Source organism: Chryseobacterium sp. WX (assembly GCF_029542485.1).
GTDB lineage: Bacteria > Bacteroidota > Bacteroidia > Flavobacteriales > Weeksellaceae > Chryseobacterium > Chryseobacterium cucumeris.
In genome coordinates, this window is record NZ_CP120710.1 from 3804565 (window position 1) to 3862235 (window position 57671).

Here is a 57671-nt window from a genome sequence, read left to right on the forward strand (position 1 = left end):
TTATTTAAATATAGCTTTTTCTACAGTGATCTTTATAAAACCACCGTTGTTACAGTGGTCTTATAAGATGTAAGTAGCCCGTAGGGGAATCGAACCCCTCTTACCAGAATGAAAATCTGAGGTCCTAACCGATAGACGAACGGGCCAGCTGTATTGTTACGCTAATTTATTAACGTGCTTTGTTAATTTGCTTTTCAAGTTAGCTGCTTTGTTTTTGTGGATAATGTTTTTCTTAGCTAATTTATCCAATAAAGCGATAACTTTTGGCAATTGTTCTGTAGCAGCAGCTTTGTTCTCTTCATTTCTTAAAGCTTTTAAAGCTGTTCTAGCAGTCTTGTGGTAATATCTGTTACGAAGTCTTCTAGTTTCGTTTTGTCTGATTCTCTTTAGTGCTGATTTATGATTTGCCATATCGTTTAAATGTGAGTGCAAAACTATAAACTTTTTTTTAAACTACCAAATTTATTTTTAAAAATTTTAATTTTCTTCTGATAGGTACTTTCTCAGTTTATTTATTGCTTGTTCTATTTTTAAATTTTCTTGTTCTTTCTCTATTTTTTTGATCGTATTTCCCAGCATGATCAGTGCATTATTCCATTCTCCAGTGGTATTGGTGAAAGTAAGTTCGTCAATTGTTACTTCAAAAGCAACCCTTTCTCCAGTCCTGTAAAGTCTGAAACTGATTTTATCATCTCTGCCTGTAATCCCGCCTTCATTGATTTGTAAATCATAACTTTTTGGGTTAGAGTGGATTTTCTTAAAAAGCAATTTCGCTTCTTGTATTTTTAAATCCGGCATGATATAAAATTTGATAGTCTGTAGAAAACTACAAACAATGATTTATCAATAATATTTTTCATCAGTGTTACCATATTGGTAGAACCAACTATGGATAAATTTTTTGCAAATATAATGCTTTTGTGACATATAACATAAATGGAATGCTTTTTTCAAATAAAAGTCCCGGTCTTTTCAGGATAATGACAGTAATTATCAGACTTTCAGTGTTCTGAAATTTTGGTGTTCCTTCATGAATATAAGTATCAAAATTTGAAAAGTTTTTCATCGCTATTAATGATTATAAATATTTCTGAACGATGGCTTGGTGTTGAAAATCAATACCCTGAAATTTATTTTAAATAATAAAGAAGGGCAATTAATTGTCCTTCTTTATTGTTCTCCAAAAAAGTTTGATGTTCAAAATTTTCACATTAAAAGTAGCATTTTTAAGCCATTAAAGGGAATTTATAATTTTATATCATCTTTCCCTATAATTTCAATAATTTGTAGAGTCTCGCGCAGATCAACTCTGTTTAAAGGATCAAATTCATTGTAATCATTAAAAGCAATACCCGTAAGATCTGCAATTTTTTGTAATGGAACCTGATAAGTCTTAAATTGCCCAAAACCATCTTCTCTGATTCCTTCTTTATTCCTAAAATCTTCAATGTTATCTGGTTGTTTTAACATATAACCACTTACGGAAGGTGTTCCATCTGCTTTTATCATCACGGCCACTTTCCAAAATTGTAATGGCAGCAAAACACCTCTGTATGGAATGTCATCTTCACTAAATACAGGACCTGTAAAAACAGAAACTTTAATATCTTCCCGTCCTGCACTATCCAATATATAGTTTTCAAGACTTAACCAGGTCTTTTGGTTCAGGTCTTTATGTTGTGGAGTAGAATTTGAAAAATGAAAAGTATCATCATTTGCAGCAGCTGCATTTGGCCCCCAAACAGGATCCAATCTCCTAACCATATGTCCGCGATCCAGATCATTATCTGCATACACGGCTGGACCTGTTTGATATTTCTCGTCCATTCTTGGATCAATTATCCATTTTGTATTTTCTCTTTTTATAGGATCAAGTCTATTCCCATCGATATTGACTGCTGTCATCATACATAGCTTTCGGCTCTTATGGATGGCTATCGAAAAATTAAAATAATGCAGAAGACTTTTATTGGTCTCTGTAGGGTTTAATAATGGTGCTAAATTTTTACCTTGAGATTTTAGTAAGTCCTCGATGTCAATTTTGAAATTATCTGAGCTTACAAAGTTTGCGTCATATCCGTTTCGACCCTTGTAATTTGGATTTTTTGCTTTTTCTATGAAGAAAGATTGCTCCTTAGTATCTTGGTTAGTGGGAATACTGTCTGTTGTATTTTGTAAAGCCAAGTTGTCTGCAAGACCTATACCTATTGTAATTTCAACTGGTACGTTAAATGTAATTTTGTTGTTCATTTCATTTAATTTTTTATTGTCAGATAGAGGTTGATGGAGATTTTGTTCTGTTAAGATCTGTACATCAGAATTTGAATTATTGAATATTTCTTCAACCAGATTATTGGAGAATTTTGCCCGTATACTGTTTATGTTGTTTTTAACATTTTGCAGAATGGAACTAATTCTGACGCCTTCATTGGCAATCCAGTCTATAAGATTCTCATCCATGTTTTCTTGAAATACGGTTCCGTCCTTACATAAATAATTACCTTGCTCGTCCTTTCGGGGGACTCCGCTATGATGCAGTGCAACAACCTGCCACTGATCATTATAAACAGGTGCGCCGGAAGAGCCCGGTGCCGTGTCTGTAAAATAGGTTATAAAGTCTTCTGTTTTAGCAATTAACTGGTTTTCCCTAATAGCAATCTGTTTATATTGTCCTGAAGGATGTTGTATAATTGACACGTATTCTGAAACGAGTGCTTTATTCGGGTCTTCACTAAGCTTTAAAAATCCAAAATGATAGAGCGGTTTAATTTTGCTTTTAGAATCGGGATTTACATAGACAATTGTAAAGTCTAATCTTTCATTTGTATAAAAGAATTTACTCACATTAAAAGTGAATATCTGGCTTACTGTAGGCTCGCCAAACTGGTCGTATTGAAAATTGAATTCAGCCAGACTATTTTGGGCATCGTGCTCGTTGGCAAATACATGATTGTTTGTGAGCAAGAGATTGGGAGATATTAAAAAACCAGTTCCAAAACCTATGTTATCACCACTTATATTCTTTATGTGAATTCTGCATACAGGATTTGATGCTAAAAAACCCAATTGTAAATAATTTATACTCATTAAATCATTTTTCTTCAAGATTCTTTCCCTTGCAAGATTGAAAGGTTCAAAGCGATTTGAAACAAGATGATCTAATCTTTCGTTAATAATAACTTTCTCACTTAACCATGTTGGTGATTCAATTGCTGCTTTAGCATGAGGAAGACTCAATTTTGAAAATCTTTTTTCAGTCTCTGCTATGAATTTTAGATTGGATAGTTTCATATGTTTTTAATTAGTTTTTACGACTGTATATATGAATGTCAATTCTCTACTCCTATACTTTAATTTGATGCTCAATTTTTTACAACGGTGTTCAGTTTGTACAATACTTAGATTATGCATGAGTACAAATTTCAGTTATAATCAGAATCATTTCAATTACCCTTTTTCGTGATTTTGAGATTGAGTTTTATTTGCTCAAAATGGTTTTTGAAATCAGAAATGTAATATGGGACCATCAAAGTTTGACTTTGTGGATATTGGAAAAAAATGAAACTATTACCCTAAAGAATCTTTGAAAGAGATGAAGAAAGATTATGGAATTCGCCCTGTACAAAGTGGGTACAAGAGTCCTTTTAAAATTCGTGGAGATTCCGTTGAATTTTGGAATAAAAAAATCCCTGAACATTGCATTGATCAGGGATTGAGTGATGTAGTTTGGTAGCCTATAGGGGAATCGAACCCCTGTTGCAAGAATGAAAATCTTGAGTCCTGACCACTAGACGAATAGGCCAAATTTTGAGGTTGCAAAAGTAGGAATTAACTTTTAAACTTCAAAATTATTTTTTTTGATTTATTTGTAGACCTTTTGTATCACGGTATTTTTGATACCTTTAGCTTCAAGTTCCTTTTGAAGTTTTACAGCATCTTCCAATGTGTATACTTTTCCGTAGGTGTAGTAAAATACACCATTGTCCTTATTTCGTTCCACATCTTTTAAATTCTGAAGGATATAAGAATTACCATTCAGTTTATCACCTGCATATACTTCGATAGTATAATATCCCATGCTGATTCTCTGATTCGGCATAAATCCTACAGCAAATGCATTTCTGAAACCTGCATCTTTCGCTGTTTTAAGATTAATATCTTTTACCGAAGCCATATTGGTTACAGCATAGTAATATTTGTACTGCCCGTTTTCTTTAAGCGTAAGAATATAGTTCAGGCCTTTCAGGGCAGGATCATTTTCATTGTATTTCGTAGGAGAACTCATTAATAGAATTCTGAAATCATTTTTCAAAGGAACCTCTGCAGGTTTTTCTGGCTCTGGCTTTCTTGTTGCAATAGAACCGCCGGATTTTCTGTCAATCGCCTTTTTATAATCAATAATAGCATTGTAGATACTTTCTGCAATTTCAGTCTGTCCCTTGTCTGAGGCGATGTAGTGGCTTTCCTCAGGATGATTGATGAACCCTGTTTCTATCAGTACAGATGGCATGGCATTCATACGGAGAACGTGAAGGTTTTTCTGAAATACACCTCTTGATGATCTTTTATCTTTATTCACAAAATTATCTTCTACCAATCCTCCCAAAAGAAGACTTGATTCGAGATATTTACTTTGCTGAAGTTTCAGAGCAATTAATGACTCCGGTGAGTCCGGATTATAGGAACCAAAGATCTGCTTATCTTTTTCATCCAGGAAGATCACGTCATTTTCTCTTTTGGCTACTTCAAGATTTTCGTTATTCTGGTTAGGTCCCTGTACATAGGTTTCGGTACCGTAGGCGGTAGGTCTTTGGGAAGAATTACAGTGAATGGATACAAAAAGATCTGCTTTGCTCCTGTTAGCCAGATTGGTTCTGTCAGACAGAGAAGGGTATTCGTCAATTTTACGGGTATATATTACTTTGAAATCTCTGTTTTTCTCTAACATGGCACCTACTTTTAAGGTAATGGCAAGTGTAATGTCTTTTTCTGCGACTCTTCCAATGTCGGAATAGGTCCTGTTGGCTCCATGATCACTTCCTCCGTGTCCCGCATCCAGAACGATAGTAAACTTCTTTTGAGAGAAAATAAAGTTGCTGGTTAGGATAAGGAGAAATGATAAAATTATTTTAAAATTTTGTTTGTGCATCTTACAGTTATAAAAATTATATTAATTTTGGGCCTTAATTATATAGTATAAAATTGGCCAAAACCGTCTTCAAAAATATATTACAAATTTTAATTATCCTAATTTTTAACAATTTTTTAGCACAGAAAACTCCTGAAAAATTGCCTAAAAATGCGGTTAATGATACTATTTCCAAAAAGGATACCATAGTTGTAAAAAAAGAACCTTTAAATGATGTTCTTCGTACAAAAGCAGATGATCAGAGAAGAGATGTCCCTAAAAAGATGACATTCCTGAACAAAAATGCTCAGGTAAAATATCAGGATATGCAGATTGATGCAGATTATATCTCTATTGATGATAACAAAAATCTGATCTATGCGCGAGGAAAACAGGATTCTTTAGGGAAAATTGTAGAACCTGTAATTACGACGCAGGCCGGGAAAAAATACGAAACCAACGAATTTAGCTATAATACAAAAACAAAACAGGCCATTGCCTTCAATGCAAGAACAGAAGAAAGTGAAGGCGTAATTATAGCTCAGAAGACTAAAAAATATAATGATTCCGTATTTGCAATGAGAAAAGCAGATTATACAACGGATGATTATTTTATCAAGAAAAAAGATACGGCAGCGGATTATTTTATGAGAGCTTATAATATTAAGCTGATTAAAACCAAAACAAAATCCCAGATCGTTACGGGTCCTATTCAGATGTTTATTGAGCAGGTGCCTACACCACTTTACCTTCCGTTTGCTATTTTACCGTTTTCAGATAAAAGAGCTGCAGGTATTCTGATCCCGAGTTTCGGGGAAAGGGAAGATGTAGGTTTCTTCCTGAACGGGATAGGATATTACCAACCCATTGGAGAGCACTTCGACCTTAAAGTTTTAGCAGATATTTATACAAAAGGAAGCTGGAACTTACGCCCTCAGGTGAATTACCAGAAAAAATACCGTTACTCAGGAAACTTTACTGCAGATATTGGTACCATGGTAAGAGGGATTAAAGGGTTGGATGATTATACTAAAAACAGTACCTACAGAATCAACTGGACACACTCGCAGGATTCTAAAGCCAACCCTTTCCTTACATTCAGTGCTTCTGTAGATATTGTAAGTACCAAGTTCTATAATAACCCGTTGAATAACAATTACATTTTCAACCAGAATGTATTGAATACCCAGCAGAACTCTACGGTAACCCTTACCAAAAGATTCCTGAAACTTCCGATGACTATTACAGGAACGGCTTCCTATTCCCAGAACTTTGCCACAGGATTGGCAGATCTTCGTCTTCCACAGATGAACGTAGCCATCAATCAGTTCTATTTATTTAAATCAAAAACAGGAATCAGACAAGGGCTTCTTGAAAATATTACGGTAAATACCGGCTTCAACCTTACCAATTTCGTAAACACTCAAGAGAATGAGTTGTTTAAAAAAGAAATGTGGGATAAAATGCAGACAGGACTTAAAAACAATATCGCATTAGCAACCAATACAACATTGGCAAAATATTTCACTTTCAGTTTAAGTGCCAATATCGACAATGCTTTGACAACAAAAACGTTGAACAGATATTATGATCCGGTAAAAAATGTAACGGTTGATGAAATCAATAAAAACTTTACAGGATACTCTACTTTCTCTACTTCTGCCAGTCTTCAGACCACACTTTTCGGAATGATGAAATTCAAAAAAGGATCTACGGTAGAAGCGGTGAGACATATGATGACTCCAAGTTTGAGCTTTACTTATTCACCAGACTTTTCAAGTCCTAACTTCGGATATTACAGAAACTATTATAATGCAAACGGAGCGTTGACGCCATATTCTATTTTTGAAAAAGGAATTATCGGAAGCCCGTCAAGTGGAATGCAGGGAGCTTTAGGTTTCAATATTGGTAACAATATTGAGATGAAAGTAAAGTCTAAGAGTGATTCTACAGGGGTAAAGAAAATCAAAATTTTTGAATCTTTAAACCTTGCAGGAAGCTACAACTTTGCCGCTAAAGATCATCCCTGGTCTGTATTTTCAATCAACGGACAATCTTCATTTTTCAATAATAAACTGACAGTAAATACCAGCCTTGCACTGGAACCTTATAAAATTGAGTTCTTACCAGGACAGGATACAGGAATTAGAACAGAGCAGTTCGGACACTTCAGTGTACAGGGGTTCAACGTTCAGTTATCTTATCCTTTAAGCAGCGAGATCTTTGGAGAAAAAACAGATTATGCTAAAAAGTATTCCTCGAAGGGAGAAGTCCGAAATGAAAATTACTATTTTGATGATGATCATTATGCTCATTTTGATCAGGCATGGACTTTAAATATCAGTGCCAATTATGCGTACTCTAAAGGCTTGAGCAGGTTTGGTAATAAAATTGCATCACTAGGTTTGGATGGAAGTATCAAACTAACTCCTTACTGGAATATCAACGGAAGTACGCATTATGACATGGTGACTAAAGAATTGGCATATACAAGAATTGGTTTTTCAAGAGATCAGCGAAGTTTTACCATCAATTTCAACTGGGTTCCGTTTGGTCAGTATAAAGTGTATGACTTCTTTATCGGTATCAAAGCCAATATTTTAAGTGATGCATTGAAGTACAAAGACAGAAGCTTTACCCAGCCTAATGCACCTTTCTAATATCAGATTGGCATTTGACAATATAAATTTTATATTTGCAAGCAAAATAAATTCTAATGAAAATCACTGTTGGCAGAATTCAAATACCAACGAATATTGCAGATTGTGATTGCATATAACCATAGAAAAAAATAAATATCCGCTATGAAACAAATAATCAACACAGTTAATGCACCTGCAGCTATCGGACCTTATTCACAAGCTAATATGGCCAACGGAGTTTTGTATATCTCCGGACAGATTCCTGTAGATCCTGTAACTGGTAAATTGGTAGAAGGTATTGAAAAGGAAACGCACCAGGTAATGAAAAACCTTGAAGCGATTCTTACTGAAGCCGGCATGACTTTCAAAAATGTTGTAAAAGCTACCATCTTCCTTAAGAGTATGGATGATTTTGCTGTAATGAATGATATCTATGCATCTTACTTAGATTCAGAAAGCTATCCAGCTCGTGAAACAGTACAGGTTTCATGTTTGCCTAAAAATGTGGATATCGAAATTTCTATGATTGCACATCAGGATTAATGAACTTTATAAGAAATACAATTGCGGTTCTGATAGGTCTTGGTATTACAGGACTTATTATTACTCTTGGTATAAGGGCTTTTCCGCAATGGGTAACTTTTGAGGCTTTTGCTCCGTTTGAGCATTGGCAAAGGTTTCTTTTCAGCATGAAAGATGATAAGGCGTTTTTCGGCTTCCTTTTGTTTATTTCCGGATTAGGGACTACAATCGGGGGAGTGGCAACCGCTATCATTGTTAAATATGCTAAAGTAGCCTATGCTATTCTGATTGGCTTTATTATGCTTTTTATTGCCATGTTGGATGTTATTATTTTTCCCTATCATCCTACGTTTTATAAGATCTCCATTTTTCTTACGTTCTTTCCGTTTTCCTGGATTGGAGGGAAGATTGTAGAAGTGATCTATGAAAGAAATAAAAAGAAAAGTATCGCTGACAAAATGAATAAGTCTAAATAAATAATAAAAAAAACGCTGCAGATTCTGCAGCGTTTTTTGTTGAAAAGAGTTAGTAGATTTCCATATTAAACATATTTCAAAAAATAAAGGGGATAATCCAGCTCAAAGGTTTCATGGAAAATGGTAAATCCATTTTGTTGATAGAAGGTTCTGTTTTCTAATGTTGTTGTTTCAACATATATGAGTTCGTTCTCATATTTACTCATAGATTCTTTTAAAAGTTTTGTTCCAATTCCTTTTCCCTGTTCACCAGGAACTACAGCCATTAACCATAAATGAACAAATTTTTCTTCCGGATGAAATTTTGCTAAGAGTTTTTCTCGTTGTAAAACTTTAAAGATATTTTCAATTCCAATACAATTGAACAGCAATTTTATTTCAAGCCAGATTTTTTTTAAACTGATTTGGAATTTGTCTAAGTATAAAACGCACGCTTTTTGATCGTCGCTGAGAAATATACTTCCATTTAGCATTGATAAATCAAATTGAAATTCCATTAATGCTTTCAATCTCTTATATCTGTTGCCAGAATTCTTTATGACAAAATTGATAGAATTAGGAATAAGAACATTTATGAAAGCCTGGCATAAAATAGTAACGACTTTTTCTCTATCCTCATAGGTAGCTTTTTTCATGCATTTTTGTTTTTTCAAATATATAAAAAATAGAAGTGTGTTAATCAGAGTTTTATATGGTTTGTGTTAGTTTCTGCATTGGTCTTAGTTAACTTATTTTTTTTCATAAAAAAACCATTCTTAAGCAAGAATGGTTAAATTTTTAATGTGAAATCAAAGAAATTCAATTAAGGCATTTTGAATCCTTTGGTATAAATTCTTCCGTAATCATCCACGAATTTCACCTGTACATTCCCCTGATATTTCTCAAGGATCTTTTCTACATCTTTCTGTGAATTGACCGGTTTACCATTGACTTCAATGATGATGTAGTTATCTACGATTCCGATTTTAGCCATTTCACTGCCCTCAGAAACGTTTTTAGCTACTACACCACTGTTCAGTCCGTATTCTGTTTTGAAACGCTCTGTAAGAGGGGCAAATTCAGCTCCGATTTTTTCAGTTACGGTAAGATCTGCTTTTGTTCTGGTAGAAGTACCTCCTTTTTGGTCTCTCAGTGTGACAGTAGTAGTGCCTTCTTTACCATTTCTTGAATACGTTACCTGAACTTTATCACCAGGACGTTTGCTTCCGATAGACATGGAAAGATCGGCAAAATCTGTGATGTCGTAGTTGTCTACTTTAGTGATTACATCTCCTTTTTTCAATCCTGCATCTTCAGCACCGCTGTTTTCACCAAATCCTGTAACATAAATTCCTGAACCTACTTTCAGATTTGTTTTAAACTGCTTGTTGTAAGATGCTACTAACTGATCATTTGAAAGATCTAAAGACTGAACTCCAAGGAATCCTCTCTGTACAATTCCGAATTTCTTGATATCCTCAACAATTTTTCTCGCCAGGTTAGAAGGAACAGCAAATCCGTATCCCTGGTAATATCCTGTGGTAGACTGAATCGCAGAATTGATCCCGATCAGTTCTCCATTGGTATTTACCAAAGCACCTCCTGAGTTACCCGGGTTAATAGCAGCATCCGTCTGGATGAAGCTTTCAATAGGATTAGCAGCTTTTCCCTGGCTTCCCAGGATTCCGATACCTCTTCCTTTAGCAGAAACAATACCTGCTGTTACCGTAGAGTTTAATCCTAATGGATTTCCTACTGCAAGAACCCATTGTCCTACATCAATATTGTCAGAATTCGCAAAATTCAGATAAGGAAGCCCTTTTTCTTCAATCTTTAATAAAGAGATATCTGTATTAGGGTCTGTTCCTACCAATGTTGCGATATATGATTTCTTGTTGCTTAGTACGACTTCCAGCTTATTAGCACCTGCTACCACGTGGTTGTTGGAAATGATATAACCGTCCGGAGAGATGATTACCCCTGAACCCATTCCCGATGGCATATTATCAGGAACCTGCTGCTTTTGTCTCTGCTGGCCTCTTCCACCGAAAGGATCTCCGAAGAAAAAGTCAAACAAATCCTGCTCTGAAGCTCTGCTTGATGTTCTGCTTTGATAATTTTTAATAGTTACTACAGCGGGAACGGTTGTTTTAGCCGCCTTTACAAAATCATCACCTACTGCTCCCGTATTCATTCCTGCGAATGAAGTATTGGGTGCTGCTGTTGTGAAATAAGATTGATCTCCATTGTTGGAGCCGTGTCCGAAATATTGTAAAGCTCCAACGGTAGTAGCTCCGGAAAGGACTCCAACTACTGCAAATGGTAATAGTTTTTTTAAAGTACTCTTCATTGTATATCTTTCTTGTTTATTAATTAATTTTCTTTTTATGTTTTTGAGTAAACAAATTTAATGTTAAATAAGTAAGCAATTAGTATGCTATGTTTCAATTTTAACTAAAATTTAACGGCTATTATATGATTTTGTGCCTTATGTCATAATTGTTAATGTCACAGTTAACAAAACTTAAAAAAAAATTAAAGAAAATATGGCAGACTTATCATACATAGTGATCTGATTTTCATTGCTGGCAGGTTACTGATTATTGTTCGTGATTGGTGTCATAAATATACTTAATTCTAAAATGATTATCTTTGCAAAAATTTTTATTCTCACTTAAAACGTTTATAGCATGCAACTGTATAACACCTTAAGCGCAGAAGAAAGAGCTCAACTTATTGATGAAGCCGGTAAAGACCGTCTTACCTTGTCTTTCTATGCGTATGCCAAAATCGAAGACCCCAAAAAATTTCGCGACGAACTATTTATAGCCTGGAATGCCCTTGATGCTCTTGGCCGTATTTATGTTGCTACAGAAGGAATTAATGCTCAGATGAGTGTTCCTGCAGATCAGTTTGAGGCTTTTCGTGATACGCTGGAAGTTTATGACTTCATGAAAGGAATCCGTTTGAATGTAGCGGTAGACCAGGACAATTACTCATTTTTAAAATTAACCATAAAAGTCAGAAACAAAATTGTTGCTGACGGTTTGAATGACGAAACTTTTGATGTGACCAATAAAGGAATTCACTTAAAAGCTCAGGAATTCAATAATATGCTGGAAGATCCCAATACCATTGTTGTAGATTTCAGAAATCACTACGAAAGTGAAGTAGGGCATTTTGAAGGTGCCATTACTCCGGATGTGGAAAATTTCAGAGAAAGTTTACCCATCATCAATGAACAGCTACAGGATTTTAAAGAAGATAAAAACCTGTTGATGTACTGTACTGGAGGAATCCGTTGTGAAAAAGCCAGTGCGTACTTCAAACACCAGGGTTTCAAAAATGTTTATCAATTGGAAGGAGGTATCATTGAATATACACGCCAGATCAAAGAAGAAGGAATAAAAAGTAAATTCATTGGTAAAAACTTTGTATTTGACCACCGACTAGGGGAGAGAATTACAGATGATATTATTGCACAATGCCACCAGTGTGGAAAACCTTGTGATAATCATACCAATTGTGCCAATGATGCCTGTCATTTGTTGTTTATCCAATGCGACGACTGTAAAGCTGCGATGGAAAACTGCTGTTCTACGGAATGTCTGGAGACCATTCATTTGCCGTGGGATGAACAGGTGAAACTGAGAAAGGGATTACAGGTTGGAAATAAAGTATTCAGAAAAGGAAAATCAGATGCCCTGAAATTTAAAAACTCAGGAGATTTAACTGATAAGCCTTTAGCAAAAGCTGAGACAAAAAATATCCGTCAGAAGATTGCTGTTAAAAAAGAATTGATTGGAAAGGCAGAACATTACTACTCAAAATCAAAGATTGCACAGTTTTTAATTGAACATAAGGATTTATCAGTGGGTGATAAAGTATTGATCTCAGGTCCTACAACGGGAGAGCAGGAAGTCACCATTACTGAAATCTATGCTAACGGAGGGCCTTGTGAAACGGCAAACATTGGAGATCAGATTACTTTTGCGCTGCCATTCAGAGTTCGTTTGTCTGATAAATTGTACAGAATTGTGCAAAATGCATAATTCATAGCTGTCAATACAATTATTTCTGTTTTAACAACTTAATAATTCCAGACTTGAAATGACAAAAAGCGGAAAAATAGAACTGATGTCTCCTGCAGGAGATTTCATATCACTTCAGGCAGCTATAGATAACGGTGCAGATTCTGTCTATTTTGGTGTTGAACAACTCAACATGCGTGCAAGAGCAACAATGAACTTCACCATTAATGATCTGCCGGAAATCGCCAGAAGATGTGCTGAAAAAGGAGTAAGAACGTATCTGACCCTTAACACCATCATCTATGATCATGATCTTTCTATCGTCAGAACACTTTTAGATAAAGCGAAGGAGGCCGGTCTTACAGCAGTGATTGCAATGGACCAGGCTGTAATTTCTTATGCAAGGCAAATTGGTATGGAGGTGCATATTTCCACCCAGATTAATATAACCAATATTGAAACCGTAAAATTCTATGCTCTTTTTGCTGATACCATGGTAATGAGCCGTGAATTAAGTATCAGCCAGATCAAAAAAATCTGTACTCAGATTGAAAAAGATCAGGTAAAAGGACCTTCCGGTCATCTTGTTGAAGTGGAGATTTTCGGGCATGGTGCCTTATGTATGGCAGTATCCGGGAAATGTTATCTGAGCCTGCATTCCCATAATTCTTCAGCAAACAGAGGGGCCTGTAAACAGAACTGCCGGAAAAAATATACTGTGATTGATCAGGAGTCAGGTTTTGAAATTGAACTTGATAACGAATATATGATGTCTCCCAAAGACCTTTGTACGATTGGTTTCCTGAATCAGATTGTGGATGCCGGTGTGAAAGTCTTGAAGATAGAAGGAAGAGGAAGGGCTCCTGAATATGTAGCAACAGTTACAAAATGTTATAGAGAAGCAATTGACAGTATTGCCGAAGGAACGTTTTCTCAGGAAAAAGTGGATGAATGGATGAAACTTCTGGAGACCGTATACAACAGAGGCTTCTGGAGTGGATATTATCTTGGCCAGGAGCTGGGTGACTGGTCTTCAAACTCCGGTTCCAGTGCAACACAAAAGAAAGTCTATATTGGAAAAGGAAGGCATTTCTATCCGAAATCCAATATCGCAGAATTTGTGGTTGAGGCCTATGATATTTCTGTAGGAGACAGTGTCCTTATACAGGGACCCACTACAGGATCACAGGAAATGGTCATTGAAAGTATGATCGTTGATCAGAAGACAGGAGCAGACAAGGCAACAAAGTCTGATGTGATTACTTTCCCTACGAAGTTCCGTGTACGGCCAAGTGACAAATTATATAAAATTGTTAAAGCGTAATGGTCATTGCTACACTTCAGAGAGATAAATGTATTGGTTGTAATTACTGTGTTGAATTCGCTCCGGAATATTTTAGAATGTCTAAAAAAGATGGTAAATCAGTATTGCTTAAGACGATTGATAAAAAAGGCTTCTATACTTTAAAAACAGCCAATCACGAAGCGTTTGAACATTTGGAGAAGGCAGCAAATGCCTGTCCTGTGAAAATTATTTCTGTAAGAATTACTTAATCATTATGCTAAAAGCTGAGCTTAGAAAAAAATACACTCAAAAAAGAAAAGCCTTGTCTGCCGATGAGGCTTTCTTGTTATCGGAGAAGATTTTTGAAAATTTCATTCAATATTTTAAGCCAAAAGAAGAAAATAAGATCCATGTTTTTATCCCGATTCCGGCAAGAAAGGAAATTGATACCCAAATCTTCATTCAATATTTTTTAGCGCACAACATCCGTGTTTATGTGCCTAAGATTGTTGGAGATAAGCTTATTAATATTGAGATCTCTGAAGATACTGTTTTTGAAACCAACAATTGGGGGATCTCAGAACCTGTTTCCAATGAAGATTCCGGCGAAAAATACTTTCATTATGTGATTACGCCTTTGTTGTATTGCGACAAAAAAGGGAATAGAGTAGGCTACGGTAAAGGTTTTTATGACGGGTTGTTTCAAAGTATTTCTCCCGAGGCAAAAAAAATCGGAGTCAATTACTTTAACCCCGATGAATATGTGGATGATGTCTGGGAAAACGATATTCCCCTGGACTATTTGGTTACTGCTACTGAAGTGCTGTCTTTCTTAAGCGGTTTGGAATAAAAATCTAAAAAGTAAAATTTAAATTCTTTTTTAAGTTTGGAAGTTGAAAGCAGAATATACTGTGCATTCTTTTCAAAGCTCCCTAAAGACTTATTTTTATTATCAAAGTATTCCACATTGAACTTGGCGTAGTCTAATGTATCTTTTTTATAAAATTCTTTATAGACATTCAGGTTACTCACTTTAGCTGTTTTTGCTTTCATGCTGTCCAGTTCTTTCAGCAGCCTTTTAAACGTCAGAGAATCCGGTTTGTGGAAATAGCTTTCCATTTGTGAATAAATCACGGTATCTATTTCTGTATTTCTGTTTCCGCTGAGATATAAGGTAGACAGATCAAGAAGCTCCTGAACTTTCTGCTTGGTGATGGAATTAATCGCCTGCATACTATCCATCTGTACGGCAGGATAGCTTTTTTCATTGTTGCTGTTTCGTAGTTTATCGAGGTCGCTCACCTCTGATGTTTTATTATTACATGCAATAAATAAAGTCAGAAGCACGGTGAAAATTAAAAAATTACTTATTCTTTTCATCTGTGGTAGCAATTTTAAATTTGATGGATACAATTTTACCTTTGGTATCCTTTTTCATTTCTATTACATTCAGGTTTTTCAGAGAGGTCGTTGGAGTCGTTACCAGCGTGATATACTTCTGCTTATCCAGTCTTTCAATGCCATAAGTATCATTATCATATACCTGGTAGATCACGGCATTTGTGCTGATTAGGTTTTCCAGCTGGTTTCTCTTCTGCTTAATGAGTGCAACCTGTTCGTCAGGATTCCCTCCTTTGATATCTTTGATAGAGAAATAATAGACAGCCATCTTATAATCATCCGGCTTTAGTTCTATTTTTTCTTCTTCAGGGGCATTTTCAAGATTTCTGTTCACTTCCAGAGGCTCATAGAAAGGAGCACTGATTCGCATTTTTAAATTTTTATCCTTGGTAGAATAATAAAAACATTCGCCTGGTTTTATTTTATACATCAACGGAGATTCATTTTCCTTCACTACCATTATTTCTAAAGTATTGATCACAGAAACTCCTCTGTCCTTATCAATGAAACAATATTTATAAGTTTTTGAAAAAAGTACATCTTTAAAACCTAAAAGACCGGTAATCGTAATCAAAACTGAAGTGACAAGTGCCCAGGCATTCTTTTTGAAGAAATTTTTCTTAGGCGGAACATCTGAAATTTCTATCTCATTTGTTATTGTTTTGTTTTGTGTAATTTGTTGATTTTCAGTATTCGATTTTTGTAAATCAGTATTTTCTGGGGGCCTGATTTCAACTTTTTTAGGTTGAAGTTCAATTTTTGGAAGTTCAGGAGCTTCAGAAACTGTTTTTTCAATTTCTTCGAGATCTTCGTCTTCAAAATTTTCATTTTCCTGAAGTAATTCACCCGCAAAAAGATGCTGTTTCTTGAAATCGTACCATGAGTTGTAACCCGCATAAATGCTCAATAAATTGAGCATGTCTATTCTTGGTAGTTTAGTAACCGGTGAAGTTTTAAAATAAGTGTAAAATGACTTTTCACTGATGTTTCCTTTCGCTTTTTTTCGAAGGTCTTCCTGAAAATATATAATATCTATACCCTTCCACTTGGATATGTCATCCTGCGAAGGGGTATATTCTTTTAAGTATTGACCCTGAACATCCTTTTTTAGCTGTTCAAAGTGTAATAGATCTAAATCTGTCAATTTTTCAAAAAATAATTAAATTGTTGATTATCAGCTATGTTTTTTTGTAAAACTATTTTACAAAGGTATTACAATTATTTTTCATAGACAAATTTTCTAACTGCTCTACCTTTGTCTTGTTCAAATAACAGAACAGAAGAAAATTTTATAAAACAATATTAACAAAATTAAATTTAATTTATTATGAAAAAGTCATTATTCGTAGCTGCTATCGCTGCAATCTCTCTAGTTGCTTGTAAAAAAACTGAAGCTACTGCTACTGAAGGTACAACTGATTCTGCTGCTGCTACTGTAGCTGATTCTGCTGCTGTAGTTTCTGATTCAGCTGCTAAAGTTGTTGATTCTGCTGCAACTACTGCTGTAGAAGCTACTAAAGATGCTGCTGCTGCTACTACTGCTGCTGGTGCTGAAGTTGCTAAAGATGCTGCTAAAGGTGCTGCTGACGCTGCTAAAGGAGCTGCTGATGCTGCTAAAGGAGCTGCTGATGCTGCTAAAGATGCTGCTAAGAAATAATTCTAGCATACGCTTAACAATAAAAGAACCGTTTCACCCAGTGAAACGGTTTTTTTATGCTTAGTCATTGCGAGCTAAAGGCGAAGCAATCTCTTTCATATCAAAATCAGATCAGGAATAGCTTATCCCTTCTTCTGTTTCAAAGATTCATAGCAGGTAATAGCTACTGCATTACTCAGGTTTAAAGAATCAATACTTCCTGCCATCGGAATTAAAGTATTTTTTCCTTTTCCAATCCAGAAATCACTCAATCCGGAATGTTCCGTCCCGAATAATACGGCAGAACGCTGTCTGAAATCTCTCTTATAAATGTCTTCAGCACTTTCATCCATCAGCGTAGTGTAGATGTTGAAACTGTTTTTCTGCAGGAATTCCAATGTTTCCGTATTTTCAGCCTGATAGACTTCCATTCCGAACAGGCATCCTACACTGGATCTGATCACATTAGGGTTGTAGAAATCGGTTTTCCCGTCAGCAACAATCAGGGCATCAATACCAAATGCCTCACAGCTTCTTAAAATAGCGCCAAGATTTCCCGGTTTTTCCACGCCTTCTACAATGATTATTGTAGCATCTTCTTTAGGAACAAATGATGAAAGTGAATTTTCTTTGGTATGGTAAATGCCGATAATTCCTTCGGAACTTCCTCTGTAAGCGATTTTTTCATATACCTTCTCACTTACATAGTGGATTTTTCCATCGGGAAGAGTTCCTTTAAAGATATTTTCAGAGATAAAGAACTCCAGCGGCTCAAAATCATACTGCATGGCTCTTTCATTTTCCTGCTGTCCTTCTACTACAAAAACTTTTGATTTTTTACGAAACCTGTTGTCAGTAAGAAGCTTAGTGACATTTTTTATTTTATCGTTTTGAAAACTTTCTATCAACATGCTGCAAAATTATGCAAAATTTATGATTGAACTTCTCTGGTTTTAATAAAAAGGTTTTTCCATGTCATCTCCATTGGAATTTTATTTTTTCTTTTATAATAGATAATGACTAAGATAAAGACGACAATGGATAACAATTTATAGAGGTTTCCATAGAAATTTCCGGAAACGTTTTCCGAAATATTAAAAATTTCCCAGTACAAATTCATAAAAAAATGAAGGAAAATGGCGGTCCATAAGTTATACTCTGATTCAAAATATGCCCAGGCAAAGAATATTGACCCTAAAAATGTAATGGTAAATATTTCGGTAAGTTCTATTAAGTTTTGGCTTTGATACAAATGTACCTGTGCAAAAAGTAAAGATCCTGATAATGCGGATGATAAAGATCCAAGTCGTGTAAATCTGTATAGTATTCCAATAAGAAAAGCTCTGAAAATAATTTCTTCAAAAAATGCTGATGAAAGAGTATTGATAAACAAGGATTCAAAATTTATTTTTGAGATTGGTTTAAAATGAATCAGGTATCCAATGAGCATAGGAGTAGTTCCGGTAAGTGCTAACACAAATCCTTTGATAATGGGTTTGTTTAATGAAAACAGATCAAGGATATTTCTTTGAGGTAACAGAATTTTTAACGTGACTATCAATGGAATTAATGTTACCGAATAAGCAATTATATGGGCTATTGCTTTACTGTGAAACAGATCTTTTGAGAAAGTCTGTATGGTTTTAAAAAAGAGAAAATCGAAGAAATAATAGGCTGTAAACCCTAGAATAAAGATGGAAAAGAAGCGGATGTTTTTACTCATGTCTGTTAATTTTGAGCAAAAATGTAGCTTTAAATCAATGCTTTCAAGTTAATGTGATCAATGACAAAGAATAGTGACGAATGACAAAAATTATGAATGCTGCTGTTGCAATTGAGGAATAACTGAAGGAATAAAACTTCTTGAAACAGGAATTTCAAAATCGATTTCCGGAAGAACTAATTTATAACCCTGAGCATTTCCTTTGAGTTTCTTTACCCTTCCAAGATTGACAATATAAGAACGGTGGCATTTTTTGACAGAACTTGTTTCGATTTGTTGTAAAACATTGGTTAAACTTATTCTGATCAATGCTTTTTTTAAGCTGTTGTTTTCTAAAAAGTAAAATGTACAATAGTTTTCCATAGACTGAACGCAAAGAAAATCTTTTTTATTCATGACAAGCTCGGTATTCTGGGCTGATATTTTTAACAGATTTTGTCGTTGTGCAGGAGGCGAAACGGGAAGGTGTTGAGAAATGTCGTGGGCTTTCTTTTCATGAATAGTCTTTAAATAGATATACCGTGATAAAATATAGATGATAGAGATAGGAATTCCGACAGCCAAAGTATACAGGAACATATAAAAGTAATTGACTATATCCAGTTTTACATGGCTCAAGAATAATGAATTGTAAAAGTAGGATAGAATAGAACCCGTACATAGAATGAAAGTTATTTTTAAGAGTTCCGAACCAATATTCCAGTTGCTGAAACGGGAAGTTATAAGATTGGCCATTAAAAATGCAGTTCCAAAGATTATGCAATAGGGAAAAAGTAATACAAATTTATAGGGATGCTGAAAGTTTTCCGTACCAAAAGGCTGAAAAATAATTAGAAATAAATAAACAGCAGCTCCTGCTCCCAGTGAAGAAACAAAAATTTCTTTGAAAGATTCGGATTTGGGGTATGGATGTGCTGTAAATGAAAACATAAAATCCAGATTTAGCTTTCTGATGTTTCAATAAAATTGCCGTTATCAATAAGACTTTGTGGCAGCTCTTTTTTATTTTTAATGCCTAATGATTTCAATTTCTGAGTTTGGATTACCAGGTTGTCATTTCCGGTATGAAGCTGTTTGTAAGCATCATTGAATACATTTTTCGCCTGATCCAGATTTCTGCCTACTTTTTCCAGGTTTTCTACAAAACCTACGAATTTGTCATAAAGTCTGGCTCCTCGATCAGCAATTTCAATAGAATTTCGGTTTTGATATTCGCGTTTCCAAAGATCGGCAATCAGCTTAAGAGAAGTGATCAGATTGCTTGGATTAAGCAGAAGGATTCTTCTTTCATAGGCATAGTTCCAAAGATTCTGGTCTGCCTGCATTGCCGCAATATAAGCCGGTTCACTCGGAATAAACATCATCACGAAATCCAGTGATTTTCCATAGTCATCATATGCTTTTTGACTGAGTTGATTAATATGATTCTTGATAGATCCGAGGTGCTGGCTCAGTTTTATGGCGTAAACATCAGCATCAGTTTCGTCAACCAATTCTGTGAAAGCAGTCAGAGATACTTTAGAATCAATGATGACATTTCTTTCATCCGGGTATTTTACAACAGCATCAGGACGCATTTTCTTTCCGGAGAATTCAGAAAATAAAGCTTTATTGTCTTCATCGCGCAATTCATGTTCGAGAAAATATTCTCTTCCTTTTACCAATCCTGATTTTTCAAGAATACTTTCCAGAATCATCTCGCCCCAGTTTCCCTGAGTTTTGCTTTCTCCTTTCAGGGCACGGGTTAGTTTTTTGGCATCTTCGGAAATCTGCTGGTTCAGTTCTGCCAGTTCTTTCACCTTTTCTGCAAGGGAGAAACGTTCTTTATTTTCCTTTTCGTAAGCTTCGTTGACTCTATTTTTTAAATCCGCGATTTTCTCCTGAAAAGGTTCAAGGATATTTTTTAAGTTATTTTGATTTAAGGTAGTAAACTTTTCAGTTTTTTCTTCTAAAATTTTATTGGCAAGATTTTCAAACTGAAGTTTAGAATCTTCCTGAATTTTAACAATTTCTTCTTTCTGGGTGTCAAGAGATTGTTGAAGACCTTCATTTTTGGCAGAAAGTTCAGAGTTTTTAGCATAAAGAGTCTGTTTTTCAAGAATGTGAGTTTCTATCTGAGAAGTCTGTCTCTGATTGATTTGTTTTAACTCCTGAAACTGAAGATTTAAGGATGAATATTCGGCAGAGATTTTAGAAAATTCATTTTTAAGGTCATCCAATAGATCCTGCTGCAGCATATTGGCTTCTTTCTCTTTACTGATGATTTGATTAAGCTCCTGAATTTTCTGGTTTGAATTTTCAAGATCAGATTGGGTTTTAATGGATAAAGTGTTCAGTGCATCATAAGAACTTCTTGAAACCATTGACGATTTCAGTACAAAATATAGTATAACAGCGCCCAGTACACCACCGGCAATCAATCCAATAATTAAATATATCATCTCCATCTTCCAAAATTATGAAAAAAGGTCGGAAGCTGGAAGTGGGATGTTGGAAGTTCCTTTTGGACAGATAAGAACTGACTTTTTTTACAATTAAATTCAATGTTTTTTAAAGGGAAATAAAATGGAAACAATCGCTTTATAAAATTCCATTACCTCTCGCTTTCGGCCCCCAGCTTTCTTTCTGAATTAGAATACCTATATTTATGGGAAATTTCAGAGACTTATGAATATTTTGCTGGTAGAAGATGATCAAAGAATCAGTAATTTCCTGATAAAAGGCCTTTCCGAGGCTGGCTATAATACAACCCTGGCAGATTCCGGGGAAAAGGCACGCGAACTTCTTCATACCTATGATTTTGATATTATTTTAATGGACATCATGCTTCCCGGACTGGATGGAATGCAGCTTACCCAGATCATCAGATTTAAAGGAAACTATACTCCGATTTTGGTTTTAAGTGCCCTGAACAGTCCTGATGATAAAATCAAAATGCTCGATATGGGTGCTGATGATTATTTATCCAAACCCTTCCATTTTGAAGAATTGATTTCAAGGATTAAAGCTTTAACCAGAAGAAATAAAATGAGCTACCAAAAGGAGGATCAATATTTATCATGCGGAAATATTGTGATTGATACAGATCTTCATAAAGTAACTCAGAATGATAAGGAAATAGAATTTTCCCCTACGGAATACAAACTGTTTACTTTTCTGATGGAGAATAAAAATAAAGTGTTGAGCAGAACCCAGATTTTACATAAGGTATGGGGAATTGATTTCGATAATACAACGAATGTAGTGGATGTTTATATTTCCTATGTCCGTAATAAGATTGATGAGACAGAACAGAAAATTATTCATACAGTAAAAGGAACCGGATATTTGATCAAAGACTGAAGATGACGCTAAGAAGTAGATTTACCCTTATTTCAAGCCTCTCATTTGGCATCGTTTCTATCATCACATCTGCGGTGATATTTTTTGCCTATTATGACAGTACCAAGATTTTCTATTTTGAAAAGCTCAGAAATACGGCTCTTATCTCTGCTATTTATTATCTTGAAAAGGATGAACTCCCGAAAGATCGACATGCCCAGATTAAAAAAGAATACAACCATCTGATTCAGAATAACAGGGTAGCGGTTTATAATCAGAATAATGAAGTTACCTTTGGACATAACCTGAACGATAAGAATATAAAGCTTTCCCATTTGCAGGCTGTCCGAAAAAACAAAGGAATACAGTTTATGTCTGATAATCAATTCTACTATGGAATTTTTTATCCTGATAACCAAGGTGACTTTGTGGTTTTTGTGAAGTCTTCCAACGATTCTTTCCAGTCGCAGATTCTGAGGCTTGCTATTATCATGCTTTCCGTATTGTTGATCGGGCTTCTCGCAATCTATTTTCTGAGCAGATACCTTTCTAAAGTAGTTTATAAACCTATCTCCAATGTAGTAGAACGGATCAATAAAGTAGAGTATAATAACATTTCTACGGCAATTATTACTTCTACCAATACCAATGACGAGATTGAAGATTTGATAAGGTCCTATAATAAACTGTTGGGCAGAATCTCTGAAAATGTACTCTTGCAACAGAACTTTATCAATTATGTTTCCCATGAATTCAAAACACCTTTAGCAGCGATTTCTGGAAATCTGGAGGTGTTTGCCCAAAAAGACCGTACACCGGAAGAATACAGGGAAGTGGCTAAAGAGTCATTGGAAAATGTATATGAGATTGAAAATATTCTCAACAATCTTTTACTGATGTCCGGAATGACAAAGCTTGAGTCTTCTCACAAACCGATGAGAGTGGATGAACTGGTCTGGAAGATTTATGAGAAATTAGAACCCAAAGCAAAGGAAGGCCATTCATCCATTAAAATACAGCTTCAGGTAACGAAACCTGCTTTGCTGGAATTTCCCGGAAATGAAACTCTGCTGTATTTGGCATTATATAATATTGTAGAAAACGCGATCAAATATTCCTTTGATAAACCTGTAGTGATTACCTTATCAGAAAAGGACAATCAGTTATATATCGAGGTCAGAGATGAAGGAAGAGGAATTCCGGCTGATGATCTTGTGAAAATATCTGAGACTTTCTACAGAGGAAAAAATGTAGATACTGTAAAAGGCAGCGGAATTGGTTTATCGCTTTCAAAAAGTATTTTTGACCATCATCATATAGTGATGAAAATTGATTCTATGGTCAATGTGGGAACCAATGTTCTCCTGGAATTTCCTGCCCATTCGTAATCGTGTTATTTGTGAAAAGATTTGTGTTTTTCGTGTTTTAAAAAAGTTCTAATCAAACTCTAATGTTGAACTAACCGAATTTTAATTTTCTTTACAATTCCCTCTAATCTTAGACAAATAGCTTTGTGGTCTTAAAATAAGAGACCCTTGAAGAAGCTATTTTTTACCCTATTTTATATTCATTGTTTCAGTTTCTTTTCAGCACAGATTTCAGATACCCTGAAAGTTGGAAGAAAGGAAGCTGAAACTATCTTTTTGGCTAAAAACCTTGACCTTATTGCTCAGAAGCTTGAAATTTCACAAGCAGAAGCAAGAGCTGTTCAGGCTAAATACTGGCCTAACCCTACATTGAGTATCAGTGAAGTCAATCTATGGAGAACTTATGACATAGAAGAACAGCCGGCATTGATCGGAAACTGGGGAAAAAATACTCAGATTTCTGCGGAAATAGAACAGGTGATTCAGACTGCGGGTAAAAGGCGAAAAAATATTGAGCTCCAGAAAATAGAAGTGGAAGGAGAGAAGTATGAGTTACAGGAAGTTTTACGTGAACTTAAAAAAACACTCAGAAATACCATTACCGAAATTCTTTACAATCAGGAACAGCAAAAAATCTATCAAGGGCAAATTACTTCCATTGAGAAATTAACGAAATCCTACAATAATCAATTAAACCTCGGGAATATCAGTAAAGCTGAATATGTCCGCTTAAAAGCACAGGAAATTGAATTCAAGAAGAAGCTGATTTCATTAAAACAGGAAATCGAAGATCAGCAGGTAGAGCTTAAAGCCTTATTGATGCTGCCTTCTCAATCTTACCTGGTGATAACAGATTCATTTGTGATGCCTGAAAAACAACTTTCTGAGTTGGAAGTGAGCCAATGGATAGACAAGGCAAAAGAAAACCGCCCCGATATTATGATCTCGAAAAATAAAGAGAAACATGCTGCAAAAAACCTGGAACTTCAAAATGCCATGAAAACTCCTGACGTTGCTGTTTCTATAGGATACGACCGTGGAGGAAATATCATGAAAGACTTTATAGGATTAGGGGTTTCTATGGATCTTCCCATTTTCGACCGTAATAAAGGGAATATCCAGGAAGCAAGGCTTGAGATTGAGAAAAGCAAACTGGAGACCCGTAAAAATATACTGAAATCTGAGAATGAAATTGTCTCTGTTTTCAGAAATTATATCAGAACACAGCAGGTTTCAGAAGAGATTGATGGCAATTATGAATCTACTCTGGACGGTTTGTTAGTAAGCCACGAGAAAAATTTCAGACTAAGAAATATCAGTATGCTTGAGTATATGGATTTTCTGGATACCTACATCGGAAATAAAATGATCATCCTGGATACTAAAAAAGAATTGAACCAATACTACGAAAACCTGCAGTATGTTGTAGGACAAGATTTATAAGATATGAACAAAAATATTACTAAATACACCGCTGCAGCTTATTTGTCTGCCCTCATCATTTTTACAGGCTGTGCCGGAAAACAGGAAAATAAAGAAGCTGAAAAAAGTTATTGCATCAGTAAAGAACTTAAAAAAGATATTAAACTGGCCAAAGCAGAACTGCTTCCCATAGAAGAAAGTATTACGCTTACCGGGGAAGTGGAAAGCAATTCTGATAAAACGGTTCCTTTTGTAAGTCTTGTAGACGGAGTCGTGATGGATACCTATTTCTCACTTGGTGATTATGTAAAAAAAGGACAAACGTTGGCAAGCGTAAAGAGTACAGCTGTGAATGAAATGCAGGATGATACTCAAACTTTACAGGCTCAGCTGGCCGTTGCGAAAAGAAAGTTGTCTTCTGTAGAAGCCATGTATAAAGATGACATTGCCTCTCAGAAGGATTTGCAGGAAGCACGTTCCGAAGTAGCCATCTTGCAATCCAATATTTCCAAGACACAGAAAAATATGCAGCTGTATTCAGCGGGAGGAAATACCATTCAGATAAAAGCTCCGGCAGACGGATATGTGATTTCAAAGAATATTTCCAAAGGAATGCCTGTTACTGCGGGAGGAGATCAACTGTTTACCATTTCCAATCTGGATAAAGTATGGGTAATGGCCAATGTGTATGCTACCAACATGAGGCATGTTTATGTGGATCAGCCGGTAGTGGTAAAAACGCTTGCCTATCCTGATGACAGTTTCTCCGGAAAGATCAATACGATTTCCCAGGTTTTCAATGAAAACGAAAGGGTACTCAAAGCCAAAATCATCATGGATAATAATGGAATGAAACTGAGACCGGGAATGTCTGCAGATGTTGTATTACCAGTTAATTCACAAAACAAAAGCGCGCTGGCTATTCCAGCAAAGGCTCTAATCTTCGATAATAACCAAAGCTATGTAGTGGTTTACAAGAAAGATTGTGAACTGGAGATCCGACCCGTAGCAGAGATTGCTTCCAACAGCCAGTATATTTATGTAGAAGGTAATTTAAAACCAGGTGAAAACGTCATTGCTTCCAACGGACTATTGATTTATGAGAACCTGAAAAACCAATTAAATAATTCCACGAAGTAATGCGAAAATTTGTACAGAATATAGTTTCCTTCTCATTAAAAAACTCACTGATTGTTCTTTTGGGAACTTTTCTTTTGCTGGCCGGAGGAATCTATTCCTATCTGAATACACCCATTGAAGCATTTCCGGATGTTACCAATACAAGGGTACGAGTTATTACCCAATGGCCGGGGAGAAGTGCTGAGGAAATTGAAAAATTCGTCACCTTACCCATTTCCAAAGAAATGAATGCTATCCCGAATAAAACTTCGGTACGTTCTATTTCTTTATTCGGATTGTCTGTGGTGACAGTTATTTTTGATGATCATGTGAATGATTTTTATGCCCAGCAGTATGCTTCCAATAAACTGGGAAATGTAGAGCTTCCTGCCGGAGCAGAATATAGTATTGAGCCTCCTTCGGGAGCTACCGGTGAAATTTACAGATATATTATCAAGAGTAAACTGCCGATCAAAGAAGTAACCGCTATTCAGGATTGGGTAGTGGAAAGAGAATTGCTTGCCGTCCCTGGTGTGGCAGATGTGGTAAGCTTTGGTGGAGAAGAAAAAACCTATGAAATAAAAATTAATCCTACGGAATTACACAATTACGACCTTTCCCCCCTGGATGTGTATGAAGCGGTTTCGAAGAGTAATATCAATGTAGGAGGAGATGTAGTGGCAAAAGGTGATCAGGCTTATGTAGTGCGGGGGATCGGTCTTTTGGAGAAAAAAGAAGATATAGAGAATATTCAGATCGAGGTCAAAGGTTCTACCCCTATTTTGGTGAAACACGTAGCGGAAGTAAAAGTTTCTGCAAAACCTAGATTAGGGCAGGTAGGATACAACAAAGACAATGATGTTGTAGAAGGAATTGTGATTATGCTCCGAGGGGAAAACCCAAGTGAAGTCATTGCAAGACTGAAAGACAGAATAGAAGAACTGAATGGGGGAGAATTGCCAGGTGATGTTCAGATTGTTCCCATCATTGACCGTACAGAACTTGTAAATACAACGGTTCATACCGTGTCCAAAAACCTCATTGAAGGAGTTATTCTCGTTTCCATTATTGTATTCATTTTCCTTTACAACTGGAGAACAACCTTTATTGTAGCATCAGTTATTCCTCTGGCTTTCCTGTTTGCTATTATTATGTTGAAAATTCAGGGTCTCCCGGCCAACCTGATTTCCATGGGAGCACTGGACTTTGGGCTGCTTTTGGAAGGAACTCTGGTTATTGTCGAACACGTCTTTGTCGCCCTTGAACTTAAAGCGAAAAAGATTGGACTGCGGAGATTTAACAAAATTTCAAAACTGGGGATCATCAAGAAAAGCGCAGGAAGTGTAGCAAGTTATATTTTCTTTGCCCTGTTGATTCTGATTGTTGCGCTGATGCCGATTTTCTCTTTCCAGAAAGTTGAAGGAAAAATGTTCTCACCATTAGCATTTACTCTTGGGTATGCATTATTAGGATCATTGATTTTAAGTTTGACCTACGTTCCGGCAATGTGTAAACTGCTATTGACAAAAAATATTGAAGAGAAAGAAAACTTTATTTCAAGATTCTTCAGAGTTAATATCTACAGAATCTACGAGTTCAGTGACCGCCACAAAAAAGGATTTATTGTTGGTTTCGTTGCTTTGCTTGCCGTGTGTGGATGGAGATTTTCCAATTATGGATCTGAGTTTTTGCCCAAACTGAATGAAGGTGCAATTTATGTAAGAGCGACCCTTCCCAACAGTGTCAATCTGGATGAATCTGTAAGGTTAACTAAAGAGATGAAGGAGATTCTCATGAAGTATGATGAAGTAAAATTTGTCATGACCCAGACAGGTCGTCCTAATGATGGAACCGATCCCACAGGGTTCTTTAATATCGAATTTAATATTCAGCTGAAACCCGAAGACGAATGGAAGAAAAAAATATCCAAAGAAGAACTTCTTGAAGAAATGAGAATCTCCCTTGAGAAATTTCCGGGTATCAATTTTGGATTTAGCCAGCCTATACAAGATAACGTGGAAGAATATGTAGCAGGAGTAAAAGCTCCGTTGGTCATTAAAATTTTTGGAAATGACTTATTTGAGCTGGAAAATTACGCCAATAAAGTAGCTAATTCGATCAGAACAGTTCCGGGAATATCGGACGTCAATGTTTTCAAAAATATCGGACTTCCGGAATTGAGAATACAGCTTCACGATTCCAAAATGGCAAAATATGGTGTCTCCACAGCAGATGCACAGGCCGTCATCGAAATGACCATCGGAGGGCAGGCCGCTACCAAGTTTTATGAACAGGAGAGAATGTTTGACGTAATGCTCAGGTTTGAAAAAGATTACAGAGATACGCCTGAAAAAATGGGAAATATTTTGATCCCGACTCAGGACAATAAAAAAGTTCCGCTGAAAGAAATTGCAACCATTGATTATCATACCGGACCATCATTTATTTACCGTGAAGGAAACAGCAGATATATCGGAGTTGGATTTAATATTGAAGGACGCGATCTGGGAAGTACCATTAAAGAAGCCAAAGCGAAAGTAGATCAAGAAGTGAAGCTTCCGAAAAAGCATAAAATGACGTGGGCCGGAGAATTTGAAAGTAAAGAAAGAGCCGCAAAACAGCTGGCTATGGTAGTACCGATTTCTTTAGTTCTTATTCTGATGCTGTTGTACTTTAATTTCGGAAATATAAAAGATACGCTGATTTCATCCATTACACTCGCATTTGCATTTATCGGAGGATTCTTATCCCTTTGGTTTACGGGAACCATCTTCGGAATTTCAGCGGGAATCGGTTTCATTATCCTTTTTGGAGTGGCAACCATAGACGGTATTGTTCTGATCGGGGTAATGAAAGAAAACCTACAAAACAGGATGTCCCTCAAAGAATCCATAGCTCAGGGAGTGAAAAGCAGAATCCGTCCGGTGGTGATGATTGCCCTGATGGGTTCTATGGGACTTCTTCCGGCAGCTATGTCAAACGGAATGGGATCAGAAATTCAGAAGCCTTTAGCCATTATGATTGTAGGTGGATTGATCGTCTGTATGCTGCTGTCATTTACAATTCTACCTATCATTTTCCATTATGCCTACCGTAAAAAGCATAAGGAAGCAATATAGTTTCTTTTATTTTGTTCATTATGAGGCCGGGATCCGTGAGGAAGATCCCGGCCTTTTTATTAGGAGTTTTTTGTAGATTCTAAAATCTCAATATTTTTTACCACATCACTGCTTTCACATTTTTTTAATTCTTTTAAAAGAGCAGGAGTGAGGATCTTCGGATTCAGAATTTGGGTGGCAACTTTAGCGGCTGCGTAATCAACAATACCGATCACAGATTCTCTTAGGAAATTTGGAGTGTTGGAAGCGATAACTGCTGTTGCCCAGGAAGTATCTCTTGCTTTGGATATGGCAAAGTCAAGGACAGCATTATCTTTTCCATTAGAAAGTTTGTCCACAAGATCCACAGGATAACAGATTTTGTTTAAAGAATCCTGTACGTTCTGATTAATGGAAGCAATAACAGTATTAATGTTCTCAAAATCCTTTTTCAAGGGGTTTATTTTCCGGTAAGGCATTATGGTGGCTGCAGAAATACCCAGATCCAGATTGATGTGTGCATTCATCCCAAGAAATATATGCTGTAATATCAAAAGATTCCTGTTTTTAGCAGCTTCAAAAGCGATGTACCATGAGTTGGTGCATCTTTCATTTTTACTGTAGCTTTCCCACGCCTGAAGAAATCTTTGTGCAAACGCAATATCAAGCAATGTCATTCTGGGATTATATTCAAATTTTTTCTGCTGAATTCCTTTCAAAACCTGTGCGGTCATGATTCTGTAGGTACAGGCAAAATATCCTGCCGGACTCTTGTTTTCTTTACACCAGATAATAATTTCATCCAGTTTTTTCAGAACTTCCTCAATGGTTTTCATGATAGTTTTTTGTATGGTTCATTCTGATTATGGGGTGATGATAACCGGATCAGTGATGATAATCGGATCTGGAAAAGGTTCAAGAATCAGTGGCTTGCACATGGCAGCCGGTTGGCAGGTTCCTCCCATGCATATAAAATTGGTCATAGTGGTAGTGCCGTCAGGACATCTGATCATGCCTTCACCATGGCATCCGCCCGGACATTCTGCCGGATACAGGGTTCCTCCAAATACATCTTTCAGTTCTGTTCTCGAAAGTTTTGTGATGCTTAATTTTTTCATGAGTTTAATTTTTAATTATGGTATTGGTTTGTTGTAACCCGCTCAACATTAATAGAGTGAGTTGAGTTGCTGATTAGCTAAAATAATTAAATTAATTCATTGATAAAAGTAATATGTTTTGAATTTTTCATTTTATTTCATAGGTAATCATTTGAAATAAAACAGATTGTGTTTTAAATGATGTGCTTATTTCTATATCAAGAGATATAAATTATTGTTGGTTTCTATTGTTAATTGTTTATTAATTCCCTTATTCATGATTTATGTCATTCTGGTTTTGAATGCAAAGAATTAAGTTTGTGCACTTAAAATAAAAATATGAAAAAACTAAGTTTCTTTTTTACCAGTATTGTTTTGCTGTTTTTAACATCTTGCTCTACTGAAGAATTTGAAAATTCTAACCAAAATGAAAACTCAAAAAAAAGCTCAGGGAGAAATTTTGCTAAATTTGCTGGTGATGGCGCTTATGATATCTTAGGATATGGTTATAACGCAACAGGAGAATATGCAAATTCGAACTCCTCAGGATATCAGGTAATTGATCTTGAAAAGTTCAAAAACGAACAGGCCGGAAGATTGATTACGGATAATGTCTTTTCTCAGGAATATCTTGAAGAATATGGTGAAAATGCAGAAGCGTATTCAAAAATGGTATCTACGAAAGTAGGAGCAACAGCAGGATTCTCTTTATTTAAAAAGCTCATTTCGGTTACTTTTAGTTCTTCTGTGAGTAACACGACGACCAATAAATTTGATGCTAAATATATTTATGGAAGCTATAACCTTTTAATTAAACAAAGAAGATTCAGATTTAATGCTACCCCTGTTTTACTATCAGATTATTTGACTCCGGAGTTTTCCAGTGATCTGCAGAACAACAGCCCTGCGCAGATTGTAAACGATTATGGAACCCATGTTGCGGTAGACATTTATACCGGTGCTAAGCTAGATGTAATGTTTCAATCCGAAACAACGAATCAAAGCCGTGAAAAGGCTGCCAGAGTAGGGGTTAAAGTGGGTGTAAAAAGTATTTTTGATGCCAATGTTGATAATGACGTAGATACTTCAGAATCCAATAAAAACTTTTCCAGAAAACTATCCTTTAAAACAAGAGGAGGAGATCCGTCTAAGAGTTTGGTAGGAGAGTTAAACCTTGATCAGGCGAATCCTAAAATTAATATTTCCAGCTGGCAGAACAGTTCAACACCAACGAATGCGGTATTGGTAGAATTTGGAAGCAATGGTTTGATCCCTCTTTATGAATTTATTAAAGATCCAGTAAAGAAAGCTCAATTGAAAGCTTACATCGATCAGTATTTAATCGATAATCAGGTGAAATTAGATTATACCAATACGGCAAACCTTGTCAATGGTAATTTTGTTAGAAATCCTGCGACCAACCAGATCTTTTTTATGTTTGAAAACAAACTGAGATATATCCAAAGCCCTATGACACTTTATGGATTATTTAATATTACCAGTGGTGAAATCGCTACTGTGAGCCCAAGCAATTTATCTACAGTGGAACGTGGAGCAGATTTAACACCTGATAATGATCTCAAACAGGATAATTATACCAATAAGATTTATATGAGAGAAGGTAATACTTTAAGATATATTCCAAATATTGGTATTTATAATAAATATAGATTTAATAACAATGCAGTTAAAAAAATAAATGGTACTAGTGGTTATACAATAGGTAGCGATATTTTTTAATTTAAAATTATAACTGTAAAAAGAGACTGTCACACCAGACAGTCTCTTTTTATTTCTCAAATGTTTGCGGATAATTATTTGAATGTAGGATTAAAAAATAAATTGTATATTTATTTCCAGGTAAAGAGAAATAATAAAGAGGAATCCGAAAATCTTCAAGAGTAGGAAATCAAATTAAACTAAATTAATCATGAAAAATTTAAAAAGCTTAAACAGAAAAGAGTTAAAGACTGTTTTAGGAGGTGCAGCATTAGCCTGTGAAGCACCTGTAGATGGGGGATGTCCGGCAGGGTACACATTCTGCAGCAACCCTTATTGCTGTTATCCACCAAGAAAACCATTTATCTGTTTCGATTAAAAAAAATCCCTCAACTGAGGGATTTCTTATTTATTAAGGATTTTCTTTTGCAATTTCATCATGATGTTTAAGATACAAAGGCAGCGCTGCAGAACCATACCAAGGGAAAATTTCATAGCTGAATACACCAGCCTGAACTGCAGGATCTGTTTTTACCCACTGCTCGGCTTCTTCCTTAGATTGGGTGTTGAAAATAAACATACCGCGGTAGTTTTCCTTATTCTTTTCAAGAAAAGGTCCGGCAATAACAATTTTGCCTTCATTGGCAAGTTTACCGATATTAGACATATGCCCTTTCATAAGTTCACCCATTTTAGCTTTGTCTTCAATTTTAGTAGTACCTGTTGTCAGCATAACAATCGTATAAGGTTTCATCCCATATTTGTCAGCTCCTAAAGAAGTGGCCAATTCCTGATTATATTTAGATTTTTCTGCTTTCTTTTCCTGAGCAAAAGAAAATGCTGAAAGAAAGAGACCTGCAAGTAGTAGTATTCTTGATTTCATCTTGTTTTTATTTTGATAAATATAATAAATCCTCACAGATTTCCGAAAACTGAATTTCAAATGTCACTATGAAACAAAAAAACCTCGATGATTTCGAGGCTTATATCTAATTGTTCTGATGAGGTTACTAATTTTTTATTCTTAAAAATTCTTTCGCCAGTTCGATCATCTTTGGATCTCCGGTATATTTACCATGCTCATCGGAAAGTTTTACTGTAGGAATCCATTCTTTATTAGGAGCCTGTACACCAATAAGTTTCATTACAATATTCATGGGTTTCAATCCCACATCATTGGTAAGGTTGGTGCCGATTCCGAATGAGATACCAATTTTTCCTCTGCAATAATTGGTAATTTCCTCTACTTTTTCAAGATTTAATGCATCTGAAAAAATAATATATTTAAACATAGGATTGATCCCATTTCTTTGATAGTGGGCAATGGTTTTATCTGCAAATTCCAGAGCATCTCCACTGTCATGGCGAACGCCATCGAAAAGCTTTGCAAATTTTTTGTCGAACTGCTGGAAAAATACATCTGTGGTATAAGTATCAGATAAAGCTACTCCAAGATCTCCCCTGTAAACATCTACCCAGTGTTCCAGCGCCAATTCATTGGCCATCTTGAATCCATATTCAGCTGCGTGGAACATAAACCACTCGTGAGCATGCGTTCCGATAGGTTTTACTCCATATTTCATGGCAAAATGAACGTTGGAACTTCCGATAAATGTAGATTCTTTTTTCTGGGTTAAAGCTTCCATTACAAGATTCTGTACCTTGTAAGAGTGTCTTCTTCTCGTTCCGAATTCTGCAAACGTTACTCCAAGTCTACCCAATGAGTCAGCCTTTTCGATTGTTTTGCTCATCACCACTTCATTGGAATCTCTTTCCATGTGGTTCATCTCGTAATGCAGCTCACTGATCAGTGCCAGCAACGGAACTTCCCAAAGTATGGTTCTGTACCAAAGTCCTTCCACAATAACGGAAAGGTCTCCTCCTTCCTGATGGATTTTTACTTCAGACGGGTCATAATGATAACCTTCTAAAAAATCAAGATAGGGTAGATCTATATAAGGACATGTTCTTGCCATGAACTTTTTTTCATCCTTCGTAAGCTTAAGTTCAGCCATTTTATTCACAGCTTCTCTTAAAGCAGCATCAAACCCTTCTGGGAAGTGGTGCTTTCCCCTGTTGATAAATTCATATTTTACAATAGAACCCGGAAATAGCTTTACCACAGCATTCTGCATGGTTATTTTATAGAAATCATTATCAAGGATAGAGTTTAATCTCACGTCGTTCATAATATGTGTAATTTTAACGCAAATATAAAAATAAAAAATAAAATCGCCTAAATGTAAGGCGATTTTTTTGAAATATTTCCATGCTTATGGATGGAGTTACTTCCCAAGATAAGAGTTATACATCCAAACTTCTTTCTCCTGCTCGGTAATATAGTCGCTCATTTGAGAATTGGTACCTTCATCTCCGGCTTCATCAGTAATATCTAAAAGTTCTCTCTGCAGATCAATCACCACTTTGAATGAACTTAGAATTTGCTCAACACTTTTGGTACCATCAGTTACTTCTTTGCTTTCCTTAATGGTTGCTACCTTTAAGTAATCTGAATAGTTATGTGCAGGTGTAGCTCCTAACGTAAGGATTCTTTCTGCAATCTCATCAATCTTTAAGACCAGGCTATTGTATAATTCCTCAAACTTTGGGTGAAGGGTGAAAAACTGATCACCTTTAATATTCCAGTGAGAACCTCTTGTGTTCTGGTAGAATACTGAATAGTTAGCTAATAGTACATTTAATTTTTCTGAGATGTTTTTACAATCGGCTTCTTTAAGACCGATAATACTTGCGTTTTTCATATGTATATATTTATTTTTAAAATGTGATACAATCACCACTTCGGTTCAGTAGAGTATGAAGCTTTTTTATGATGACTGATTTGTTTATCATTTGTATATCCCAAATTTACGAAATATCGTGCCGAACTCCACTGATTATTAATAGATCATAACTATAAGAAAGTTTTTAAATATAGTTTGGAAGTATTAATATTGTGTTTATCTAAAACAGACCTCAGAAATTATAGACTATTATGCTTTTTGATACCCTTATTAATATCCCTGAAAATAAAGAAAGATCGCTGGTGAAATATTTCAGTATTGGAATTGTACTGATTTATATTGGTGTTTTTATCGCATTATATCTGAAAGCTGAAGAACCATTTTCTGCCTGGACAATTTCTGACTGGCTGATCAATTATACAGATGGCGGTTTCAAAAGAAGAGGTCTTTTGGGAGATGTATTTTTTTATATACAGGATATGACGGGATTGAAATTACAATTTCAGATCTTTATTCTTCAGATCGTGGGGTTGTCGGGAATTCTGTACGGGACGTTTTTATACCTGAAAAAATATAAGGTTGATCTTTTTTATCTGAGCATCATGGCCTCACCTTATATTCTTTTATTTCCTGCATTGACTGTGAGAAATGCCGGGAGAAGAGAAATCATATTGATTCTTATAATGCTGTGGTATTCTTTTTCAAAAAAATCTAAGCTTAATGATGCGCTATTATGGGTGTTTTATATAATTTTTCTTTTCATACATGAGGCGGGATTTTTTTTCTTCCCTTTTCTATTATGGATTAATTATTCTAAATGGCAGAAAATTAATATTAAATACTTCCTGTCTATAACAGCAGCAGCGTTTACCAGTATTGGTATTATATACTTTTGGGGTGGAAATGTGAACGAAGGTGAAAGTTTGTCGATCCTGAAAAGCAGAGGAGTGGTTTTTCAGGAAGAGAATATTTTTGATCTGGAATATTATTTTGATTTTAACTATGTTATTCAGTATAAATTATCGTTTCTGGTTCATGCTATTGAGCTCCTTGTTATGATATTTCAAATGGGTCTCTATATTTATCTGTTTAAAAAAGAATCATTATATAATTACCTTTTCTGTAATATGATCTGCATTATTTGGGTTGCTCCTTTATATTATCTTGGAATAGACTGGATGAGATGGAATTATATTTACTCCACATTATTATTCGTTGTTTTTACATCGCTGTTAAAAACAAATGATGCTGAAGGTATATCATTCAATACTAACCCGATAAAATCTTCATATCTTATTTTTTCCGGTATTTTTTATTTATTGGTTCTCCTGCATCTTCAGCATGATACCATGATTGAATGGATTCAAAACTATCTTATATAGAATTAAAATTGAAGGATTCAATCATCATAAGTGTAGGAAGATTTTTAAATACATCGGATCCGATTTCCGGAATCTATTTTAAAGAAAAAAAATATTGAAAACTAGGAAACGATAGATTTCATAATTATTTAATACTCATTTTTTATACTGTAAAATCTATTTTTTTCCTGCTTGTTTTCCGCATGTATATTGTACTTCTATAATGATACTCATGAAATGTGTTTCATTTCGGATGTAAGTATTTGATTTTAATTTTTATATAAGTATTTGTAGATTAAAAAAATATTACTATTTTTGCACCCTAAAATAAAAAGCAATTAAATGCCTACTATTCAACAATTAGTAAGAAAAGGAAGAGCCACGCTTGCCAAGAAGAGCAAATCGGCTGCCCTAGATTCTTGTCCACAAAGACGTGGTGTATGTACGAGAGTATATACAACTACACCTAAGAAACCAAACTCTGCACTTAGAAAAGTTGCAAGGGTAAGACTTTCTAACGGTAAAGAAGTTAACGCCTATATCCCGGGCGAAGGACACAATCTTCAGGAGCACTCGATAGTATTGGTTAGAGGCGGAAGGGTGAAAGACCTACCGGGAGTACGTTACCACATCGTAAGAGGTGCATTAGACACAGCTGGTGTAAATGGAAGAACACAGAGAAGATCTAAGTACGGAGCTAAGAGACCTAAACCAGGACAAGCAGCTGCTGCTCCTGCAAAAGGAAAGAAAAAATAATCATTAAATAAGGTACAAAAGCAATGAGAAAGACAAAAGCGAAAAAAAGACCGTTGTTACCAGATCCGAAATTTAATGATCAATTGGTAACGAGATTCGTAAACAACTTAATGCTTGACGGTAAGAAGTCAATCGCATTCAAAATTTTCTATGATGCATTAGATATCGTAGAAACTAAAAAAGGAGATAACGAAAAAACTGCACTTGAAATCTGGAAAGATGCACTTACAAATGTAATGCCTCACGTAGAAGTACGTTCTAGAAGAGTAGGTGGAGCTAACTTCCAGATCCCTATGCCAATCAGAGCTGATAGAAAGATTTCTATGGCAATGAAATGGTTAATCAAGTATTCTAAAGCTAGAAATGATAAGTCTATGGCTTTGAAATTAGCTAACGAAGTTGTAGCTGCTTCAAGAGAAGAAGGTGCTGCTTTCAAAAAGAAATCTGATACTCACAAAATGGCGGAAGCTAACAAGGCTTTCTCACACTTCAAATTCTAATCTGAAATGGGAAGAGATCTTAAATTTACAAGAAATATTGGTATCGCTGCTCACATTGATGCAGGTAAGACTACCACTACAGAAAGGATTCTATTCTATACAGGGGTAAACCACAAAATTGGAGAGGTTCACGATGGTGCTTCTACAATGGACTGGATGGAGCAGGAAGCAGAAAGAGGTATTACTATTACTTCTGCAGCTACCACTTGTTCTTGGAACTTTCCAACAGATCAAGGAAAAGCTTTACCAGAAACTAAACCTTACCACTTCAACATCATTGATACACCGGGACACGTTGACTTCACAGTAGAGGTAAACAGATCTTTAAGAGTATTGGATGGATTGGTATTCTTATTCTCTGCAGTAGATGGAGTAGAGCCTCAGTCTGAAACAAACTGGAGACTTGCTGACAACTACAAAGTTGCAAGAATGGGATTCGTAAACAAAATGGACAGACAAGGTGCTGACTTCCTTAACGTGGTAAACCAGGTTAAAGAAATGTTAGGATCTAACGCAGTTCCAATCGTTTTACCAATCGGTGCTGAAGAAGATTTCAAAGGAGTTGTTGACTTAATTAAAAACAGAGCGATCATCTGGGATGAAGCAGGACAAGGAGCTACTTTCGAAGTAGTGCCAATTCCTGAAGATATGAAAGATGAAGTTCTTGAATATAGAGAAAAACTAGTAGAAGCTGTTTCTGAGTATGACGAAACTTTGATGGAGAAATTCTTCGAAGATCCGGATTCAATTACAGAAGAAGAAATCAATGCTGCATTGAGAGCTGCTACTATCGATTTATCTATTATCCCAATGACTTGTGGTTCTTCATTCAAGAATAAAGGAGTACAGTTTATGTTGGATGCAGTATGTAAATACTTGCCTTCTCCATTGGATAAAGATGATATCAAAGGTACTGATCCGAGAACAGACGCTGAAATTACAAGAAAACCATCTGTAGATGAGCCTTTCGCAGCTTTAGCATTTAAGATTGCTACTGACCCATTCGTGGGAAGATTAGCATTCTTCAGAGCTTACTCTGGAAGACTGGATGCTGGTTCTTATATCTTGAACTCTCGTTCAGGAGATAAAGAAAGAATCTCAAGAATCTATCAGATGCACGCTAACAAACAAAACCCGGTAGAATATATTGAAGCTGGTGATATTGGTGCAGCGGTAGGATTCAAGTCTATCAAAACTGGTGATACGATGTGTGATGAGAAAAACCCAATCGTTCTTGAATCGATGGTTTTCCCTGATCCGGTAATCGGTATCGCTGTTGAGCCTAAAACTAAAGCTGACCAGGATAAAATGGGTAACGCTCTAGCTAAATTGGCTGAAGAAGATCCAACGTTTACTGTAAGAACTGACGAAGCTTCTGGACAAACGATCATCTCTGGTATGGGTGAGCTTCACTTAGATATCATTGTAGACCGTATGAAGAGAGAGTTCAAGGTTGAAGTAAACCAGGGACAACCTCAGGTAGAGTACAAAGAAAACTTAACAAAAGTTGCCAGCCACAGAGAAGTTTACAAAAAGCAATCTGGAGGTAAAGGTAAATTTGCTGACATTGTATTTGAACTAGGACCTGCAGACGAAGGTAAAGTTGGTTTAGAATTCATCAATGAGATCAAAGGTGGTAACGTTCCTAGAGAATTCGTTCCTGCAATTGAAAAAGGATTTAAAGCTGCAATGAAGAACGGTCCATTGGCTGGTTTCGAAGTTGAAGGTATTAAAGTTACTCTTAAAGATGGATCTTTCCACGCAGTGGATTCTGACGCTCTTTCTTTCGAAATGGCTGCTAAGCTAGGATTTAAAGAAGCTGGTAAAGCTGCTAAACCAGTAATTATGGAGCCTATTATGAAACTGGAAGTTGTAACTCCGGAAGAATATATGGGTAACATCATTGGTGACCTTAACAAGAGAAGAGGTACTATCAGTGGCCAGGAAGAGAAAAACGGAGCTGTTGTAATCAAAGGTTCTGTTCCACTTTCTGAAATGTTTGGATATGTAACAACTCTAAGAACACTTTCATCAGGAAGAGCTACTTCTTCTATGGAATTAGAGAAATACGCACCAACTCCACAAAACGTTGCTGAAGAAATCATAGCTAAAGCAAAAGGTTAATTTTTAAATTAAAGAAATGTCACAAAGAATCAGAATAAAACTAAAATCTTACGATTACAACTTGGTAGACAAGTCTGCTGAGAAAATCGTAAAAACGGTAAAGGCTACTGGTGCTGTTGTAAACGGTCCTATTCCATTACCAACGAATAAGAGAATCTTCACAGTGTTGAGATCTCCGCACGTAAACAAGAAAGCAAGAGAGCAGTTCCAACTTTCAGCTCACAAGAGACTAATGGATATCTACTCTTCTTCTTCTAAGACTGTTGATGCTCTAATGAAATTAGAACTTCCTTCAGGTGTAGACGTTGAAATTAAAGTGTGATAAATGCATACTTTGCAATGATTATACAATCCGTTCCTTTTCAGGGACGGATTTTTTTATAACTATGACTTTTAAAAAATTAATAGAAAAGCCGGTTTGTATTTTATCAAATCGGCTTTTTTTGCATTGTACTTTCTATAATGATAAAAGATCTTCTTGGGTTTTGTCTTAATAATACAGATAATCCATTTGGGGATCTTAAAGAGTCTGTGAACTAGGTTAATAATCTGATATTGGCTGGGCTTTTCATGGTGACATATGTCACACTGATTTGTTTATTTAGAATTAATAAAAATAATAATTTTGCAAAAAATTATCAGATGAATAAAGTAGTATCCTTTTCTCTGCTTGTATTGGGTGGGGTTTTTGTAAATGCACAGAAAGTTAACGATTCTATCAAAAAGTCGAAAGAAATTGATGAAGTAGAATTATTCGGTGAAAGAAAAAAGCAACCGCAAGGTTTGGAAGCAATCACAAGATTGCCTTTAAAAACCAGAGACCAGATTCAGAGTATTTCCGTAATCTCGCATAAAGTAATTGAAGACCTTGGAGGGCTGACGGTTACTGATGTAGCAAAGAATGTTCCGGGAGTAACTCAGTTCGGTAGCTATGGAGGGACCAGAGAAAGTATGTCTATCAGAGGATACAGAGGAGTACCCGTTTTAAAAAATGGAGTACAAATGGATTCCGATTTTCGTACTGCAGGAATGCTTACCGATATGCAGGGAATAGAAAGTATTCAGATAATTAAAGGTTCTGCTGCCGTTACACAAGGAATAGGGGATGGTCTAGGCTCTGCAGGTGGAGTGATAAATGTGGTAACTAAAGTACCCAAATTTATCAACCAGACTAATGTAGGTTTAAGATATGGAAGCTGGTATTTCTATAGACCAACAGTCGATTTTCAGAGAGTACTAGATTCTCAGGGGAAAGTTGCAGTGAGACTAAATGCTGCTTACCAAAATAATAACAGCTTCAGAAGATTTATTAATACAGAACGTATTTATGTAAATCCATCTATTGCCATTCGTCCGGATGATAAAACGGAGATTGTAGTGGAAATGGATTATATGCATAACAATACAACACCAGATAGAGGAACTGTAAACCTTGCTAAAGGAGATACAGAAGCAATATACAGAATGCCAGGTAGAAAATTCCTTGGTTTTTCTACAGATAAAGCAAAGACTGAAACATTCAACTTTTCAACAACTGTTACACGAAAACTGACTGAAAAATTGAAGGTAAGAGCGGCTTATATGAGCTCATCCTATCAGACCGAAATTGTAGGTGCAGCACTGGCACCTCTAAAGAGAGATAATCCGACAGAATTCCGTAACAGAACATTAACAAGATCTGACAGGGAAGATTTAAATAAGGTATTCCAATTTGATTTTATTGGTACTGATGTAATGACAGGGTTCATGAAACATACTTTCCAGGTAGGTTTTGACTGGAAAGAATCTAACGTTACTACAACTTCATATAAAGCAAAAGATGTTGACCAGATCAACGTTCTGAATGAAATCAACAATATCCTGCCTGCCGGAGTTAATATAGACTTATCAACAGCTAATGCAATCAATACGGTAGCTCCTACTATGGGATTAATGGCACAGGATGTTATTACGTTCAACAAATATATAAAGGCTCATTTAGGAGTTCGTTATAGCAGACTCATCGGTTCGGATAAAGAAAAAGACTACGCATGGAACCCTTCATTGGGAATTATGATTTCTCCGATTGAAAATATGAACATCTTTGGTTCCTATACAAGTACTACAGCGTTGAGAAGTTCCAATAACGTATTGTTTACCGGTGGAACTGTTGGAGCTTCCACTACAAAACAATGGGAGGCTGGAATTAAGTCCGACTGGCTGAATGAAAGATTGAGATTTAATGTAACCGTTTTTGATATCAATACGGATAATTTATCATATGAACTTCTTGATGGTGGAAACCCTACAGGGAAATATGCACTTGCAGGTAACCTAAAAAGACAAGGTGTAGAAGTGGAGTTGATAGGTAAAATTCTTCCCAACCTACAGGTAATGACCGGATGGGCCTATGTAGATGCACAGTATAAAGACAGTCCTTCATTTGTGAACGGTTCAGCACCTATTAATACTCCTAAACATTCTGCTAATGCATGGTTAAATTATAAATTCGATAAGGGGATTCTTACAGGTCTTGACGTAGGAGCCGGAATTTATTTTGTTGGAGAAAGACCGGTAGATGATTATAAACAGAAATATACCAATACAGAAAACGGTCATGTGAACGGAACCCAGCCTGGAGAAAAACCTTTTTTCATGCCGCAGTATACTACGGTAGATGCCCAAATAGGATATTCCTTCAAAAATGGATTAGGATTAAGAGGATTCTTCAATAATATTTTTGATTCCGTAGGATATAACTCTTATTTCAGAGGCGGATATATTGATCAGATCCAGCCAAGAAACTTTGCTGTACAGGTAAACTATAAATTCTAACACAAAAATTATGAAAATTAGCAGAACAGTATTCTTATTATTAATTGCCGTTGCCGGTTTAAGCTCATGTTCCGAAGAACATTTATCCGAAGAAGAACTGAAAACAGCCAGGGAAAATATTGAAAAACATTACACAAATCCCAGAAGCATATACTCATGGGGTAACATTTCTCCCTGGAAGGATCATTGGAATAATACATTTTATCCAAAACCATTTTCATCTGCTCAAATCGGAAAGAGTATGATAGCGGAAGAAAAACAAAACCTTGAAAACCGTTTTTCAGGAAAAATCAAATAATATATTTCAAACATTCATATCAATTTTAATTAGAAAACATTAAGACAGTACTATTGTCTTAATGTTTTTGTTTGTATTTATGATTCCTGATTCCTGATTCCTGTTAATTTTATACATTTAATCAATCTATAAAATGATCACCATGGAAAAAATGAACCATAGCTTTTTTGAGAAATTTTCAAACTGGGCTGTAAAATTTACAGGAAGTCCATATGCTTTTATAGGAGCCTTTATTATTGTAGTAATATGGGCAGTAACAGGACCTTTTTTTAATTATTCTGAAACCTGGCAGCTGGTAATCAACACCGGAACTACAATCATTACTTTTCTGATGGTATTCCTCATTCAGAAAGCTCAGAACAAAGACTCCAAAGCCATACAGATTAAACTCAATGAGCTTATTGCGGCTCACGAAAAAGCAAGCAATCGCATTGTAGATATTGAAGATCTTACAGAAGCAGAGCTGGATCAGCTTCATGTCTACTATGAAAAACTGGGTGAGCTGGCCAAAAAAGATGCGGATATCCATACGTCTCATTCCATTGATGCAGCACAGAGGAATCATGATTACAAATATGAGTTCTTTAAAAGAAAACATGAAGAATGGATACAGAAACAGGGATATAAAAAACAGAATTAAAAATTTTCTAAATATTTTTGAATATTATGGTTTTTTTTAATTCTCTTATTGGTGTTATTATGGATTTCAGTGGTTGTTTTTAATTTTTAATCTTGTTTTTAGTGTTTGTTTTAATAAATATTTACTTTTATTGAAAAAACATATGAAAGTAAAATTATTTTGTTTGCCGATATTCCTGTTAGCAATATCCGCGAATGCCCAATGGAGCAGAGGATTGCCTCAGCAGAAAATAATAAAAAAAAGTGATCATTCTGTTTATTACAAGCTTGATATTGACCAGATAAGAACACAGCTGCTAAGAGCTCCTAAAATAGGTGAAGGTTCTCCCATCACTATTAATATTCCAACTCTTGAAGGCAAAATTGAGAAATTTACAGTCAGTAGTTTTCCGGTAATGGATGAAACTTTGGCTAACAAATACCAGTTGGGATCCTATGTTGGAATTGGCGTTGATGATCCTACTAAATATATTAGATTCAGTGTTGCTCCCCATGATTTTCAGTCTATGATTATTGGTGCTGAGGGTCAATATGAATTTATAGAACCTGCAACATCTGATAAGTCTTATTATTCCGTACATGGAAAGACTAATAAAAGCGGACATGCATTTGCCTGCTCTACCAAAGAAGATAAAGAAGCTGTGGCTAATCTTGAAAAGCTTAAGAATTCTGGAGCAGCAGCAAAATCAAATAATAAAACCTTCCATACCTTAAGATTGGCCATGTCTGTTACAGGTGAGTATACTGCCTATTTTGGTGGTGTTGCTGGCGCACTGACACAGATCAATGCTACTTTATCAAGAGTAAACGGTGTATTTGAAAAAGAATTTAATCTTCATGTCAATGCGATTGATGCACCTAACCTGATATTTACTAACGCAGCTACCGATCCTTACAGTGATTCCAGCCAGATGTGTAAATGGAATTATGAGCTGATGAATACATTGCATGGAGGAGCTTATGGGGTTACAGATGCTAATTTTGATATAGGTCACTTGTTCGGAGCTTCCGGAGGAGGAGGAAATGCAGGCTGTATAGGCTGTATAGGAAATAATGATACATCTACAACTATTAATCCTGATTGTGATAATTTACCTTCTCCAAATAACTACAAAGGAAGCGGTTTTACTTCCCCTGCGAATAGCATACCACAGGGTGATAACTTTGATATAGATTATGTAGCACACGAGATGGGACATCAGCTTGGAGATAACCATACTTTCAGCAGAGATGAAGGAACGGGTTCTAATACTTATGTAGAACCAGGTACAGGAAGTTCTATTATGGGATATGCGGGGCTTTGGGGAAGTATGTCTGTTCAGTCACATTCAGATGCCTATTTTCATAGTGTAAGTATTGATCAGGTACAGGCTAATCTTGCTGCGGTAACCGTTGATGTGGAAACACCAATCACCAATAATCCGCCGGTTGTAACGGCCATGAATACGACGTATACCATTCCGAAATCTACAGCATTCGTGCTGACTGCTTCGGCAACTGATCCAGATGGTGATGCTCTGACTTATTGCTGGGAACAGGTGAATTCAAGTAGCCTTTCCGGAGGGGTAACCAAAACCAATATCGGAAATACAAGTTCAGGAGCAAACTTTAGATCCTGGGCGCCTACCACAAGTCCTACCAGATATTTCCCTAAGCTGGCAACCGTATTGGGAGGAGCTGTAAAAAATACAACAGATTTTGAAGCTGCAAGTACGGTAGCAAGAACGACTAACTTCCGCGTGACAGTAAGAGATAACAAACCAGGAGGACAGGCTCAGACTGCTTATGCTACACAAACTGTTGTAGTAGGTTCTGCAGCTGCATTTACTGTAAACACAACATCATTGACACCTAATGTGAATTCTGCAATTGCATGGACTGTTTCCGGAACAACAGCTGCTCCATATAATGTAGCTAATGTAAAAATTGATTATACAGAAGATGCGGGAGCATCCTGGAATGTCCTTGCTGCATCAGTTCCGAATAGCGGATCGGCAAACGTTTTCATCCCTGCATCTTTAGCCGGAAAAACAATTCACTTGAGAGTTTCAGCAATCGGAAATGTTTTCTATGCCGTGAAGCAGGCTACCGTGTCCAGTCTACTGGCAGTTTCTGAAGGAGAAAATGTGAAATCTGTTAAAATCTATCCAAACCCTGTAGAAGATGTATTGAATGTGATGAATGTCTCTTCCAGTGCTTCTTATGAAATTTTTAATGCTCCAGGCCAGTTGATTGCAAAAGGAACAATAGGAGAAGGCAAAATTAATGTAAGAACTCTTGTGAAAGGAATCTACTTTATTACCATTACCAATAAAGAAGAAAAGAGTACCACTAAGTTTGTAAAAAAATAATCCGGTTAACAATCAAATAAAAACCTCTGATCACTCAGAGGTTTTTTTATGGTTTATACTATCTCATAAAATAGTTGAAATAACTACAGCTTCCCATTAAGTTCTTCGTCGTTTCAGTATCAGAATACTGAGCTTTCAACTGAGCAAAATAGGTTCTGTATTTTTGGTTTTTAAGGTTGTCCATTTCCTTTTGTCTGGCATCTTCTTTTTCAGACCATTTTGGATCAGAATAATCAAAGTCTTTTGGTGCTTTCGCTTCATACTGGTAATACTTGCCCTGTTCAGCACTTGCCATCTGGAATAAGATTCTTGCTTTTTCCTCTTTATTACTGGAAAGCTTAAGTGCTTTTTGATAATAGTTTATTGACAGGTCAAAATTATCAGGTTCAATATAAGAAGTATCAAGGAAGTTTTTGTAGTAATACTTGTAAGGATTCTTTCTGTCTGTATTCCAGAAATCATATTTACCTCCGTTGCTGTTGTCGATATCCATAACAAATAATTGACGATAATATCCTAAAATAGAAGTATTGTACAATAAGTTTCCGATAAGCTGATTGGCTTTTGCCGCTTTTTCACCCGTACCGTTTCCGATCTTTTTCAATTGAATCAATGCATCTGCCAGCTCAAGTTTGTCCATTCTTGTTTTGATGAAAGGGAAATCAGTATAGTTTTCTGCTTTCATACTTTCAGTGTCAGCACTTCCGAAACTTTCCCACACATTATGTCCGAATACGAGATTTGAAATATTTTTAAATCCATTATATTCTGAAGGAGCATATTGTTTTGGAGTGATGGTTTGCCCATTCTTTTCTGTCCATTCATAATTTTGTCTTGGAATACCCGCAAAACTTTTTGCTTTTTCATAATACGCTTTTGCTTTTTCAAAATCGGCAAGTCTCATGGCTCTGTCTCCATAAATGGTATTAAAGAAGGCATCAATATTACCTACGCTGTCCATATTTTTGGCAATAATCTGCTGCTCAAATTGGGTTTTATCAGGCTTTCTGTAAAACTCTTCCACGCTTTTTACCAAACTGGAATTCGGATTGTACTGCAGATCTGAAAGTTTATTGTTCATCAGGAATGACTTTCCATCCTCTCCCTGAAGAAAATAACGGTTCGCAATAACATCTTTAAGGAAATCTGCTGTAGAAGGGACTTCACCATAATAATCGAAATGATCTGTAGTGGCTGTATCTTTCTCTACCTTTTTCTCTACAAAGTATTCTGCATAATTTTTCATCAGATGGTCTTCATAGTCTGCATCAATTTTCGGCTGGGAAACGATGTCATTCAGAACTTTCATCCTTTTGATTTCCTCCAGATATTCCGGATTGGCCGTTTTAATGCCATTAAGAATTTCAGAACTTTCTTTATAGTCTTTCTTTAAAAACTTAAGATAAGCATCTGCAATCTGCCAGTATTCATCCTTAGACTTTTCTTTTGTTTTGTTTGTGAATTTTTCCAGGTCGTTAAGGAAATCCTGTGTTTTTTCATCGTAATAATACCCTGTTCTGTTATAGAATGGAATTCTGTCCGGATTGCTGAACAGCTCATCATCACTTTGGTCTGCCTTGGCATTGTCACCTTTTTTATCAGATTTGGAACCACCGAAAAGATTTTTGAAGAACCTTACAATTTTCTGCCAGAAAGAAAGTTTTTCTTCTTTCACCTCAGTTTTGGTTGAATCTGCAGATGTACCTTTTGAGGTGTTATCCGTTGAATTCTCTTTTTCTGCTGCTTTCTGAGCATCTGAAGTGTAGTAATAGGTAGGCAGATAGCTTCTTTCAAGCTCGTTGATACTTCTGGCAGCCATTACCTTCAGAATCTCGGAATCTGGATTGATTTCATACATCTTTTCCATCATCGGAATAGGATTGTTGAAGTCTTCATAGCCTAAAAGGAAGTAAGCCATATTCTTTTCTTCATTCGTGTTGGCTCTTTTTATGATATTGCTGAAAGAGGCCGTGTCGGAAAGCTTCATCGAAACAAATGCAGATTCCTTACGGTCTTTGCTGTTCATGAATACCTGGAAGAAGTTCCAGTTGGCATCACTGTTCATTTCCAGTCCTCTTTGTGCTCCTGCCAATTGGTCCAGAGACATGAAGTACACCGTTCCTTTTAATTTGATAGGCTCTACATACGTTTTGAAAGCCTGTACTGCAGAATCGTAATTTCTTGTATAATGATTCAGACGTACCAGCTGATATCCGTAACGCTGTTTGATTTCCGGATTTCTTGCTGCATTGTACAGAGAGGTTAAGGCTGCAATTGTTTTATGGTAATCAAGAGCAGTAGCATTTTTTCTGTTGGCATCCCTGTCGTAATAGAATGAGTTTTCACTTTCTATATAATTGATGCTCATATAAGGCTCAAGATATTTGGCTTCAATCAAATAATCAATACCTTCCTTATATTTCTGGTAAAATCCGGTGCCTAGTTTTTGTAAAAGAGGGTTGGTTGGATTTCCGTTCTTTAAAGCATTCAGGTCGTTCATACTCATCTTATACACCAGATTCTGAGTTTCAGAATAGCTCAGCTGATTGTTGAAAAACTTCTTCCAGGTTTCCACATTGTCATCAGGAATCAATGCTGAGTTATATCCTCCATAAAATCTGCTTGAATAATTGTGCAGGAAGGGAAGATAAGCCTTGTCTTTGATGATGGTTTGCGTAAAAAGGTTGAAGTAATCATAATCAGGATCTGACCACGCACAGGCGTCAGATTGTGTATAGAAAAGTGATACGACCGCAAGTGAAAGAATATACTTTTTCATAGGGTGTGTAGTGTTTTTTTTAGTTTTAATATTGTATGATGGCAGTGTTCTGGCAAGTATGCCTCTATCTCTAAGAGATTAAAATTTCCGGTCTGAAACAAATTTACTATCTAATTGATAATAAATAATATTAAAATGCGGGATTTTTTTCTGTAAAAATACAATGACATCGTTAAGCTGTTCTTCGGAGATTTCTTCTACCTTTATTTTGAAACCTTTATTTAAATAACTTCCGAAGTAGAATCCGTCTTTCATGACTTCAACTTCGTGATCTGAAATCTTTTTGAAATTGGCGTTTTCCAGATCTCTTTTCGATAAGGCATTAATAAGTCTGTGTTTTCCTAAGTGATTGGTAACAATCCCCCATGAATAAATGGGAAGTGCCACCTCAATCTTTTTGATAGGATAGTTTTCCATCTTTGAAAGATAGCTTTTCAGAATATTCACATCCAGGATAGAATTCTTATCAGACTTTTCCAGAGGTGATGAAGTAGAGTAGCACATCAGGTATACTTTTTCCACAGGAGGAATTCCGGTCTGCTTTTTATCTTTCACCTGATGAAGGCGAAGCGTACAGGTTATTTCTTTTCCGGAAATCCTTTTGAGCTCTTTCAGAAGTTTAAAATAGTCATTTCGTGTTCCCGCAGTCCAGTCGCAGTCAATTTGAATTTCGTTATTGGTTTTGAGATGATATTCTTCTGTTTTCTTTTGAATTAAAAGATGAATGCTTTCTGCCAGAAATCGGATCTCATCTGCAGAGATCCCCAGCAAGGTCTGATTGGTAATGAAAACCGTAGGAACAATCTGTTTGTCTGTCTGAAAACTCTGGCCCTTGGTAATCACTGCTACTGGCTGAAATTTTCCGTTTACTTTATCTACATCAAAGAATCTGGTGTATAAGTAAGGAACCGTAGCTTTATCCAATGCTTTCTTTTCTGCATTGTCAAGCTTCAGTTTGGTTTTCCAGTAATAGAAAGTGTAAGGATGATTCTCTTTCCTGTTGCATGATACAGTAAGAAAGAGGAGAAATAGAAATAAAATTTTAAAATGTTTCATTGGTGTAAATCACCCTTCAAAATTAAAGATATTTTGGCAGAATATAAACCGTAAAATCCCGGTGATTAAAGGTAATAAGCAAAAAATATTGTATTGATGTAGTATGATTTGTTCAAATGCAGTAGGTTGTATAACGATTCCCCTCCTCCGGAGGGGTGGCAAATTTGTAATTTGACGGGGTGGTTTTACACAACAAGAAAACCACCCCAAATGGAGTGGCTTTTTCTCTATATTGTACTACTTAAAAAATTCGCTTTCGCAGGTGCAGGTTTCTTTATTAACGCTCTCAGTTGATGAGCAGCAACCTTCAAGATTCTTAACATTTCCTTTTTCATCCGTAAGGTAAATTTTTTCTTTATCAAACTTTACGAAAAACGTTTCCTCATATTTTTTAAAGACCACTTTCATGACCTTATTAGGAGCATATTTCCCTGCATTGATTTCTTCCGTGGTTTCTTCTCCGCTGGCCTGATTGATCTGGACATATCCAAAATATACATCACCATTATTTTTTACATCCAGATAATAATGAGGAGTACCTGTGCCGCTATATCCTTTCATGATATCAAAAGCTCTGTATCCGATAAAAGGAAGTTCTGTCTGCTGTGCCCACGTAAAAATACTGATGCACAGAATCATTATACTGAAAAACTTTTTCATAGATATTTTTTTCAAAAGTAAAGATTTTTAAGCAAAAACATTCACCGTAAAAACACGGTTGTTTAAAAGATGTGTTGTACAAAATCTCTTTCACTGAAAGTTTTTTATAACAATAAAGCCACTTCTTTTGGGAGTGGCTTTCTATAATGAGTTAAAATCAGATTAAAAAACGGTTGCCGCAAGCTGAATCCTTGCAAACTTATTCGATGGATTCCACATCGCCATCATGGATACCGGAAGGCTGTAATGATCAGTAATCTTAACCACTTTTCCGGCCTTCAAACCTACATTTACGATGTCAAAGCTGTTTTTGCCATTGCCATATAAGAACGTTTTATCATTGAGGGCAAACCCGGCTCCTACAAATGCATCCAGATTGACTTTCTGTCCCTTAATAACAGGATAACTTGCCTGTACATAAGTAGAATATCTGTTCTTTTTGTAACTTCCATCAGCTTCCAGAATTACTTCTCCTGCATTGGCACCTCCATACAGCATGATATCAGCCTCAATATTGATTGGGAATGATGGTCCGAAAGTATAGTTGGTCCTTAAATCAATAATATGAGCAGTTCTTCTTTGTGAATAGCTGAAGATATCATCAGCAGCCACTGCAGTATTGATGTTTCGGGAGTTGTAAAGATCCCATAGCCCGATATAAAAACGCCCGTCAGAATATTGAATATAATAATTGATCTCTTTATAATGGGTATTGTCTTTATCATCCGCCAGTGCAGATGCTCCCCAGATTCCTACCTTCCATTTCTTTTCTGCATCCAGGGCATACGACAGATTTCCCATTACAACAGGTTTATCAGTAATGATAAGACCTCTCCATAAATGATTATTCTGAATGTTGGCTGTAAAATCAAGTCTTCCTTCTTTGGATTTCTTGGCTTCAGCACTTTCCTGTGAAAGTAGTTTTCCTGTTCCTAAAACAAGAAAGAAGATCCCTTTTAAGATTTTTCTCATCATGTGTTTTATTTTAAAAATCCATATAATATTGCTGCGATAATAGCTCCGGTAATCGGACCTACTACAGGAATCCACGCATAGCTCCAGTCACTGCTGCCTTTTACAGGCAAAATGGCATGCATAATTCTTGGGGCAAGATCTCTTGCCGGGTTAATGGCATAGCCTGTAGTTCCTCCCAGAGATAAACCAATTGCCCACACTACAAACGTAACGGGAATGGCTCCAATAGAACCTAATCCTACTTTAGCTGTTGGGTCTGCCTGTAAAGAAATACTTGGATCTGCAAAGTAGAAGACACAGAATACCAGTACAAACGTTCCGATGATCTCACTGATAAGATTGGAAGATGTTTTTCTGATGGCCGGACCTGTACTGAAACATGCCAGTTTTGCACCTTCATCTTCTGTAATGGCAAAATGATCTTTATGAAACAGCCACACTAAAAATGCACCCAGCATTCCTCCAATCATTTGGGCTGCAATATAAGAGGGAACCAGGTCCCACGAAAACTTTCCTGCTGTCGCAAGACCAATGGTTACAGCCGGATTCAGATGGGCCCCACTTATTGGCCCTGCAATGGTTACTCCCACAAATACGGCCAGTGCCCATGCGGTAGTAATAACAATCCATCCGGAATTATTTCCTTTTGTATCTTTTAAGACAACATTGGCTACAACACCGTTGCCTAACAATATAAGAAGCATCGTTCCGATAACTTCTGCAATAAATGGGGTCATATAAGTTTTTTTGATGGGTGAATTAATCTTCTATCCAGCTTTGAGCGCTTTTTACCGCTTTCTTCCAGAAGTGGGTCATTTTGTCCACTTGTTCTCTGTTTAATTGAGGGTGGAAGTCTTTGTCTACAATCCATTGCTCCTGGATTTCGTCAATACTTTTCCAGTATCCTACTGCAAGTCCTGCAAGGTAGGCTGCTCCAAGAGCGGTAGTTTCCAATGTCTTTGGTCTTGTTATTTTAAATCCAAATAAGTCAGACTGGATCTGCATCAGAAGATCACTTGCAGAAGCACCACCGTCTACTCTTAATTCAAGACTTGCTCTTCCTGAATCTGCTTCCATTGCTTTTACAATTTCATATACCTGAAATGCAATCCCCTCCAATGTTGCTCTTGCAATGTGTGCATCGGTAGTTCCTCTGGTAATTCCTACAATGGTTCCGCGGGCATACTGATCCCAGTAAGGCGCGCCAAGACCTGTCAGTGCAGGTACGAAGTAAACACCACCATTATCTGGTACAGAAGCTGCCAGTTTGTTTACTTCTTCAGAAGAACGTATAAGCTTAAGACCATCTCTTAGCCATTGAATAGCAGCGCCTCCTACGAATACACTTCCTTCCAGTGCATAATTTACTTCTCCATTGATCTTCCACGCCACAGTAGTGAGAAGATTGTTCTTAGAAGAAACAGCTTCCGTTCCTGTGTTCATTAATAAGAAGCATCCTGTTCCGTAAGTATTTTTCACCATTCCCGGAGTGGTACACATCTGTCCGAATAAGGCAGCCTGCTGATCGCCGGCAATACCCGCGATTGGAATTTTGGTAGAGAAAAGGGTAGTTGCTGTTTCTCCATATATTTCACTGCTTTGCTTGACTTCAGGGAGAATGTTTTTAGGAATGTCAAATAATTCTAATAAATCATTATCCCATTCTAAAGTATGAATATTAAGAAGCATTGTTCTGCTGGCATTGGAAACATCTGTGATAAACATTTTTCCACGAGTCAGTTTCCATACAAGCCATGTATCAACAGTTCCGAAACATAATTTTCCCTCTTCGGCTTTCTGTCTTGCTCCTTGTACATGATCAAGAATCCATTTTAGCTTGGTCGCTGAAAAGTAAGCGTCCAGAACCAATCCTGTTTTTTCTTTGATGGTTTCTGCGTGTCCCTGATCTTTCAGTTCGTCGCAGTATTTTGAAGTTCTTCGGTCCTGCCATACAATAGCATTGTAGATAGGTTCGCCGGTTTCCTTATCCCAGACAATGGTAGTTTCACGTTGGTTGGTAATCCCGATAGCGGCAACTTCCAATCCGGAGATTCCGGCTTTTGCAATAACTTCAGCTGCTACAGAGATCTGTGAAGACCAGATTTCGTTTGGATCGTGTTCTACCCAACCCGGAGTAGGAAATATTTGTCTGAAATCTTTTTGAGATACATATTCTATTTCTCCACTGTGATTGAAGAGAATCGCTCTGGAGGAAGTTGTTCCCTGGTCTAGAGCGAGAATTAGTTTTTCATTCATGTATATAATGCTAATTTAGGTTGATAACTTTAGGTGAATAAGGAGTCAGTAAATATCCTCTTGCCAGTTCAATGAATTCATTTTCCTGCTGCTGCGCCCATTCTTCAGAATATCCTTTTTCTTCAGCAATGATTCTTGCTACGTTATGAGCGCTGTCTATCGCTGCTCTGGCATCCAGGAAAAGCAGACGTACTCTTCTTGCCAGGATATCTTCAATGGTTTCTGCCATTTCAGCTCTTACGGCCCATACCACTTCTGCTACGGTGAAGGGATGATCAGGATGGATTTTTTGAGCATAGCGCGGATTACTTTCCTGTAATTTTTTGATTGCCGGAATATCAGATCCGTACACATACAGATGATTGGTTCTGTCTACCTGTTCTGGTTTTACATTTCCGTGGATGGAAAGATGTTCTGTTTTAGATGGGCTATTTCCCAATCTGTGAACTTTCATGGCTTCGTTTACAGTATCTTCTGCCATTTTACGGTAAGTAGTCCATTTTCCTCCGATAATAGAAACTAATCCGGTTTCTGAAGTAATAACTTTATGGCTACGGGAAACTTCTTTGGTGCTTTTGCTTCCATCTTTAGGAGCGGCAAGCGGACGAAGACCTGCGAAAACTGATTTCACATCTTCACGGGTTGGTTTTTTAGCCAGATATTGTCTTGCTGTATTTAAAACAAAGCTGATTTCTTCTTCCAGTGCACGAGGCTCAAAGCTTTCATCCTTTAAAAGAGTATCGGTGGTTCCCACCAAGGCTCTGTCGTGCCACGGCACAACAAATAAAACCCTGCCGTCTGATGTTTTTGGAATCATGATGGCATCATCGCTTTTCAGGAAAGATTTATCCAGTACCAGGTGAATTCCCTGGCTTGGTACCACCAATTTACCATGCTTAGGGTTGTTCATATTAAGAATGTCATTCGTAAATACACCAGTGGCATTGATGACTACTTTACCATGGATCTGATATTGCTGTTTAGAAAACTGGTCTTCAGCAACTACGCCTACTACTTTATCATAAGCATCTTTCAAAAGGTTGATTACTTTCACATAGTTAACAGCACTTCCTCCTTTTTCAATAATCGTCTGGGTAAGATTAATGGCAAGTCTGGCGTCGTCAAACTGTCCATCCTGGTAAACAACACCACTCATTAAGTGATTTTGTTCAATAGTAGGAAGCTTTTCAACGGTTTTCGCTTTGCTGATGTATTTCGTTTTACCCAAACTTAGTTTTCCCGCAAGGAAATCATAAACAGATAAACCTATCTTATAGTAGATTCCTCCCCACCAGGTATAGTTAGGAATAATAAAAGACTGATTTTTTACAATATGTGCTGCGTTCTTTGCTAAGAGTCCTCTTTCTTTTAATGCTTCTTTTACCAATCCGACATCTCCCTGAGCGAGATATCTAACTCCGCCGTGTACCAATTTGGTACTTCTGCTGGATGTTGCTTTTGCGAAGTCATGAGATTCAAGCAATAAAGTTTTGAATCCCCTGCTTACCGCATCTAATGCTGAACCTAAACCACTGGCTCCTCCTCCTATGACAATAAAGTCCCATTCTTTTACATTGGTTAACTTACTGAGTTCTTCGTTTCGTTTCATAAATGTTTCGTTTATGTTTCGTTTTCAAATATATAAATTAAAAATGAAAGCAAAAAGAAAATAAATGAAATTTTAAAATATCGGAAAAAATCGGTAATTTTGATGAAACGAATAAAATGGAAAAGCTATTACCAAGGCAGGATGAAATACTTAAAGAGCTGGATGAGAAAGGGCATGTACTTGTTCAGGATCTGTGTGAAAAGCTCAATGTTTCTTCAGTTACGATCCGAAAGGATCTGAACTATCTCGAAAGCCTGGGGCTTCTTTTCAGAAATCATGGAGGAGCAAGTAAGCAGGTAAGATATGCTTATGAAAAAAATGTAGGGGAGAAAGAAAGCATCAATGTGGAAGCAAAACAGGCTATTGCGAAAGCTGCACTGTCATTGATTCAGGAAAATGACTGTATTATACTGGCGTCCGGAACAACCATGCATTATCTTGCGAGGATGCTGGTGAACTTTGGGCCGCTTACGGTATTGACATCTTCTTTACGGGTGGCGATTGAACTTTGCAATAATCCTAATATTAATATTATACAGCTGGGAGGTGAAGTGCGAAAAAGCTCTACTTCTATTGTAGGTTCTATTTCTGAAGGAATTCTAAAACAGTTTTCATGCAATAAACTTTTTCTGGGAGTGGACGGAATTGATCCGGAGTTCGGAATCAGTACTTCCAATGCAGCAGAAGCTCATCTGAATCAGATTATGATGGAGTGTGCAGATCAGACAGTAATTCTTGCGGATTCTTCCAAATTAAATAAGAAAGGATTCGGAAAGATTGCAGCCTTAGATCAGGTGGATTATCTTATTACGGATAGTGGTATTTGTGCTGAAGACAGGGCTGGACTGGAAGAAGTGGGAGTGAAGGTGATGGCTCAATAAGATCTTCATCCTAAATTCTTTTTAAAAATCAAAATAAATCTTTGGGGAATTGGTTCTGAATTTTTTCAAAATCATCTAATTGATTAAAAATCAAAATATTTTAGTCTAAATATTTGTCAGTTACAAAATTATTCATAAATTTGCACACTCATTTTAGGGGCGTAGTATGCCTATATCAAAAGTAGAAATTACTTCAGACTTCCGAAAAATGGTGATAAATAAAGGATAAATTTTATTATAATATAAACAATGTCAGGTATTATTGGTAAAAAAATCGGTATGACGTCTTTGTTTAACGAAGAAGGAAAAAACATTCCTTGTACAGTTATTCAAGCTGGTCCATGCTCGGTTTTACAGGTCAGAACCTTAGAAAAAGACGGTTATAAAGCTGTTCAGTTAGGTTTCGATGACAAGAGTGAGAAGAACGTTGGTAAAGCGTTAGCTGGTCATTTTAAAAAGGCTGGTTCTGCTCCTAAAGCTAAATTAGTAGAATTCTACAGAGAATTCGTTGATGAAGTAAAAGTAGGAGAAGAAGTAAAAGTTGATCTATTCGCTGAAGGTGAATATGTTGACGTAACAGGAACTTCAAAAGGTAAAGGCTTCCAGGGTGTTGTTAAGAGACACGGATTTGGAGGTGTAATGCAGGCAACTCATGGTCAGCACAACAGACTTAGAGCTCCAGGTTCTATCGGTGCTGGTTCAGACCCTTCAAGAGTATTCAAAGGGATGAGAATGGCTGGAAGAATGGGAGGTAAGCAGGTAACTGTTCAAAACCTTCAAGTGTTAAAAGTTGATCAAGAACAAAATCTTTTAGTAGTAAAAGGTGCTGTTCCGGGAGCTAAAAATTCTTATGTAATTATCAGAAAATGGAACTAGTAGTATTAAATACATCAGGAAAAGAGACCGGAAGAAAAGTAACTCTAGACGAAACAGTATTCGGAATTGAGCCAAATCAGCACGCGGTTTACTTAGAAGTTAAGCAGTATCTTGCTGCTCAAAGACAAGGTACTCATAAAGCAAAAGAAAGAAGCGAAATTACTGCTTCTACTAAAAAGCTTAAGAAGCAAAAAGGATCAGGATCTGCTAGATACGGTGATATCAAATCTCCAGTATTCAGAGGTGGAGGTAGAGTATTCGGACCAAAACCAAGAGACTACAGATTCAAATTGAACAAAGCTCTTAAGAGATTAGCTAAGAAATCTGTTTTATCTCAGAAAATGAGAGACAACAGCATTAAAGTTTTAGAAGATGTGAGCTTTGATGCTCCTAAGACTAAAGATTTCATCAATGTATTAAATGCATTGGAACTTAACGGTAAAAAATCTTTATTCGTTCTTCCTGAAGCTAACAAGAATGTGTATTTATCTTCAAGAAACTTACCTAAAACTAAAGTAATGAACTTCAACGAGATCAGTTCTTACGATTTAGTAAACGCTGGTGAGATCATTTTCTTCGAAGGTGCAGTTGAAAAATTCCAGGAAAATTTAAAGAAATAAATCATGTCAGTTATTATTAAACCAGTTATTTCAGAAAAGGCTAATTACCTTACAGATTTAAGAGGTTCTTATTCTTTCTTAGTGAATCCTAAGGCGAATAAAATCGAGATCAAAAAAGCTGTTGAAGCAGCTTACGGTGTAAAAGTAGCAGACGTTAACACAATGATTTATGCTCCGAAGGTTTCTTCAAAATACACTAAAAAAGGTCTTCAAGTAGGAAAGACAAATAAATTGAAAAAAGCGGTAATCAAACTTGCTGAAGGTGAGGTTATCGATATTTTTGCTGTAAATTAATTATTAATTATAAATAATAGTAATGTCTGTTAGAAAATTAAAACCTATCACCCCGGGACAGAGATTCAGAATTGTAAACAATTTTGAGGAAATTACTACCAACAAACCAGAG

General features: G+C 36.3%; 53 protein-coding genes and 2 tRNA genes (1 of these 55 running past the window's edge). 29 read left to right on the plus strand and 26 right to left on the minus strand.

The features are described 5' to 3' along the window. Positions 1 to 74: 74 nt before the first annotated feature. From PZ898_RS17110 to PZ898_RS17135, 6 genes are all read right to left on the minus strand, one after another. Positions 75 to 146: transfer RNA gene (locus PZ898_RS17110), tRNA-Glu, on the minus strand. Positions 147 to 156: 10 nt separating this feature from the next. Further along, a complete protein-coding gene (gene rpsT, locus PZ898_RS17115) occupies positions 157 to 411 on the minus strand; it encodes a 30S ribosomal protein S20 (protein ID WP_002983073.1) in 255 nt (84 codons plus the stop codon). A 66-nt stretch (positions 412 to 477) separates the two neighbouring features. Then, positions 478 to 798, minus strand: a complete 321-nt coding sequence (locus tag PZ898_RS17120; protein WP_034694584.1) for a hypothetical protein — start codon at positions 796 to 798, stop codon at positions 478 to 480. 447 nt (positions 799 to 1245) lie between these two features. Then, the gene (locus tag PZ898_RS17125) at positions 1246 to 3291 is read right to left on the minus strand and encodes a DNA/RNA non-specific endonuclease (protein ID WP_277693830.1); all 2046 of its coding nucleotides are present in this window, start codon (positions 3289 to 3291) and stop codon (positions 1246 to 1248) included. A gap of 436 nt (positions 3292 to 3727) precedes the next feature. Beyond that, positions 3728 to 3802: transfer RNA gene (locus tag PZ898_RS17130), tRNA-Glu, on the minus strand. Between the two features lie 60 nt (positions 3803 to 3862). Then, complete coding sequence (locus PZ898_RS17135; RefSeq protein WP_174525196.1) at positions 3863 to 5149, minus strand: N-acetylmuramoyl-L-alanine amidase; 1287 nt, start codon at positions 5147 to 5149, stop codon at positions 3863 to 3865. Positions 5150 to 5202: 53 nt separating this feature from the next. Between PZ898_RS17135 and PZ898_RS17140 the strand changes: the two genes are divergently transcribed. The 3 genes from PZ898_RS17140 (at position 5203) to PZ898_RS17150 (ending at position 8768) form a co-directional block, all read left to right on the plus strand. Beyond that, the gene (locus PZ898_RS17140) at positions 5203 to 7788 is read left to right on the plus strand and encodes a putative LPS assembly protein LptD (RefSeq protein WP_062673519.1); all 2586 of its coding nucleotides are present in this window, start codon (positions 5203 to 5205) and stop codon (positions 7786 to 7788) included. A gap of 144 nt (positions 7789 to 7932) precedes the next feature. Continuing rightward, entirely contained in the window at positions 7933 to 8313 is a 381-nt protein-coding gene (locus PZ898_RS17145; protein WP_277693831.1) for a RidA family protein, read from the plus strand. Then, positions 8313 to 8768: a hypothetical protein gene (locus tag PZ898_RS17150; RefSeq protein ID WP_062673523.1), complete on the plus strand. Its 456-nt coding sequence runs from the start codon at positions 8313 to 8315 to the stop codon at positions 8766 to 8768. Before PZ898_RS17145 ends, PZ898_RS17150 begins: the two co-directional genes overlap by 1 nt. Positions 8769 to 8833: 65 nt before the next feature. Here PZ898_RS17150 and PZ898_RS17155 read toward each other — a convergent pair whose 3' ends face one another. Then, positions 8834 to 9403 (minus strand): GNAT family N-acetyltransferase, encoded by a 570-nt coding sequence (locus PZ898_RS17155; protein ID WP_123278527.1) that lies wholly within the window; start codon positions 9401 to 9403, stop codon positions 8834 to 8836. A 167-nt stretch (positions 9404 to 9570) separates the two neighbouring features. Continuing rightward, complete coding sequence (locus PZ898_RS17160; RefSeq protein WP_277693832.1) at positions 9571 to 11097, minus strand: trypsin-like peptidase domain-containing protein; 1527 nt, start codon at positions 11095 to 11097, stop codon at positions 9571 to 9573. Between the two features lie 340 nt (positions 11098 to 11437). Between PZ898_RS17160 and PZ898_RS17165 the strand changes: the two genes are divergently transcribed. The 4 genes from PZ898_RS17165 to PZ898_RS17180 are packed head-to-tail and all read left to right on the plus strand — an operon-like array spanning position 11438 to position 14913. Then, a complete protein-coding gene (locus PZ898_RS17165) occupies positions 11438 to 12799 on the plus strand; it encodes a rhodanese-related sulfurtransferase (protein ID WP_120232570.1) in 1362 nt (453 codons plus the stop codon). Positions 12800 to 12857: 58 nt separating this feature from the next. Further along, on the plus strand, positions 12858 to 14102 hold the full coding sequence (locus tag PZ898_RS17170) for a peptidase U32 family protein (protein WP_123278526.1): 1245 nt from the start codon (positions 12858 to 12860) through the stop codon (positions 14100 to 14102). Beyond that, positions 14102 to 14332 carry a ferredoxin gene (locus PZ898_RS17175; protein WP_123278525.1) on the plus strand — a complete coding sequence of 77 codons (231 nt, stop codon included), beginning with the start codon at positions 14102 to 14104 and terminating at the stop codon, positions 14330 to 14332. Before PZ898_RS17170 ends, PZ898_RS17175 begins: the two co-directional genes overlap by 1 nt. 5 nt (positions 14333 to 14337) lie before the next feature. Then, a complete protein-coding gene (locus PZ898_RS17180; RefSeq protein ID WP_123278524.1) occupies positions 14338 to 14913 on the plus strand; it encodes a 5-formyltetrahydrofolate cyclo-ligase in 576 nt (191 codons plus the stop codon). Here PZ898_RS17180 and PZ898_RS17185 read toward each other — a convergent pair. Continuing rightward, positions 14862 to 15443 carry a hypothetical protein gene (locus tag PZ898_RS17185; protein ID WP_062673539.1) on the minus strand — a complete coding sequence of 194 codons (582 nt, stop codon included), beginning with the start codon at positions 15441 to 15443 and terminating at the stop codon, positions 14862 to 14864. The two genes, PZ898_RS17180 and PZ898_RS17185, sit on opposite strands and share 52 nt — an antisense overlap. Then, positions 15427 to 16608, minus strand: coding sequence for a hypothetical protein (locus PZ898_RS17190; protein ID WP_277693833.1), 1182 nt, complete (start codon positions 16606 to 16608; stop codon positions 15427 to 15429). Before PZ898_RS17190 ends, PZ898_RS17185 begins: the two co-directional genes overlap by 17 nt. Positions 16609 to 16791: 183 nt before the next feature. Between PZ898_RS17190 and PZ898_RS17195 the strand changes: the two genes are divergently transcribed. Continuing rightward, complete coding sequence (locus PZ898_RS17195; RefSeq protein WP_034694620.1) at positions 16792 to 17121, plus strand: hypothetical protein; 330 nt, start codon at positions 16792 to 16794, stop codon at positions 17119 to 17121. Positions 17122 to 17243: 122 nt separating this feature from the next. On the opposite strand, the gene PZ898_RS17200 is transcribed toward PZ898_RS17195, so the two are convergent. The 4 genes from PZ898_RS17200 to rmuC all read right to left on the minus strand — a co-directional run bounded on the left by PZ898_RS17200 (position 17244) and on the right by rmuC (position 21270). Then, complete coding sequence (locus tag PZ898_RS17200; protein ID WP_216443415.1) at positions 17244 to 18011, minus strand: RNA methyltransferase; 768 nt, start codon at positions 18009 to 18011, stop codon at positions 17244 to 17246. Positions 18012 to 18031: 20 nt separating this feature from the next. Beyond that, the gene (locus tag PZ898_RS17205; protein ID WP_277693834.1) at positions 18032 to 18823 is read right to left on the minus strand and encodes a CPBP family intramembrane glutamic endopeptidase; all 792 of its coding nucleotides are present in this window, start codon (positions 18821 to 18823) and stop codon (positions 18032 to 18034) included. A 90-nt stretch (positions 18824 to 18913) separates the two neighbouring features. Further along, positions 18914 to 19753: a LytTR family DNA-binding domain-containing protein gene (locus tag PZ898_RS17210; protein WP_277693835.1), complete on the minus strand. Its 840-nt coding sequence runs from the start codon at positions 19751 to 19753 to the stop codon at positions 18914 to 18916. A gap of 11 nt (positions 19754 to 19764) precedes the next feature. Further along, entirely contained in the window at positions 19765 to 21270 is a 1506-nt protein-coding gene (rmuC, locus tag PZ898_RS17215) for a DNA recombination protein RmuC (protein ID WP_120232577.1), read from the minus strand. A gap of 220 nt (positions 21271 to 21490) precedes the next feature. On the opposite strand from rmuC, the gene PZ898_RS17220 reads away from it, so the two are divergent. The 5 genes from PZ898_RS17220 (at position 21491) to PZ898_RS17240 (ending at position 29171) form a co-directional block, all read left to right on the plus strand. Beyond that, on the plus strand, positions 21491 to 22165 hold the full coding sequence (locus tag PZ898_RS17220) for a response regulator transcription factor (protein WP_062673551.1): 675 nt from the start codon (positions 21491 to 21493) through the stop codon (positions 22163 to 22165). Between the two features lie 2 nt (positions 22166 to 22167). Further along, positions 22168 to 23532: a HAMP domain-containing sensor histidine kinase gene (locus PZ898_RS17225; RefSeq protein WP_277693836.1), complete on the plus strand. Its 1365-nt coding sequence runs from the start codon at positions 22168 to 22170 to the stop codon at positions 23530 to 23532. Positions 23533 to 23679: 147 nt separating this feature from the next. After that, the gene (locus PZ898_RS17230; protein ID WP_216443410.1) at positions 23680 to 24954 is read left to right on the plus strand and encodes a TolC family protein; all 1275 of its coding nucleotides are present in this window, start codon (positions 23680 to 23682) and stop codon (positions 24952 to 24954) included. 3 nt (positions 24955 to 24957) lie between these two features. Further along, positions 24958 to 26073 carry an efflux RND transporter periplasmic adaptor subunit gene (locus PZ898_RS17235; RefSeq protein WP_216443409.1) on the plus strand — a complete coding sequence of 372 codons (1116 nt, stop codon included), beginning with the start codon at positions 24958 to 24960 and terminating at the stop codon, positions 26071 to 26073. Further along, positions 26073 to 29171, plus strand: a complete 3099-nt coding sequence (locus PZ898_RS17240; protein WP_277693837.1) for a CusA/CzcA family heavy metal efflux RND transporter — start codon at positions 26073 to 26075, stop codon at positions 29169 to 29171. The genes PZ898_RS17235 and PZ898_RS17240 overlap by 1 nt, the downstream gene beginning before the upstream one ends. Positions 29172 to 29230: 59 nt before the next feature. Here the strand turns inward: PZ898_RS17240 and PZ898_RS17245 are convergent, their stop codons facing one another. Then, the gene (locus PZ898_RS17245; RefSeq protein ID WP_277693838.1) at positions 29231 to 29986 is read right to left on the minus strand and encodes a DUF5995 family protein; all 756 of its coding nucleotides are present in this window, start codon (positions 29984 to 29986) and stop codon (positions 29231 to 29233) included. Between the two features lie 27 nt (positions 29987 to 30013). Then, positions 30014 to 30268 (minus strand): hypothetical protein, encoded by a 255-nt coding sequence (locus PZ898_RS17250; protein ID WP_062673570.1) that lies wholly within the window; start codon positions 30266 to 30268, stop codon positions 30014 to 30016. Positions 30269 to 30586: 318 nt separating this feature from the next. Between PZ898_RS17250 and PZ898_RS17255 the strand changes: the two genes are divergently transcribed. Then, positions 30587 to 31987, plus strand: a complete 1401-nt coding sequence (locus PZ898_RS17255; protein WP_277693839.1) for an MAC/perforin domain-containing protein — start codon at positions 30587 to 30589, stop codon at positions 31985 to 31987. A gap of 190 nt (positions 31988 to 32177) precedes the next feature. After that, positions 32178 to 32345 (plus strand): hypothetical protein, encoded by a 168-nt coding sequence (locus tag PZ898_RS17260; protein ID WP_157885768.1) that lies wholly within the window; start codon positions 32178 to 32180, stop codon positions 32343 to 32345. A gap of 33 nt (positions 32346 to 32378) precedes the next feature. Here the strand turns inward: PZ898_RS17260 and PZ898_RS17265 are convergent, their stop codons facing one another. The 3 genes from PZ898_RS17265 to PZ898_RS17275 all read right to left on the minus strand — a co-directional run bounded on the left by PZ898_RS17265 (position 32379) and on the right by PZ898_RS17275 (position 34728). Then, complete coding sequence (locus tag PZ898_RS17265; RefSeq protein ID WP_277693840.1) at positions 32379 to 32849, minus strand: YciI family protein; 471 nt, start codon at positions 32847 to 32849, stop codon at positions 32379 to 32381. A 127-nt stretch (positions 32850 to 32976) separates the two neighbouring features. Further along, positions 32977 to 34155 carry a nicotinate phosphoribosyltransferase gene (pncB, locus tag PZ898_RS17270; RefSeq protein ID WP_277693841.1) on the minus strand — a complete coding sequence of 393 codons (1179 nt, stop codon included), beginning with the start codon at positions 34153 to 34155 and terminating at the stop codon, positions 32977 to 32979. A gap of 96 nt (positions 34156 to 34251) precedes the next feature. Beyond that, positions 34252 to 34728, minus strand: a complete 477-nt coding sequence (locus tag PZ898_RS17275) for a Dps family protein (RefSeq protein WP_047427561.1) — start codon at positions 34726 to 34728, stop codon at positions 34252 to 34254. Positions 34729 to 34961: 233 nt separating this feature from the next. On the opposite strand from PZ898_RS17275, the gene PZ898_RS17280 reads away from it, so the two are divergent. The 9 genes from PZ898_RS17280 (at position 34962) to PZ898_RS17320 (ending at position 45553) form a co-directional block, all read left to right on the plus strand. Continuing rightward, positions 34962 to 36092, plus strand: a complete 1131-nt coding sequence (locus PZ898_RS17280) for a hypothetical protein (protein WP_277693842.1) — start codon at positions 34962 to 34964, stop codon at positions 36090 to 36092. A gap of 321 nt (positions 36093 to 36413) precedes the next feature. Then, positions 36414 to 36827, plus strand: a complete 414-nt coding sequence (rpsL, locus tag PZ898_RS17285) for a 30S ribosomal protein S12 (RefSeq protein ID WP_002983146.1) — start codon at positions 36414 to 36416, stop codon at positions 36825 to 36827. Positions 36828 to 36850: 23 nt separating this feature from the next. Beyond that, positions 36851 to 37327 (plus strand): 30S ribosomal protein S7, encoded by a 477-nt coding sequence (gene rpsG, locus PZ898_RS17290; protein WP_062673583.1) that lies wholly within the window; start codon positions 36851 to 36853, stop codon positions 37325 to 37327. 6 nt (positions 37328 to 37333) lie between these two features. Next, on the plus strand, positions 37334 to 39451 hold the full coding sequence (gene fusA, locus PZ898_RS17295; protein ID WP_062673585.1) for an elongation factor G: 2118 nt from the start codon (positions 37334 to 37336) through the stop codon (positions 39449 to 39451). 16 nt (positions 39452 to 39467) lie between these two features. After that, on the plus strand, positions 39468 to 39773 hold the full coding sequence (gene rpsJ, locus PZ898_RS17300) for a 30S ribosomal protein S10 (RefSeq protein ID WP_002661363.1): 306 nt from the start codon (positions 39468 to 39470) through the stop codon (positions 39771 to 39773). 320 nt (positions 39774 to 40093) lie between these two features. Next, entirely contained in the window at positions 40094 to 42265 is a 2172-nt protein-coding gene (locus PZ898_RS17305) for a TonB-dependent siderophore receptor (protein ID WP_277693843.1), read from the plus strand. A gap of 10 nt (positions 42266 to 42275) precedes the next feature. Further along, positions 42276 to 42563: a hypothetical protein gene (locus tag PZ898_RS17310; protein WP_277693844.1), complete on the plus strand. Its 288-nt coding sequence runs from the start codon at positions 42276 to 42278 to the stop codon at positions 42561 to 42563. 142 nt (positions 42564 to 42705) lie between these two features. Further along, complete coding sequence (locus PZ898_RS17315) at positions 42706 to 43203, plus strand: low affinity iron permease family protein (protein ID WP_184935558.1); 498 nt, start codon at positions 42706 to 42708, stop codon at positions 43201 to 43203. A 142-nt stretch (positions 43204 to 43345) separates the two neighbouring features. Further along, complete coding sequence (locus PZ898_RS17320) at positions 43346 to 45553, plus strand: reprolysin-like metallopeptidase (RefSeq protein ID WP_277693845.1); 2208 nt, start codon at positions 43346 to 43348, stop codon at positions 45551 to 45553. A 58-nt stretch (positions 45554 to 45611) separates the two neighbouring features. On the opposite strand, the gene PZ898_RS17325 is transcribed toward PZ898_RS17320, so the two are convergent. The 7 genes from PZ898_RS17325 to PZ898_RS17355 all read right to left on the minus strand — a co-directional run bounded on the left by PZ898_RS17325 (position 45612) and on the right by PZ898_RS17355 (position 54888). Continuing rightward, positions 45612 to 48332 (minus strand): hypothetical protein, encoded by a 2721-nt coding sequence (locus tag PZ898_RS17325; RefSeq protein ID WP_277693846.1) that lies wholly within the window; start codon positions 48330 to 48332, stop codon positions 45612 to 45614. A gap of 78 nt (positions 48333 to 48410) precedes the next feature. Beyond that, positions 48411 to 49388 carry a hypothetical protein gene (locus PZ898_RS17330; protein WP_277693847.1) on the minus strand — a complete coding sequence of 326 codons (978 nt, stop codon included), beginning with the start codon at positions 49386 to 49388 and terminating at the stop codon, positions 48411 to 48413. A 237-nt stretch (positions 49389 to 49625) separates the two neighbouring features. Continuing rightward, positions 49626 to 50048, minus strand: a complete 423-nt coding sequence (locus PZ898_RS17335) for a hypothetical protein (protein WP_277693848.1) — start codon at positions 50046 to 50048, stop codon at positions 49626 to 49628. 162 nt (positions 50049 to 50210) lie between these two features. Further along, the gene (locus PZ898_RS17340; RefSeq protein ID WP_277693849.1) at positions 50211 to 51023 is read right to left on the minus strand and encodes a hypothetical protein; all 813 of its coding nucleotides are present in this window, start codon (positions 51021 to 51023) and stop codon (positions 50211 to 50213) included. A 5-nt stretch (positions 51024 to 51028) separates the two neighbouring features. Continuing rightward, positions 51029 to 51760: an MIP/aquaporin family protein gene (locus tag PZ898_RS17345; RefSeq protein ID WP_277693850.1), complete on the minus strand. Its 732-nt coding sequence runs from the start codon at positions 51758 to 51760 to the stop codon at positions 51029 to 51031. A 22-nt stretch (positions 51761 to 51782) separates the two neighbouring features. Then, positions 51783 to 53279: a glycerol kinase GlpK gene (glpK, locus tag PZ898_RS17350; protein ID WP_277693851.1), complete on the minus strand. Its 1497-nt coding sequence runs from the start codon at positions 53277 to 53279 to the stop codon at positions 51783 to 51785. Between the two features lie 10 nt (positions 53280 to 53289). Continuing rightward, a complete protein-coding gene (locus PZ898_RS17355) occupies positions 53290 to 54888 on the minus strand; it encodes a glycerol-3-phosphate dehydrogenase/oxidase (protein ID WP_277693852.1) in 1599 nt (532 codons plus the stop codon). Between the two features lie 116 nt (positions 54889 to 55004). Between PZ898_RS17355 and PZ898_RS17360 the strand changes: the two genes are divergently transcribed. The 5 genes from PZ898_RS17360 to rplB all read left to right on the plus strand — a co-directional run. Continuing rightward, a complete protein-coding gene (locus PZ898_RS17360) occupies positions 55005 to 55769 on the plus strand; it encodes a DeoR/GlpR family DNA-binding transcription regulator (RefSeq protein WP_123278503.1) in 765 nt (254 codons plus the stop codon). Positions 55770 to 56018: 249 nt separating this feature from the next. Beyond that, positions 56019 to 56645, plus strand: a complete 627-nt coding sequence (gene rplC, locus PZ898_RS17365) for a 50S ribosomal protein L3 (protein ID WP_002983195.1) — start codon at positions 56019 to 56021, stop codon at positions 56643 to 56645. Then, a complete protein-coding gene (gene rplD, locus PZ898_RS17370) occupies positions 56636 to 57265 on the plus strand; it encodes a 50S ribosomal protein L4 (protein ID WP_034694672.1) in 630 nt (209 codons plus the stop codon). Before rplC ends, rplD begins: the two co-directional genes overlap by 10 nt. A gap of 3 nt (positions 57266 to 57268) precedes the next feature. Continuing rightward, on the plus strand, positions 57269 to 57559 hold the full coding sequence (gene rplW / locus PZ898_RS17375; RefSeq protein ID WP_002983204.1) for a 50S ribosomal protein L23: 291 nt from the start codon (positions 57269 to 57271) through the stop codon (positions 57557 to 57559). 22 nt (positions 57560 to 57581) lie between these two features. Beyond that, positions 57582 to 57671 carry the beginning of a 50S ribosomal protein L2 gene (gene rplB, locus PZ898_RS17380; RefSeq protein WP_027381305.1) on the plus strand. Its footprint extends 732 nt past the window's final position, so 90 of the gene's 822 nt are visible here — the first part of the coding sequence; the start codon lies at positions 57582 to 57584; its stop codon lies off the right edge, out of view.

Bases quoted from the DNA above. Each gene is read 5' to 3' on its own strand.
- rpsT (WP_002983073.1), bottom strand. From the start codon at position 411: ATGGCAAATCATAAATCAGCACTAAAGAGAATCAGACAAAACGAAACT.
- PZ898_RS17120 (WP_034694584.1), bottom strand. From the start codon at position 798: ATGCCGGATTTAAAAATACAAGAAGCGAAATTGCTTTTTAAGAAAATC.
- PZ898_RS17125 (WP_277693830.1), bottom strand. From the start codon at position 3,291: ATGAAACTATCCAATCTAAAATTCATAGCAGAGACTGAAAAAAGATTT.
- PZ898_RS17135 (WP_174525196.1), bottom strand. From the start codon at position 5,149: ATGCACAAACAAAATTTTAAAATAATTTTATCATTTCTCCTTATCCTA.
- PZ898_RS17145 (WP_277693831.1), top strand. From the start codon at position 7,933: ATGAAACAAATAATCAACACAGTTAATGCACCTGCAGCTATCGGACCT.
- PZ898_RS17150 (WP_062673523.1), top strand. From the start codon at position 8,313: ATGAACTTTATAAGAAATACAATTGCGGTTCTGATAGGTCTTGGTATT.
- PZ898_RS17155 (WP_123278527.1), bottom strand. From the start codon at position 9,403: ATGAAAAAAGCTACCTATGAGGATAGAGAAAAAGTCGTTACTATTTTA.
- PZ898_RS17160 (WP_277693832.1), bottom strand. From the start codon at position 11,097: ATGAAGAGTACTTTAAAAAAACTATTACCATTTGCAGTAGTTGGAGTC.
- PZ898_RS17165 (WP_120232570.1), top strand. From the start codon at position 11,438: ATGCAACTGTATAACACCTTAAGCGCAGAAGAAAGAGCTCAACTTATT.
- PZ898_RS17170 (WP_123278526.1), top strand. From the start codon at position 12,858: ATGACAAAAAGCGGAAAAATAGAACTGATGTCTCCTGCAGGAGATTTC.
- PZ898_RS17175 (WP_123278525.1), top strand. From the start codon at position 14,102: ATGGTCATTGCTACACTTCAGAGAGATAAATGTATTGGTTGTAATTAC.
- PZ898_RS17180 (WP_123278524.1), top strand. From the start codon at position 14,338: ATGCTAAAAGCTGAGCTTAGAAAAAAATACACTCAAAAAAGAAAAGCC.
- PZ898_RS17185 (WP_062673539.1), bottom strand. From the start codon at position 15,443: ATGAAAAGAATAAGTAATTTTTTAATTTTCACCGTGCTTCTGACTTTA.
- PZ898_RS17195 (WP_034694620.1), top strand. From the start codon at position 16,792: ATGAAAAAGTCATTATTCGTAGCTGCTATCGCTGCAATCTCTCTAGTT.
- PZ898_RS17200 (WP_216443415.1), bottom strand. From the start codon at position 18,011: ATGTTGATAGAAAGTTTTCAAAACGATAAAATAAAAAATGTCACTAAG.
- PZ898_RS17205 (WP_277693834.1), bottom strand. From the start codon at position 18,823: ATGAGTAAAAACATCCGCTTCTTTTCCATCTTTATTCTAGGGTTTACA.
- PZ898_RS17210 (WP_277693835.1), bottom strand. From the start codon at position 19,753: ATGTTTTCATTTACAGCACATCCATACCCCAAATCCGAATCTTTCAAA.
- rmuC (WP_120232577.1), bottom strand. From the start codon at position 21,270: ATGGAGATGATATATTTAATTATTGGATTGATTGCCGGTGGTGTACTG.
- PZ898_RS17220 (WP_062673551.1), top strand. From the start codon at position 21,491: ATGAATATTTTGCTGGTAGAAGATGATCAAAGAATCAGTAATTTCCTG.
- PZ898_RS17225 (WP_277693836.1), top strand. From the start codon at position 22,168: ATGACGCTAAGAAGTAGATTTACCCTTATTTCAAGCCTCTCATTTGGC.
- PZ898_RS17235 (WP_216443409.1), top strand. From the start codon at position 24,958: ATGAACAAAAATATTACTAAATACACCGCTGCAGCTTATTTGTCTGCC.
- PZ898_RS17240 (WP_277693837.1), top strand. From the start codon at position 26,073: ATGCGAAAATTTGTACAGAATATAGTTTCCTTCTCATTAAAAAACTCA.
- PZ898_RS17245 (WP_277693838.1), bottom strand. From the start codon at position 29,986: ATGAAAACCATTGAGGAAGTTCTGAAAAAACTGGATGAAATTATTATC.
- PZ898_RS17250 (WP_062673570.1), bottom strand. From the start codon at position 30,268: ATGAAAAAATTAAGCATCACAAAACTTTCGAGAACAGAACTGAAAGAT.
- PZ898_RS17255 (WP_277693839.1), top strand. From the start codon at position 30,587: ATGAAAAAACTAAGTTTCTTTTTTACCAGTATTGTTTTGCTGTTTTTA.
- PZ898_RS17260 (WP_157885768.1), top strand. From the start codon at position 32,178: ATGAAAAATTTAAAAAGCTTAAACAGAAAAGAGTTAAAGACTGTTTTA.
- PZ898_RS17265 (WP_277693840.1), bottom strand. From the start codon at position 32,849: ATGAAATCAAGAATACTACTACTTGCAGGTCTCTTTCTTTCAGCATTT.
- pncB (WP_277693841.1), bottom strand. From the start codon at position 34,155: ATGAACGACGTGAGATTAAACTCTATCCTTGATAATGATTTCTATAAA.
- PZ898_RS17275 (WP_047427561.1), bottom strand. From the start codon at position 34,728: ATGAAAAACGCAAGTATTATCGGTCTTAAAGAAGCCGATTGTAAAAAC.
- PZ898_RS17280 (WP_277693842.1), top strand. From the start codon at position 34,962: ATGCTTTTTGATACCCTTATTAATATCCCTGAAAATAAAGAAAGATCG.
- rpsL (WP_002983146.1), top strand. From the start codon at position 36,414: ATGCCTACTATTCAACAATTAGTAAGAAAAGGAAGAGCCACGCTTGCC.
- rpsG (WP_062673583.1), top strand. From the start codon at position 36,851: ATGAGAAAGACAAAAGCGAAAAAAAGACCGTTGTTACCAGATCCGAAA.
- fusA (WP_062673585.1), top strand. From the start codon at position 37,334: ATGGGAAGAGATCTTAAATTTACAAGAAATATTGGTATCGCTGCTCAC.
- rpsJ (WP_002661363.1), top strand. From the start codon at position 39,468: ATGTCACAAAGAATCAGAATAAAACTAAAATCTTACGATTACAACTTG.
- PZ898_RS17305 (WP_277693843.1), top strand. From the start codon at position 40,094: ATGAATAAAGTAGTATCCTTTTCTCTGCTTGTATTGGGTGGGGTTTTT.
- PZ898_RS17310 (WP_277693844.1), top strand. From the start codon at position 42,276: ATGAAAATTAGCAGAACAGTATTCTTATTATTAATTGCCGTTGCCGGT.
- PZ898_RS17315 (WP_184935558.1), top strand. From the start codon at position 42,706: ATGGAAAAAATGAACCATAGCTTTTTTGAGAAATTTTCAAACTGGGCT.
- PZ898_RS17320 (WP_277693845.1), top strand. From the start codon at position 43,346: ATGAAAGTAAAATTATTTTGTTTGCCGATATTCCTGTTAGCAATATCC.
- PZ898_RS17325 (WP_277693846.1), bottom strand. From the start codon at position 48,332: ATGAAAAAGTATATTCTTTCACTTGCGGTCGTATCACTTTTCTATACA.
- PZ898_RS17330 (WP_277693847.1), bottom strand. From the start codon at position 49,388: ATGAAACATTTTAAAATTTTATTTCTATTTCTCCTCTTTCTTACTGTA.
- PZ898_RS17335 (WP_277693848.1), bottom strand. From the start codon at position 50,048: ATGAAAAAGTTTTTCAGTATAATGATTCTGTGCATCAGTATTTTTACG.
- PZ898_RS17340 (WP_277693849.1), bottom strand. From the start codon at position 51,023: ATGATGAGAAAAATCTTAAAAGGGATCTTCTTTCTTGTTTTAGGAACA.
- PZ898_RS17345 (WP_277693850.1), bottom strand. From the start codon at position 51,760: ATGACCCCATTTATTGCAGAAGTTATCGGAACGATGCTTCTTATATTG.
- glpK (WP_277693851.1), bottom strand. From the start codon at position 53,279: ATGAATGAAAAACTAATTCTCGCTCTAGACCAGGGAACAACTTCCTCC.
- PZ898_RS17355 (WP_277693852.1), bottom strand. From the start codon at position 54,888: ATGAAACGAAACGAAGAACTCAGTAAGTTAACCAATGTAAAAGAATGG.
- PZ898_RS17360 (WP_123278503.1), top strand. From the start codon at position 55,005: ATGGAAAAGCTATTACCAAGGCAGGATGAAATACTTAAAGAGCTGGAT.
- rplC (WP_002983195.1), top strand. From the start codon at position 56,019: ATGTCAGGTATTATTGGTAAAAAAATCGGTATGACGTCTTTGTTTAAC.
- rplD (WP_034694672.1), top strand. From the start codon at position 56,636: ATGGAACTAGTAGTATTAAATACATCAGGAAAAGAGACCGGAAGAAAA.
- rplW (WP_002983204.1), top strand. From the start codon at position 57,269: ATGTCAGTTATTATTAAACCAGTTATTTCAGAAAAGGCTAATTACCTT.